At 62.9% G+C, this 42,608-nt stretch carries 36 protein-coding genes and 1 other RNA gene; 15 read left to right on the forward strand and 22 right to left on the reverse strand.

Annotation, left to right across the window (positions count from 1 at the left end; translation table 11 throughout):
* The 13 genes from DK391_RS31835 to gyrA form a co-directional block, all read right to left on the reverse strand.
* The coding region (locus DK391_RS31835) for a UDP-glucose/GDP-mannose dehydrogenase family protein (RefSeq protein WP_162600962.1) at positions 1 to 884 on the reverse strand (884 nt) is incomplete at its 3' end.
* 91 nt (positions 885 to 975) lie between these two features.
* On the reverse strand, positions 976 to 2,151 hold the full coding sequence (gene lapB, locus DK391_RS31840; RefSeq protein ID WP_109481985.1) for a lipopolysaccharide assembly protein LapB: 1,176 nt from the start codon (positions 2,149 to 2,151) through the stop codon (positions 976 to 978).
* A gap of 56 nt (positions 2,152 to 2,207) precedes the next feature.
* On the reverse strand, positions 2,208 to 2,501 hold the full coding sequence (locus DK391_RS31845) for a LapA family protein (protein ID WP_109482019.1): 294 nt from the start codon (positions 2,499 to 2,501) through the stop codon (positions 2,208 to 2,210).
* A gap of 445 nt (positions 2,502 to 2,946) precedes the next feature.
* A complete protein-coding gene (locus DK391_RS31850) occupies positions 2,947 to 3,270 on the reverse strand; it encodes an integration host factor subunit beta (protein WP_109481986.1) in 324 nt (107 codons plus the stop codon).
* Positions 3,271 to 3,292: 22 nt separating this feature from the next.
* Positions 3,293 to 5,023: a 30S ribosomal protein S1 gene (gene rpsA, locus DK391_RS31855; protein WP_109481987.1), complete on the reverse strand. Its 1,731-nt coding sequence runs from the start codon at positions 5,021 to 5,023 to the stop codon at positions 3,293 to 3,295.
* A 162-nt stretch (positions 5,024 to 5,185) separates the two neighbouring features.
* Positions 5,186 to 5,872 carry a (d)CMP kinase gene (cmk, locus tag DK391_RS31860; protein ID WP_109481988.1) on the reverse strand — a complete coding sequence of 229 codons (687 nt, stop codon included), beginning with the start codon at positions 5,870 to 5,872 and terminating at the stop codon, positions 5,186 to 5,188.
* A gap of 46 nt (positions 5,873 to 5,918) precedes the next feature.
* The gene (gene aroA / locus DK391_RS31865; protein WP_109481989.1) at positions 5,919 to 7,223 is read right to left on the reverse strand and encodes a 3-phosphoshikimate 1-carboxyvinyltransferase; all 1,305 of its coding nucleotides are present in this window, start codon (positions 7,221 to 7,223) and stop codon (positions 5,919 to 5,921) included.
* 17 nt (positions 7,224 to 7,240) lie between these two features.
* Positions 7,241 to 8,212, reverse strand: coding sequence for a prephenate dehydrogenase/arogenate dehydrogenase family protein (locus tag DK391_RS31870; RefSeq protein WP_109481990.1), 972 nt, complete (start codon positions 8,210 to 8,212; stop codon positions 7,241 to 7,243).
* A gap of 57 nt (positions 8,213 to 8,269) precedes the next feature.
* Positions 8,270 to 9,382, reverse strand: a complete 1,113-nt coding sequence (gene hisC, locus DK391_RS31875) for a histidinol-phosphate transaminase (RefSeq protein ID WP_109481991.1) — start codon at positions 9,380 to 9,382, stop codon at positions 8,270 to 8,272.
* A gap of 58 nt (positions 9,383 to 9,440) precedes the next feature.
* Positions 9,441 to 10,523, reverse strand: coding sequence for a prephenate dehydratase (pheA, locus tag DK391_RS31880; protein WP_109481992.1), 1,083 nt, complete (start codon positions 10,521 to 10,523; stop codon positions 9,441 to 9,443).
* Positions 10,524 to 10,596: 73 nt separating this feature from the next.
* Entirely contained in the window at positions 10,597 to 11,679 is a 1,083-nt protein-coding gene (gene serC, locus DK391_RS31885) for a 3-phosphoserine/phosphohydroxythreonine transaminase (protein WP_109481993.1), read from the reverse strand.
* A 214-nt stretch (positions 11,680 to 11,893) separates the two neighbouring features.
* Positions 11,894 to 12,505: a DUF2059 domain-containing protein gene (locus DK391_RS31890; RefSeq protein WP_109481994.1), complete on the reverse strand. Its 612-nt coding sequence runs from the start codon at positions 12,503 to 12,505 to the stop codon at positions 11,894 to 11,896.
* A 116-nt stretch (positions 12,506 to 12,621) separates the two neighbouring features.
* Positions 12,622 to 15,249 carry a DNA gyrase subunit A gene (gene gyrA, locus DK391_RS31895; RefSeq protein WP_109481995.1) on the reverse strand — a complete coding sequence of 876 codons (2,628 nt, stop codon included), beginning with the start codon at positions 15,247 to 15,249 and terminating at the stop codon, positions 12,622 to 12,624.
* Between the two features lie 515 nt (positions 15,250 to 15,764).
* Between gyrA and ompA the strand changes: the two genes are divergently transcribed.
* From ompA to DK391_RS31925, 6 genes are all read left to right on the forward strand, one after another.
* Positions 15,765 to 16,412, forward strand: coding sequence for an outer membrane protein OmpA (gene ompA, locus DK391_RS31900; protein WP_109481996.1), 648 nt, complete (start codon positions 15,765 to 15,767; stop codon positions 16,410 to 16,412).
* 196 nt (positions 16,413 to 16,608) lie between these two features.
* Positions 16,609 to 17,307, forward strand: coding sequence for a bifunctional 2-polyprenyl-6-hydroxyphenol methylase/3-demethylubiquinol 3-O-methyltransferase UbiG (gene ubiG, locus DK391_RS31905; protein WP_109481997.1), 699 nt, complete (start codon positions 16,609 to 16,611; stop codon positions 17,305 to 17,307).
* A 14-nt stretch (positions 17,308 to 17,321) separates the two neighbouring features.
* Positions 17,322 to 18,035, forward strand: a complete 714-nt coding sequence (locus DK391_RS31910; protein ID WP_109481998.1) for an HAD-IA family hydrolase — start codon at positions 17,322 to 17,324, stop codon at positions 18,033 to 18,035.
* A 101-nt stretch (positions 18,036 to 18,136) separates the two neighbouring features.
* Positions 18,137 to 18,506: a transfer-messenger RNA gene (gene ssrA / locus DK391_RS31915) on the forward strand.
* 271 nt (positions 18,507 to 18,777) lie between these two features.
* Complete coding sequence (locus DK391_RS31920) at positions 18,778 to 19,029, forward strand: PAAR domain-containing protein (RefSeq protein ID WP_109481999.1); 252 nt, start codon at positions 18,778 to 18,780, stop codon at positions 19,027 to 19,029.
* Between the two features lie 213 nt (positions 19,030 to 19,242).
* Complete coding sequence (locus DK391_RS31925) at positions 19,243 to 19,602, forward strand: hypothetical protein (RefSeq protein ID WP_109482000.1); 360 nt, start codon at positions 19,243 to 19,245, stop codon at positions 19,600 to 19,602.
* 74 nt (positions 19,603 to 19,676) lie between these two features.
* Here the strand turns inward: DK391_RS31925 and DK391_RS31930 are convergent, their stop codons facing one another.
* Entirely contained in the window at positions 19,677 to 19,943 is a 267-nt protein-coding gene (locus tag DK391_RS31930; protein WP_109482001.1) for a hypothetical protein, read from the reverse strand.
* A gap of 157 nt (positions 19,944 to 20,100) precedes the next feature.
* Positions 20,101 to 21,180 (reverse strand): substrate-binding domain-containing protein, encoded by a 1,080-nt coding sequence (locus DK391_RS31935; protein WP_109482002.1) that lies wholly within the window; start codon positions 21,178 to 21,180, stop codon positions 20,101 to 20,103.
* 134 nt (positions 21,181 to 21,314) lie between these two features.
* Here DK391_RS31935 and DK391_RS31940 point away from each other — a divergent pair, with 134 nt between their 5' ends.
* The 4 genes from DK391_RS31940 to DK391_RS31955 are packed head-to-tail and all read left to right on the forward strand — an operon-like array spanning position 21,315 to position 26,608.
* Entirely contained in the window at positions 21,315 to 21,827 is a 513-nt protein-coding gene (locus tag DK391_RS31940; protein WP_109482003.1) for an NAD(P)H-dependent oxidoreductase subunit E, read from the forward strand.
* Positions 21,824 to 23,383, forward strand: coding sequence for a formate dehydrogenase beta subunit (locus DK391_RS31945; RefSeq protein ID WP_109482004.1), 1,560 nt, complete (start codon positions 21,824 to 21,826; stop codon positions 23,381 to 23,383). Before DK391_RS31940 ends, DK391_RS31945 begins: the two co-directional genes overlap by 4 nt.
* 15 nt (positions 23,384 to 23,398) lie before the next feature.
* Positions 23,399 to 26,338 (forward strand): formate dehydrogenase subunit alpha, encoded by a 2,940-nt coding sequence (fdhF, locus tag DK391_RS31950; protein ID WP_109482005.1) that lies wholly within the window; start codon positions 23,399 to 23,401, stop codon positions 26,336 to 26,338.
* A gap of 12 nt (positions 26,339 to 26,350) precedes the next feature.
* Positions 26,351 to 26,608, forward strand: coding sequence for a formate dehydrogenase subunit delta (locus DK391_RS31955; RefSeq protein WP_109482006.1), 258 nt, complete (start codon positions 26,351 to 26,353; stop codon positions 26,606 to 26,608).
* 86 nt (positions 26,609 to 26,694) lie between these two features.
* On the opposite strand, the gene DK391_RS31960 is transcribed toward DK391_RS31955, so the two are convergent.
* From DK391_RS31960 to DK391_RS31970, 3 genes are all read right to left on the reverse strand, one after another.
* Positions 26,695 to 28,413, reverse strand: coding sequence for an FAD-dependent monooxygenase (locus DK391_RS31960; RefSeq protein ID WP_109482007.1), 1,719 nt, complete (start codon positions 28,411 to 28,413; stop codon positions 26,695 to 26,697).
* 103 nt (positions 28,414 to 28,516) lie between these two features.
* Positions 28,517 to 29,626 (reverse strand): cation diffusion facilitator family transporter, encoded by a 1,110-nt coding sequence (locus DK391_RS31965; protein ID WP_109482008.1) that lies wholly within the window; start codon positions 29,624 to 29,626, stop codon positions 28,517 to 28,519.
* Complete coding sequence (locus DK391_RS31970) at positions 29,623 to 29,967, reverse strand: metalloregulator ArsR/SmtB family transcription factor (RefSeq protein WP_109482009.1); 345 nt, start codon at positions 29,965 to 29,967, stop codon at positions 29,623 to 29,625. The genes DK391_RS31965 and DK391_RS31970 overlap by 4 nt, the downstream gene beginning before the upstream one ends.
* Positions 29,968 to 30,115: 148 nt before the next feature.
* Here DK391_RS31970 and DK391_RS31975 point away from each other — a divergent pair, with 148 nt between their 5' ends.
* Positions 30,116 to 31,978 (forward strand): tetratricopeptide repeat protein, encoded by a 1,863-nt coding sequence (locus tag DK391_RS31975; protein WP_109482020.1) that lies wholly within the window; start codon positions 30,116 to 30,118, stop codon positions 31,976 to 31,978.
* A gap of 111 nt (positions 31,979 to 32,089) precedes the next feature.
* On the opposite strand, the gene DK391_RS31980 is transcribed toward DK391_RS31975, so the two are convergent.
* Entirely contained in the window at positions 32,090 to 33,391 is a 1,302-nt protein-coding gene (locus tag DK391_RS31980; RefSeq protein WP_109482010.1) for an MFS transporter, read from the reverse strand.
* A 387-nt stretch (positions 33,392 to 33,778) separates the two neighbouring features.
* On the opposite strand from DK391_RS31980, the gene DK391_RS31985 reads away from it, so the two are divergent.
* Complete coding sequence (locus tag DK391_RS31985) at positions 33,779 to 34,336, forward strand: GNAT family N-acetyltransferase (RefSeq protein WP_109482011.1); 558 nt, start codon at positions 33,779 to 33,781, stop codon at positions 34,334 to 34,336.
* A 160-nt stretch (positions 34,337 to 34,496) separates the two neighbouring features.
* Entirely contained in the window at positions 34,497 to 35,657 is a 1,161-nt protein-coding gene (locus DK391_RS31995; protein WP_239483008.1) for a hypothetical protein, read from the forward strand.
* 150 nt (positions 35,658 to 35,807) lie between these two features.
* Here DK391_RS31995 and DK391_RS32000 read toward each other — a convergent pair whose 3' ends face one another.
* The 3 genes from DK391_RS32000 to DK391_RS32010 form a co-directional block, all read right to left on the reverse strand.
* Positions 35,808 to 36,527, reverse strand: a complete 720-nt coding sequence (locus DK391_RS32000; RefSeq protein WP_109482014.1) for a DUF2968 domain-containing protein — start codon at positions 36,525 to 36,527, stop codon at positions 35,808 to 35,810.
* 276 nt (positions 36,528 to 36,803) lie between these two features.
* Positions 36,804 to 38,261, reverse strand: coding sequence for a type 1 glutamine amidotransferase (locus DK391_RS32005; protein WP_109482015.1), 1,458 nt, complete (start codon positions 38,259 to 38,261; stop codon positions 36,804 to 36,806).
* Positions 38,262 to 38,417: 156 nt separating this feature from the next.
* Positions 38,418 to 40,175, reverse strand: coding sequence for a cation:proton antiporter (locus tag DK391_RS32010; protein WP_109482016.1), 1,758 nt, complete (start codon positions 40,173 to 40,175; stop codon positions 38,418 to 38,420).
* Positions 40,176 to 40,414: 239 nt separating this feature from the next.
* Between DK391_RS32010 and DK391_RS32015 the strand changes: the two genes are divergently transcribed.
* Entirely contained in the window at positions 40,415 to 41,803 is a 1,389-nt protein-coding gene (locus DK391_RS32015) for an amidase (RefSeq protein ID WP_109482017.1), read from the forward strand.
* Positions 41,804 to 41,931: 128 nt separating this feature from the next.
* Positions 41,932 to 42,438 carry a disulfide bond formation protein B gene (locus tag DK391_RS32020; protein ID WP_109482018.1) on the forward strand — a complete coding sequence of 169 codons (507 nt, stop codon included), beginning with the start codon at positions 41,932 to 41,934 and terminating at the stop codon, positions 42,436 to 42,438.
* Positions 42,439 to 42,608 lie beyond the last annotated feature (170 nt).

Here is a 42,608-nt window from a genome sequence, read left to right on the forward strand (position 1 = left end):
ATGCGCAGGTTGTGGCCCATCTCACTGCCCGTGCGGATCAGCGCCTGCACGTCTTTCGGGAAACACGAGCCGCCATAACCGACACCCGCGTACAGGAAGTGATAGCCGATGCGCGGGTCCGAACCGATGCCGCGACGCACAGCTTCGATATCCGCGCCGACCGTGTCTGCCAGATTCGCCATCTCGTTCATGAACGAAATGCGCGTGGCGAGCATGGCGTTGGCGGCGTACTTCGTGAATTCCGCCGAACGCACGTCCATGTAAAGCGTGCGCTCGTGATTGCGGTTGAACGGCGCATACAGACGGCGGATCTTTTCGCGCGCCTTATCGCCATCCACGTCATTGTCGACACCAACGACGATGCGATCCGGACGCATGAAGTCATCGACGGCGGCGCCTTCCTTCAGGAACTCCGGATTCGAAACAATCGAGAAGCGATGCTGTGCGCTATCGGCAAGACCGCGCTTCTCCAGTTCTTCGGCGATCACCGCGCGCACGCGCTGCGCGGTCCCAACCGGCACCGTCGACTTATCGACGATCACCTTGAAGCCATTCATCGTGCGGCCGATATTGCGCGCCGCTTCGAGCACGTATTGAAGATCCGCCGAGCCATCTTCATCGGGCGGCGTTCCGACCGCGATGAACTGGATTTCGCCGTGCGCGACGCTGGCCTCGACATCCGTCGAAAACGTGATGCGCCCCGCCGCGCGCGAACGCTTGATGATTTCCTGCAGACCCGGTTCGTGGATCGGCATGCCGCCGTTGTTGAGAATGTCGATCTTGCGCGGATCGACGTCCAGACAGAAAACGTCGTTGCCGACTTCGGCAAGACATGCGCCCGTGACGAGACCTACGTAACCCGTGCCGATAATGGTGATTTTCATACGCTATCCGGTAGGTGATGCCGGTTCAATGTTCGACGCTGCAATGCTGCAAGACGGCCCGGCCGTCTGCGTTGCCCTGGCATGTCCGCTGTCAGCTCGACGCCGTGATCGGCTCGACGCGGCGCGGCGCATAGGTTTCCCAACCGCTGCAGCCCGGACACTGCCAATAGAACAGGCGCGCCCGGAAGCCACAGTTCTGGCACGTGTACCGTGGCAGATTTTTGGTGCGCTGGCGGATCAGCGTGCGCATCAGTTCCAGTTCGCTGCGGCGCGGCTCTTCCGCTACCGCCTGTTGCGCCTCGAGCAAACGCGTCATGCCCGCCAGATTCGGCGACTTCTGCATCTGTGTGCGTGCGAGCGTATGTGCCGCTTCGGGACCGCGCAGTGCCGCAACGTACTGATACGCGACATCGAGCAGATCGTTGGTCGGATAACGATCGACCCACGACGTCAGCAGATCGGCGCCATCCTGCTGGCGGCCGAGCGCCTCATACGCCTTCATCAGCTTCTCCGCGACGAGGGGCAGATACGACGCGTTCTGCTCCTCGACTCGCAGCCACTGTTCAATCGCCCTCTCGTAATCGCCTGCCGCTGCATCCACGTCACCGAAGAGAATCGTCGCGCGCACGTTCTGCGCATGCGCCTTCAGTGCGAGATCCAGCTGACGGCGGGCTTCGTCCGGATTCTTTTGCTGCAGCGCTTCCTGCGCGAGTTCGCAATGGAAATGACCGACTTCCTTGTCCAGCGACTCCGCGCCCATCGTTTCGAGCCGGCGCGCGGTGTCGATTGACTTGTTCCAGTCTTTCTCGATCTGGTAGATCGTCAGCAACGCGCGCTGTGCGCCGAGCGCGTAGTCGCCCGATTGCAGCGATTTGAAGGTTTCTTCCGCGCGATCCAGCAGACCCGCCTTCAGGAAATCCTGACCCAGCTCGTACAGTGCGTGATCGCGTTCGTTGACAGGCAGATCCGCGCGGCTCAGCAGATTCTGATGCACGCGGATCGCACGGTCCGTCTCGCCGCGGCGGCGGAACAGGTTGCCGAGCGCGAAATGCAGTTCGATCGTTTCCGGGTCGAGCTTGACGACTTCAATGAAGGCGTCGATGGCCTGGTCCGGCTGCTCATTCAACAGAAAGTTTAGTCCGCGAAAATAGGAACGCGGCAAGTTGGCGCTTTCGGACAACAGCGCCTTCAGGTCGTAACGCGCGGCCACCCAGCCGAACGCGAACGCGACGGGTATGACGAGCAGCCACCAGAGATCTAGATCCATGCGAATGTGCGGAGTGCGAAAGAGGCCGCGCGCTCGTCGCGCACGGCGTGAAAAAACTAGATGAGCGGCGGCATAGGCGGCTCTTCAACGACAGCAGGCGTTTCGCGCGCCACGCGCAGTTCGCGCTTGAGCCGACCGTTCTCCATGCGCAGCCGGAACATGGCCGGCAGCGACGACACCAATCCAGCCAGCAAGCCTACGACAAAGAACGCGAGGCCGATCAGAATCAACGGCGCCTGCCAGGCATAACCGGCGAGGAAATTCAGCGTAGCGCTTTGCGTATTGGACAGTGCGAGCACCAGCAGCAGCACGAACACCAGCACGCGAATCAGCCAAACGATAAATTTCATGTATTGATCTCTTGACGGCGGTTGCGGGATGGCGCCGGCTTGATGACGCGTCGCGCCACGGTGTTTGCCCGCGCCGAAGTGACCCGTATTGTAAATGAACCCTTTGATGACTGGCACAGCCGTGCGGATCGCGATGCCTTACTGTCGTTTATGTGATGGAAAATGGTCCGCGATCGGGGTCTGGCCGCATCGCTTGTGTTGACGGATCGCAAGATATCGCACGGTGCGTAGGCTGACGGTGTCTACCATGTGCCCGTACGCCCGGCGACAGCCTCAAACGGTGCCAAACGGCCCTAAACGGTCTGAATGCAAACAACATGCCGTGAAATACGCAAACGACGGGCGAAAAAAAAGCGCCCTAAGGCGCTTTTTCTGGTCTATGCCGTTTGACTGACGTCGCCACGGCGAGCTTCAACCTGAACTGCTTGTGATACACAGAGCCGGCTCAAAGATCGTCGTCCGGGGTATCGGCTTTCAACGGCTCACCCGCCCGACGATCGACGCGTTCACGCAATTCCTTGCCAGGCTTGAAGTGTGGCACGAATTTCTCCGGTACCAACACCTTCTCACCCGATTTCGGGTTGCGCCCGACGCGGGATGGACGACGGTTCAAGCCAAAGCTGCCGAAGCCGCGAATTTCGATGCGATGGCCGTTCGCCAGAGCGTCCGACATCGCATCGAGCATCGTCTTCACCGCGAAATCCGCATCCTTGAGGACAAGTTGCGGAAATCGCGTAGCCAGCTGGGCGACCAATTCCGATTTGGTCATACTGCAGCAGACCCCTTAAGGCTTACTGGTTCTGGCCGTCGAGCTTGGCCTTCAGCAGCGCGCCGAGGTTCGTCGTGCCGCTTGCTGCCGAGCTGGTGTCAGCAGCCAGGCCGCGCATTGCTTCCTGTTGCTCAGCCGAATCCTTAGCCTTGATCGACAGGTTGATGCCACGCGACTTGCGGTCGATGTTGATGATCATCGCATTGACCTTGTCGCCTTCCTTCAGCACGTTGCGAGCGTCTTCCACGCGGTCTTGCGCGATTTCCGAAGCGCGCAGGTAGCCTTCGACTTCTGCCGACAGCTGAACCACTGCACCCTTTGCGTCAACCGTCTTGACCACGCCGTCAACGATCGAACCCTTGTCGTTCATTGCAACGAAGTTGCTGAACGGGTCGCCTTCGAGCTGCTTGATACCCAGCGAGATGCGTTCCTTCTCGACGTCGATGCCGAGAACGATCGCTTCCACTTCGTCGCCCTTCTTGTACTTGCGAACAGCTTCTTCGCCCGTTTCCGACCACGACAGGTCCGACAGGTGAACCAGACCGTCGATGCCGCCAGGCAGACCGATGAAGACGCCGAAGTCGGTGATCGACTTGATTGCGCCTTGCAGCTTGTCGCCCTTCTTGAAGTTGCGGCTGAAGTCATCCCACGGATTCGGCTTGCATTGCTTCATGCCGAGCGAGATACGGCGGCGGTCTTCGTCGATTTCGAGAACCATGACTTCGACTTCGTCGCCCAGCTGCACAACCTTCGACGGTGCAACGTTCTTGTTCGTCCAGTCCATTTCCGACACGTGGACGAGACCTTCGATGCCCGACTCGACTTCGACGAATGCGCCGTAGTCGGTGATGTTCGTGACCTTACCGAACAGGCGCGTGCCCGACGGGTAACGGCGCGAGATGCCTTCCCACGGATCGTCGCCCAGTTGCTTGATACCGAGCGAAACGCGGTTCTTTTCCTGGTCGAACTTGAGGATCTTTGCCGTGACTTCCTGGCCAACCGACAGCACTTCCGACGGGTGACGCACGCGACGCCATGCGATGTCGGTGATGTGCAGCAGGCCGTCGATGCCGCCGAGGTCCACGAACGCGCCGTAGTCGGTGATGTTCTTGACCACGCCTTCCACGATCGCGCCTTCCTTCAGCGTTTCGAGCAGCTTTGCGCGCTCTTCGCCCTGGGTCGCTTCGATCACAGCGCGGCGCGACAGCACCACGTTGTTACGCTTGCGGTCCAGCTTGATGACGCGAAATTCCAGCGTCTTGCCTTCGTACGGCGTCGTGTCCTTGACAGGGCGCGTGTCGACCAGCGAGCCCGGCAGGAATGCACGAATGCCGTTGACCATGACGGTCATGCCGCCCTTGACCTTGCCCGTGATCGTGCCGGTCACGAGTTCGTTGTTGTCGAGGGCCTTTTCCAGCGACAGCCACGAAGCCAGACGCTTCGCCTTGTCGCGCGACAGGATGGTGTCGCCATAGCCGTTTTCCAGCGCGTCGATCGCGACGGAAACGAAGTCGCCCGCCTGCACTTCTACCTCGCCCGCGTCATTCAGGAACTCTTCGAGCGGGATGTAGGCTTCGGACTTGAGACCAGCGTTGACGACCACGAAGTTGTGGTCGACGCGCACGACTTCGGCGGAGATCACTTCGCCAGCGCGCATGTCTTGCTTGGTCAGCGACTCTTCGAACAGAGCCGCAAAAGATTCGGTATTCGGGGTAGAGGTTTGCAGGTCGGACATAAAAATCTGATATTGCATGGTTCTCGCAGCGTCAGGTGAACCGGGACGGTTCATCACTACGGCAAAGGAGCGAAAGCCATACGGGGTTAAGGGTTAAACAATCGCTTCGTGAACGTTCACGAGGCACCAACACGACAACAAAAAACAACTTCGATGCGGGGTTCCGCGTTGAGCCGGATGTCAGCTTTGCGGAACCAGCGCCTTGTACCACTGCACCACCTGTTCGACCGCCTGGTCGACCGACAATGCCGATGTATCGAGGAGCTGTGCATCCGCTGCGGGCTTGAGTGGCGCGGCTGCGCGCTTGCTATCGCGCTCGTCGCGTTCACGCAAATCCCGGAGCAAGTCATCCATATTAGCAGAAAATCCTTTTTGGATCAATTGCTTATACCGGCGGGCCGCGCGAGCCTCGACGCTGGCCGTCAAAAACACCTTCAGGTTGGCGTCCGGGAAGATCACCGTGCCCATGTCGCGGCCGTCGGCGACGAGGCCGGGCAGCTTGCGGAAAGCCCGCTGGCTGGCCACCAGAGCGGCTCTGACGGGCGCGTGAACGGCAATGGCCGAGGCCCGGTTGCCGACTTCCTCGGCGCGAATTTCCGTCGACACATCGACGCCGTCCAGTTGAGCGATGCCCTCGCGGAACGTGATATGAAGCTCGCCGACCAGTTTTGCAAGCGCGTCGGCGTCATCGGCGGCGATGTTGTAGCGCACGCTTGCGAGCGCGGCCAGCCGGTACAGCGCGCCGCTGTCGAGCAGGTGGAAGCCGAGTTCGGCGGCGACCAGCGTGGCCACCGTGCCTTTGCCGGAAGCGGTCGGGCCGTCGATCGTGATGACGGGCGTCTGGTGAAAGGGGCGAGTCGGTTTCATCGAGAAAGTCGCCCGTCGGAACGGGCGGCGCAAAGTAGCGTAGCGGTCAGGGTTGAGCGAGCGCAAGGAAGCGCTCGAAATAATCGGGGAAGGTCTTGCCGACGCATTTCGGATCGTTGATCCGCACCGGCACACCGCCGAGGCTCACCAGCGAGAAGCACATCGCCATGCGATGGTCGTCGTAGGTGTCGATGGCGGCGTTCGGCGTCAGCTTTTCGGGTGGTGTAACGACGAGGAAATCCTCGCCCTCTTGCACTTTGGCGCCGACCTTGCGCAACTCCGTCGCCATCGCAGCGATACGGTCGGTTTCCTTGACGCGCCAGCTGGCGATGTTGCGTAGCGTCGTGGTGCCGTCGGCGAACAGTGCGGCGACGGCGATCGTCATCGCGGCATCCGGGATCAGATTGAAGTCCATATCGATGGGATCGAGCTTGCCGTGGTCGTTGCCGACGCCGCGCACTTCGATCCAGTCGTCGCCCATCGTGACGTTCGCGCCCATCTTCATCAGCGCCGTCGCAAAACCGACATCGCCTTGAATGCTCGCGCGCCCCACGCCTTCGACGCGCAGCGGTCCGCCGCCCAGCGCGCCCGCCGCGAGGAAATACGACGCCGACGACGCGTCGCCTTCCACCATGATCTTGCCGGGAGACTGGTAACGCTTGCCGTTCGGAATCGTGAAGCGCTCCCAGCCAAGGCGCTCGACCTTGATGCCGAAGCGCGCCATCAGCGCAATCGTGATCTCGATATACGGCTTCGAGATCAGTTCGCCTGCCACTTCGACAATCGTTTCGCCGCTCTCGGTCTTGACCAGCGGCAACGTCATCAGCAGCGCGGTCAGGAACTGGCTCGACACGTCGCCGCGCACGCGGATCGGCGCCTCGACGTTGATCTGCGCCGGACGGATGCGCAGCGGCGGAAAGCCTTCGTTCTCTTCATAGTCGATCTTCGCGCCAATCTGGCGCAGTCCGTCGACGAGATCGCCGATCGGCCGCTCGTGCATGCGCGGCACGCCGTGAATCCGGTAATCGCCGCCGTTGACGGCGAGCGCAGCCGTCAGCGGCCGCACCGCCGTGCCCGCGTTACCGAGGAACAGATCGGCGCGTGCCGCCGGCAGCGCGCCGCGCGTGCCCGTGACGACGCACGTCTCGCCGTCACGCTTGAGCTTCACGCCGAGCTTTTCGAGCGCGTCGAGCATCACGCGCGTGTCGTCGGAATCGAGCAGATTCGTGATCGTCGTCTCGCCTTCGGCCAGCGCCGCGAGCAGCAGCACGCGGTTCGAGATGCTCTTCGAGCCAGGCAGACGAACCGTGCCGGATGCACGGGAAAACGGTCCGAGATCGAGATGTTCCATGTGAATTCCAGTGTCCTTTATTTCGACGCGTCGTCGGTTGCGGAGCGCTCGGGCGACGGTTGCTGCGCCTTTTGCGACGTCACCGCGCGTTCCTGCCACTCGCTGCGCGCCGCACGCGAGCGCGCGAACACGGCTTCGAGCGCCTTGCCGTCGCCGGCTTCGATGGCGCTGCGCAGACGCGCCAGCACAGCCGTGTAGCTATCGATTTCGTCCAGCAGCGCCGCGCGATTCGCCACGCAGACGTCGCGCCACATTTCCGGACTCGACGCGGCGATGCGCGTGAAGTCGCGGAACCCGCCCGCCGCGAACGAGAATTTCAGCGCGGCATCGGATGAATTGAGAATCTGCTCGACCAGTGCGAACGACAACACGTGCGGCAAGTGGCTGACCGACGCGAACACGCGATCATGCTGTTCCGCCGACATCGCGTGCACACTCGCGCCCGTCGCGCGCCACATCGCGGCAACACGCTCGACCGCAGCCGGCGGGTTCTCCGGCAACGCGCAAAGCGCGACGTTACGATTCACGTACAGATCAGGCAGCGCGGCATCGACGCCGCTCGATTCCCGGCCCGCAATCGGATGACCGGGAACGAACTGGCCGATACGTTCGCCCAGCGCCGCGCGCGCCGCCGCGACGACATCGGATTTGGTGCTGCCGGCATCGGTGACGATGGTCGACGGATCGAGAAAGGGCGCAATGCGCTCGAGCAATGGCTGCGTTTGTGCAACAGGCGCTGCGAGCAGCACGACGTCGGCATCTTTTAGCGCGTCGCGCAACGCAGCGTCGTCGGTGAGCGATGCGTTCGCGTCGATTACACCCAGTTCCAGCGCCCGTTCCGTCGATTCCGCCGAGCGCCCTACGCCAACCACACGCCGCGCACCGCCCACATCGCCGCGTTCGCGCAGCGCGCGCGCGAGCGATCCGCCGATCAGCCCGACGCCGAAAATCACCAGTTTGTCGAAAGAAAACGCTGCCACGTCAGTCACAGAAAAAACGCGCCCCGCTTCACTTGTCCGCGAGACGCGTGGATTGCATTGAAACGCTCAGGCCGTGGCCAGCGTCTTTTCAAGCGCCGCGATGAACGCCTCGTTCTCTTCCGGCAGGCCGATCGTCACGCGCAGCCATTGCGGCAAGCCGTAGCTGCCGACCGGTCGCACGATCACGCCCTGCTTCAGCAGTTCGAGATTCACGCGATTGCCCGCGCTGTCTTCATTGCCAACGCGCACCAGCACGAAGTTGCCGTGCGACGGCACGTATTCGAGACCGAGCGTGTCGACCGCTTCGGTCAGACGTCGATAGCCTTGCGCGTTCAGTTCGGCGCTTTTTTGCAGGAACGGCTTGTCGTTCAGCGCGGCAATCGCGGCCGCTTGCGCGAGCGTGTTCACGTTGAACGGCTGACGCAGACGGTTCATCAGATCGGTCAACTCCGGCTGCGCAATCGCAAAACCGACACGCAAACCGGCCAGACCGAACGCCTTCGAGAACGTGCGCGACACCAGCAGGTTCGGATAGCGCTTCACCCACGCGATCGAGTCGTAGCGCTTGTCGGCGCTCAGGTATTCCGTGTAAGCCTCGTCGAGCACGACGACCACGCTGCGCGGCACCTTGGCGAGGAACGCTTCGATCGTCGCGCCGTCGATAAACGTGCCCGTCGGGTTGTTCGGATTCGCGACAAAAACGAGACGCGTGTCGTCGCTGATGGCAGCGAGCATCGCGTCGAGATCATGGCCGTATTCAACGGCCGGCACGACGATCGCACGCGCGCCGAGGCCTTGCGTGGCCAGCGCGTACACGGCGAACGAGTACTGCGCATAGACAACCGACTGACTCTTCTCGACGAACGCATGCGCGGCCAGTTCGAGAATGTCGTTGCTGCCGTTGCCAAGCGTGATCCACTCGGCGGGCACATCGTAATGCGCCGACAGCGCCGCCTTCAGTTCGAACGCGTTCGCGTCCGGATACCGGCCGAGTTCGCTGGCTGCCTGCGCCATCGCCGTTTTCGCGGACTCCGGCATGCCGAGCGGATTCTCGTTCGACGCGAGCTTCACGATACGCGCTTCGTCCAGCCCAAATTCGCGCGCGACTTCCGAAATCGGCTTGCCAGCGACATAAGGCGCAATCGCGCGAACATAGGAAGGACCGAAAGACGTTGTCATGTAAATCTCCGGATAATTCTTGGGCTTGCTTACTGGTTGCGAAAAGATGGCGGACGTATCAGCGAGCGCGCGGATACGAACCGAGAATCTTCAGGAAGTCGGCTTTCTGGCCGAGATCGGCGAGTGCGGCAGTGACGGGCGCGTCATCGCGATGCCCTTCGACGTCGATGTAGAAGTAGTACTCCCACGTGCCGACGCGCGCCGGACGCGACTCGAATCGCGTCATCGATACGCCGTGGCGCGCGAGCGGTTCGAGCAGCTTGAACATCGCGCCAGGCTCGTTTGCCACCGACACGATCAGCGACGTCTTGTCGTGGCCGCTCGGCCCTGTCGGCTGCTTGCCGATCATCACGAAGCGCGTGCGGTTGTGCGGATCGTCCTGAATCAGTGCATAAGCGACTTGCAGACCATATTGCGTCGCCGCGCGATCGCCGGCGATAGCCGCGATAGTCGGATCTTCCGCCGCCATGCGTGCGGCTTCGGCATTGCTCGACACAGCCTGGCGTTCGACGTGCGGCGCATGCGTCGCAAGCCAGCGCTGGCACTGCGCGAGCGCCTGAGCATGCGCGCACACGCGCGTCACGCCATTGAGGCCGCCATTGAGCGTCAGCAGATTGTGGTGAATCGGCAAAGCCAGCTCGCCGCCGATCAGCAGTTGCGTTTGCAGCAACAGATCGAGCGTGCGCGACACCGCGCCTTCCGTCGAATTTTCGATAGGAACGACGCCGAATTCCGCGCCGCCCGCTTCGACCGAGCGGAACACTTCGTCGATCGACGAGCACGGCAAACCTTCGATCGACTGACCGAAGTATTCGTGCATTGCCTGTTCGCTATAGGTGCCTGCCGGTCCGAGATACGCGGCCGTGAGGTTCTTTTCGAGCGCGCGGCTCGCGGCCATGATTTCGCGCCAGATCGCGCTGATGTGCTCGCCGGCGAGCGGGCCATCGCTCATGTCCTGCAGACGCGCGATCACCTGCTGTTCGCGTTCCGGACGAAACACGGGCGCATTGAAGTGCTTCTTCACCTCGCCGACTTCGAGTGCGACGGCCGCACGCTGATTCAGCAGCGCGATGAGCTGCGCGTCGATCGCGTCGATGCGTTCGCGCAGCGGTTTCAGTTGAGAATTGAGTTCGTCGTCCATGCTTCTAAAGGGCCAATGCTATGCCCTGTATGGGGCCAGTTCGGAGAAGATGCGCGCGCTGTGACCCGACAGATCACGCGCTGCGCTGTTCGAATTCCCTCATGTACTCGACAAGCGCTTTGACGCCTTCGAGCGGCACCGCGTTGTAAATCGACGCCCGCATGCCGCCGACGGACTTGTGGCCCTTCAGCTGCACCAGCCCGCGCGCTTTCGCGCCGGCCAGGAAATCTTCGTTGCGCGACTCGTCGGCGAGGAAGAACGGTACGTTCATCCGCGACCGCGCGTTGCGTTCCACCTTGTTCAGATAGAAGCTCGACGAATCGATGGTGTCGTACAGCCGCCCCGCCTTCTCGACGTTGCGTGTCTCGATCGCCGTCAAACCGCCCTGCTTCTTCAACCACTTGAACACCAGCCCGGCGATGTAGATCGCGTACGTGGGCGGCGTGTTGTACATCGAATTGTTCAGCGCGACCGTCTTCCACTCGAACGCCGACGGGCAGATCGCCATCGAACGATCGAGCAGATCTTCGCGCACGATCACGACGGTCACGCCCGCCATGCCGATGTTCTTCTGCGCGCCGCCGAACAGCACGCCGTACTTGGCGATGTCCATCGGGCGCGACAGGATGTGCGACGATGCGTCGGCCACCAGCGGAATATCGCCGAGATCGGGGATCTCGAAGGTTTCGACGCCGTGGATCGTTTCGTTCGTGCACAGATGTACATAGGCGGGATCGTCCGACAGGTTCCACTCGGCGCGCGTGGGCGCGTGCGTGAAGCCTTCCGCGGTTTCACCGCTGGCGGCGATGTGTGCCTTGCCGTATTTCTGCGCTTCCTTGAACGACTTCTGCGACCACGAACCCGTCACGACGAAGTCGGCGCTTTGCTTGCGGCCCATGAGGTTCATCGGAACGATTGCGTTTTCGCCGAGACCGCCGCCTTGCAGAAACAGAATCTGATGGCTCGACGGCACTTGCAGCAGATCGCGCAGATCGGTCAGCGCCTCTTCATGAATTGCCATGAATTCTTTGCCGCGATGGCTCATTTCCATCACGCTCATGCCGCTGCCGCGCCAATCGAGCATTTCATCGGCTGCCTGGCGCAGCACTTCTTCGGGCATGGCCGCCGGACCGGCGGAGAATTTGAAGACGCGCATCGTGAGAACCCTGGGAAGCAGGCACGCGGCATGGGAAAGAGCCGGAAACCGCGCCTGAAAAGAAAACGGCCGTCTGCGCGCACGCGCAAACGGCCATTATCGCATTGACGCTCAAAACCCGCCAAACGTCGACGTTCCAAGGGGTTTAACGCTTTTTCCCTTCACATCGCCGGTGACGGGCGCTCCGAGCGCCGTTCAGCCTTGTTCGACCTGCTTACTTCGCTGCCGGCTTGACGGAAGCAACTTCCTTGTCAGCCTGATCGCGCGTTGCCTTGATCGATTGCGGCATGTACTTCTGCATCAGACCGTTCACGACGTCGCGGCCAACCTGGTCTTGAACCTGGATGAACTTGCGGCCCGTCGGGCTCTTGTAGAAGTTGGTCAGGTCGTTGATTTCCTGCGTGCTGTAGTACTTCGCGTATGCGTCGTACTGAGCTTGCATTGCGTCCTGCTTGAACGCGTCCGTTGCGAAAACCTGGCCTGCCGAGTCAACCAGCTTCGGCACAGCGTTCTTTTGCAGCGCCGGGACGGAAGCCTGCTTCTGCTTGTCCGTCATCGTCTTGTTTTCCGACAGTGCGTCCGACAGGATAGCCGGGACGAGCTGCTTCGCTTGCATCTGCGCGCTGTTGCCGATTGCGCCGCCCAGCTTCTGTGCGTCGATCGCGTCGAGCAGATTCTTGATGGCAGCCTGCTTCGCCGGGTCGACCGGGGCAGCAGCGGCAGCCGGAGCAGCCGGAGCGGGCTGCTGGTTTTGCAGCGCTTGCGCCATGGCGAGGGTCGGCAGGAAAGCGGCCACAACCATCAACTGCTTGAAACGTTTTTGCATCACTACTCCCTAAGAGAAATTAACCTGACTGCTTCGCCGCGCTGGCGGCGCATCGGCCCGATGCGCCCAAATGGCCTGCGCGGCTTTCAGCATCACTTGAGAAGCTTTGCTGCGGATTACGACGCTTCGCTGTCGTCACCGCCCGCTTCGTCCACGGACGGGTCAGCGTCGCCGTCCACGTCAGCTTCCGCTTCGGCTACTTGCTGCAGACCGGAAAGCTTGGTGCCTTCATCAAGGCTGATGAGTGTAACACCTTGCGTTGCGCGGCCCATTTCTCGAATTTCCGACACGCGCGTGCGGATCAGCACGCCCGTGTTGGTGATCAGCATGATCTGCGCTTCCTGATCGACCAGCGTCGCAGCGACCACCTTGCCGTTACGCTCGGACGTCTGGATCGCGATCATGCCCTTTGTGCCGCGGCCGTGGCGCGTGTACTCCGTGATCGGGGTGCGCTTGCCGTAGCCATTTTCCGTTGCCGTCAGCACCGACTGCTGTTCGTCGCCGGCCACCAGCAGCGCGATGACATTCTGTCCGTCCTCGAGCTGCATGCCGCGCACGCCGCGCGCTTCGCGGCCCATCGGACGCACATCGTTTTCGTCGAAGCGCACCGCCTTGCCCGAATCCGAGAACAGCATGACATCATGCTCGCCGTCGGTGATGGCCGCGCCGATCAGGTAGTCGCCGTCATCCAGACCAACGGCGATGATGCCCTTCTTCAGCGGACGGCTGAACGCTTCCAGCGGTGTCTTCTTGACGGTGCCGAGCGCCGTCGCCATGAAAACGAACTTGTCGGCCGAAAATTCCTTCACGGGCAGCACGACCGTGATCTTTTCGCCGTCCTGCAGCGGGAACATATTGACGATCGGACGGCCGCGCGAATTGCGCGAGCCTTGCGGCACTTCGTAAACCTTCAGCCAGTACACACGGCCGCGGTTCGAGAAGCACAGGATGTGATCGTGCGTGTTCGCGATGAAGAGCGTGTCGATCCAGTCGTCTTCCTTCATCTGCGTCGCCTGCTTGCCGCGACCTCCGCGCTTCTGGGCGCGATATTCCGACAACGGCTGCGATTTCACATAACCGGAGTGCGACATCGTCACGACCATGTCCTGCGGCGTGATGAGGTCTTCCGTGTTCAGCTCGGTCGCGTTCATCTCGATGCGCGAACGGCGTTCGTCGCCGAATTCGCTCTTGATCGAGACAAGTTCGTCGAAGATGATGGCAGTTATGCGCTCGGGACGAGCAAGAATATCCAGCAGGTCAGCGATTTGCGCCATCACGTCGCGGTACTCGCCGATGATCTTGTCCTGCTCCAGACCCGTCAGGCGTTGCAGACGCATCTGCAGGATTTCTTGCGCCTGCGTGTCCGACAGACGGTACAGTCCGTCAGCCTGCATGCCGTACGCCGGGTTCAGCCCTTCCGGACGATACGCGGCGCGGCCGCCCGACGACGCGTTGTCCGTCTCCGCGCGCTGCAGCATCTCGCGCACGGTCGACGAATCCCACGGACGGTCCATCAACTCCTGCTTCGCGATAGGCGGCGTCGGCGCGGCCTTGATGATCGCGATGAAATCGTCGATGTTGGCGAGCGCGACGGCGAGGCCTTCGAGCACGTGGCCGCGTTCGCGGGCCTTGCGCAGTTCGTATACAGTGCGCCGCGTCAGCACTTCGCGACGATGCGACAGGAAATGCGACAGCATTTCCTTCAGGTTCAGCAGCTTCGGCTGGCCATCGACCAGCGCGACCATGTTCATGCCGAACGTGTCTTGCAGCTGCGTTGCCTTGTACAGATTGTTGAGAATGACCTCAGGCACTTCGCCGCGCTTCAGTTCGATCACGACGCGCATGCCGCTCTTGTCGGATTCGTCGCGAATGTCCGAAATGCCTTCCAGCTTCTTCTCATTCACCAGTTCGGCGATCCGCTCGAGCAGCGAACGCTTGTTCACCTGATACGGCAGTTCGTCGACGATGATCGCCATGCGCTGACCGCGATCGATCTCTTCGAAGTGCGTGGTCGCACGCATCACGACGCGGCCGCGCCCCGTGCGGTAACCGTCGCGCACACCGGCGACGCCGTAGATGATGCCCGCCGTCGGGAAGTCCGGCGCGGGCACGATCTCGATCAGTTCGTCGATCGTCGCTTCCGGGTTCTTCAGCAGGTGATGGCAGGCGTCGACGATTTCGCTCAGGTTATGCGGCGGAATGTTGGTCGCCATGCCGACGGCAATGCCCGACGAGCCGTTGATCAGCAGGTTCGGGATGCGCGCGGGCAGGATGGTCGGCTCGCTTTCGCTGCCGTCGTAGTTCGGCTGGAAGTCGACCGTTTCCTTGTCGATGTCGGCCAGCAGTTCGTGGCCGATCTTCGCCATGCGGATTTCGGTGTAACGCATGGCCGCGGCGTTGTCGCCGTCGACTGACCCGAAATTGCCTTGTCCATCGACGAGCATGTAGCGCAGCGAAAAATCCTGCGCCATGCGGACGATGGTGTCGTAGACAGCCGAGTCGCCGTGCGGATGGTACTTACCGATCACGTCGCCGACGATACGGGCCGACTTCTTGTACGCCCGGTTCCAGTCGTTGTTCAGCTCGTGCATGGCGTACAGCACGCGCCGATGCACCGGCTTCAGGCCATCGCGGACATCGGGAAGCGCGCGCCCTACGATCACGCTCATCGCGTACTCGATATACGAGCGGCGCATTTCCTCCTCTAGGGAGATTGGTAGAGTCTCTTTGGCGAATTGATCCATTGTCCGTATCGTTTACGCGCGAAGACGATGAGGGAAACGCGTTCTTCACCTCACCGCTTGGGCCTACCCCTGGGTCTACTTCTTGTGCGGCTGCGAGCGCAGCGCATCACGCGATTCTACCATGCGGCGCATCCGCTCCCGGGGACCTGCGTATACCTATTAGTGGGACGCGCGAAAACGCCACCTGGAAGCGCCTCGTGAGCGACGCGACCAGGCCCGGAAAATGCTCCCTCGCATGCCGCCCGAAACCGCCTCTGGCGGCCTTTTGACGAACTTGACACCTTTTGTTGCGCATGCACCACATTCGAACGGGTGGATAGATAGGGGGCGGATTTTTTTATCGTCGGAAGGGAACGATATGGCAAAATGCGAACGCACAAGTTTAGACACTGCTCGAAGTCTATACACAGCGTCTTTTGTTTGGCACCGATGTTATACTTCGAGCAATGTATGACTGGTCTTCGTCAACAGGCTCGCAGTAAACCTGCGGTAATCTCAATTTCGAGAGGAGAAATATGAATAAACTTTCAAAGCTCGCGTTCATTGCAGCTACCGCAGTTATGGCTGCATCCGCTATGGCACAGTCGGTGCCGGCGTCGCGACAAGCTACGAACGACAACTGGGTGAACGGCACGGGCGAATACGTGTGGATGAACGGCACGAACGAACTGTGCTGGCGCGATGCGTTCTGGACGCCGGCAACGGCTAACGCAAAGTGCGATGGCGCACTGGTCGCACAAGCACCGACGCCGCCGGCACCGGCACCTGTCGCTCCGGTTATCACGAGCCAGAAGATCACGTATCAAGCTGACACGCTGTTCGACTTCGACAAGGCTATCCTGAAGCCGGCTGGCAAGGAAAAGCTGGACGACCTGGCATCGAAGATTCAAGGCCTGAACCTGGAAGTCGTTGTGGCAACGGGCTACACCGACCGCATCGGTTCGGACAAGTACAACGACCGTCTGTCGCTGCGTCGTGCACAAGCTGTCAAGGCATACCTGGTCAGCAAGGGCATCGAAGCCAACCGTATCTACACGGAAGGCAAGGGCAAGCGTAACCCGGTCACGACGGGCTGCAACCAGAAGAACCGTAAGCAACTCATCGCCTGCCTCGCACCGGATCGCCGCGTGGAAGTCGAAGTTGTCGGTACTTCGAAGCAGTAAGCTACAAAATACCGCAGTATCCAAGCCCCGCTTCGGCGGGGCTTTTTTTATCTCCGCGCGCCGCAGGCATCTGCCCACGTTCGGGCAACAGGCGCCACCCGCATCCCGGCCCGTTTTTGCCGCTCCCTGCTCCGCCCTATATACTCAGGGTTTCTCCGATCCACCCCGCTCTTCCGCCCTCGAGGCCGCATCCGACATGACCAATGCCGATCCCCACGAACTGCAGAAATTCAGCGATCTCGCCCATCGCTGGTGGGACCCGAACGCCGAGTTCAAACCGCTGCACGAACTGAATCCGGTGCGGCTCAACTGGATCGACGCGCATGCGCATCTCGCCGGCAAGCGGGTGCTCGACATCGGTTGCGGCGGCGGGATTCTGTCGGAGTCGATGGCGACATTGGGTGCCGATGTGAAGGGAATCGACCTCTCGCACGAAGCCTTGGGCGTCGCCGATCTTCACAGCCTTGAAAGCGGTGTAACGGTAAATTACGAGGAAATCGCTGCGGAAGCGCTGGCCGCTCGCGAGCCGGCATCGTTCGACGTCGTCACCTGCATGGAAATGCTCGAGCACGTGCCCGATCCGTCCAAGGTGGTCGAAGCGTGCAGAACGCTCGTGAAGCCGGGCGGCTGGGTGTTCTTCTCGACGCTCAACCGCAACGTGAAGTCGTACCTGCTTGCCGTGATCGGCGCGGAATACATCGCGCGCATGCTGCCTAAGGGCACGCACGATTACGCTCGCTTCATCCGTCCGTCGGAGCTCGCGGGCTTTGCGCGTGCGGCGGGTCTGCATACCGTCGAACTCAAGGGCATCACCTATAACCCGCTGACGCGCCATTTCGGCCTGTCGAGCGACACCGACGTCAACTACATGCTCGCGTGCCGTCGCGACGCGTGATCCAGCCTAATTCAATGAGCGATCCCACGCCTCTGCCGCAACGCGAAGACGAAGAAGCATCGGTTGGTCTTTGCCAGGGCATTCTGTTCGACCTCGACGGCACGCTAGCTGATACCGCGCCCGACCTCGCCGCCGCCGTTAACAAGATGCGCCATGAGCGTGGCCTCGAGATGGTGCCGCTCGAGCAATTGCGCCCGCTCGCATCGGCGGGCGCACGCGGCCTGCTGGGCGGCGCGTTCGGAATTGGCCCCGACCACCACGACTACGCGTCGATGCGCGACGAATTCCTCGCAAACTACGAAGCCGATCTGTGCATCGAGACGCTGCTCTTCCCCGGCATCAGCGAGATTCTCGACGATCTCGACGCGCGTGGTGTGCGCTGGGGCATCGTCACGAACAAGGTGTCGCGGCTGACCGAACCGCTCGTCGCCCAGCTGGGTCTCGATACGCGCGCCGGCTGCGTCGTCAGCGGCGATACGACGCCACATTCGAAGCCTCATCCCGCGCCGCTGCTGCATGCGGCGAAGGAGCTCGATCTCGCGCCCGAGCGGATCGTCTACGTCGGCGACGATCTGCGCGACATCCAGGCGGGCTTTGCGGCCGGCATGGTGACCGTTGCGGCAGCCTACGGCTATTGCGGCAACGACATTCCGCCGACGCAGTGGCATGCAAAGCATGTCGTCAAGTCGACGGGCGAACTGCTCAACCTGCTGCGCGAGATCAGCTGATCGGCCAGAGCGCTGCGAGCGATGAGCGTTTCGCCGTGACGCGCGAGGGCTGCTGTTGTAAAATGATTCCCTGAGCCACATTTGTGGCTCATTCCTTCTGCGGGGGCGACCTGGTTTCGACAGGGGTTGCGAAGCGGCTAGGGCATGTCGAGGACCCGTCACCTCGTTAATCAATGGGAAAAACGTAACTGCAAACGACGATACGTTCGCACTGGCAGCCTAAGGGCCGCCGTCCTCTGCCTAGTTCACTGACGGGCTAGTGTCGCAAGACCGGTAGCAATACCGACAGAGGTCATATACGTCAGTTAAGCCTTGGTGGCGTCACGACATCCGGGTCGAAAATTTAGTGAATCGCTGTAGCGCAGCGTGTTCGTCCGCGTCGCTCCGGTTAAATCAAATGACAGAACTAAACATGTAGAACTAGTCGTGGAGGACTTCTGGACGCGGGTTCGATTCCCGCCGCCTCCACCAATTTTCATCCGTTGTATTTCTGGTGAAAGAAGCCGCAGAAACAAAAGCCCGCACAGCGCCAAGCTCTGCGGGTTTTTTGTTGCTATCGCAAACGTGACGCCTGCGCACATGCCAGATGTTCGCTTTCGCGCACCCGGCGTTCGTTCGCGCCCCAGTTTCAACCTTTTCTGATAGTCACCGGGTCGGGCATCGCGTCAAATGAGCGGCTGTCGGCAACGTCGACATCCCGCCTATCCGCCCAGTAGAACTAACCAATCGGAAATCACAAGGTATGAGCAACGCAGACGAAATCATCATGGCCCGACTCGGCGATACCACTGACCACGGCGGCAAGATCGTCGAAGCGGCGGAAGAATTGACGGATGCAGGCGTCGGCGTTGCGCTCGATGGCCACATGGTTGCCTGCCCGCGTTGCGGCGGCAAGTATCCGATCATCGCCAGCGGCCGTCGACGCCATAACGGCAAGCGCATCGCCTACATCGGCGACATTACGACATGCGGCGCGACGCTCGTGCGCGTGTGACCGCACCTCAATGCGTTGCGCATCACGTCGGGTTTCGTCTGGGGAAATTGCGCATCCCCGCTCCGCCCCTTTTGCAACCGAAAGCACACCGACGTATGGAATAAGTCAGCGCGCCAGCCGTTTAGTCGATGCGCGCACATTCAATGCAATAACGCGCGCACACGCCGATCGATTGCATACACTCCATATACAACGTCAAACAGGAGCCGCATCATGCGCAAGACTCTCCTTCTCATCGCCGCACTCGCCGCACAACAGGCCGCTTTCGCCGCGCCGCCCAAAGCCATGGACGGACATTTCGTCGATGATCAGGGACGCACGCTCTACACCTTCGACAAGGACATGACACCCGGCAAGAGCGCCTGCTCGGGCGGTTGCGCGACTGCGTGGCCAGCTGCGGCTGCAGACGCGAGCGACAAGCCGTCCGGAGACTGGTCCGTGATCGACGGCGCAGACGGTGGCAAACAGTGGGCGTACAAGGGAAAGCCGCTTTATCGCTTCGCGAAAGACGAGAAGCCCGGCGACATGAAGGGCGATGGCTTCAAGGATGTGTGGCACACGGCCAAGCCATAATCCGCTCGACCGCATGACCGGCGTGCGCAGCGCGCTTCAGGCGCTGCGTACGTCGTGTGACGTAGGGGGTGTCGTTACTGATCGTCCGGGCACTTGAGGTTGCAGCCGTCCGGGTCGCCGTTGTCGCCGCGCTTGCGCAGCTTGCCCGGCTTGTCACTCTGATACTTCTTCGACGGCGCCGATGCACCGAACGGCATCTGTGGATGCTCATTGATCTTGAAGCCGTCGCTCAGGATACCGCCCGGCACGCCCGGCGAATTCTGCGCAAACGCCACCGACATCGTGGCGACCAACACGCCGGCTGACAGCACGGCGGCACAAGCAGGAACGAGATATTTCATAGCGAATCGAGGCGGCGAACGACGCCGCACAACCAGGGCGGAATGTCTAAAGATTGAAGATTATCGCAAAGCGTCATGCAGCGCAGCGTCGACAGCCAACGAGGTTGTTACAGGCACTTACCCCGCGCTGAATGACCGCCCGCACCTGCTCCCCGCCTCACGCGCCACCCGGCTCCAGCCCTTCTTCCAGTTCGAGTAATTTGCCGCAATCGCGAGGGGCGTAGCCTTCCAGATGCGCGACGCTCTGCCGGAACGGATGGCCGCGCAGCACCGACATCACGGTCGTCAGCGGTTCGCGTTCGAGCCTCGCGCGATCGCACGCGAAGTAATAGTCCTCGTCGACGACGGGAATGAAGTCCAGCCCGAAATGATGCGCGGCCGGCTCGACACCGAAGCCGACGTCCGCCATGCCGCTCGCCACGAACGCCGCGATGGCCGAATGGGTCAATTCCGTCGACGCATAACCGTTCACGCGATCCGGCTCCACACCCACGCGCCGCAGCGCCAGATCGATCAGCATGCGTGTGCCCGAACCATGCTGCCGGTTGACGAAGCGAATGTCGTCGCGTGCCAGATCGCTCACTCCGCCGATACCCTTCGGATTGCCCTTCGCGAGAAACAGCCCCTGTTTGCGCCGCGTCAGGTGCACGAGCACATGGCGCTGCGGATCGAGCCACTGCCGGTATTTGTCGGCACACGCCGCGCGGAACTCGCCGCGCGGCAGATGGAAACCCGCCAGATCGCATTCGCCGCGCGCGAGCGCCGTGATCGCCTCCGCGCTGTCGCGATACTTGATGTCGAGCGGCACACGGTCGGCGACCAGCGCCGTCACGAGCGCGGCCACCGCGTAACCATGCGACGCGTGAATACGCACGTCTTCGGCGGGTGGCGCGAGCCAGCGATTGAGGTCGGCGGCAACTTCGCTCGCCAGCGCCTGCATGTTGCCGTCCAGACGCTCGCCGCAAAGTCGTTGCGCACGCAACACTGCGCGCCCGAGCTCCGACAGCGCAGAGCCACGGCCGCGCTCTTTCTCGATCAGCGCGCCGCCTAGCTGCGTCTCGATCGCGCGCAGCAAACCCCACGCATGACGGTAGGACAAACCCTTAAGCGCAGCGGCCTGCGCAATGCTGCCCGTCTGGTCAACAAGAGACAGAAGCGGCACGGCGTCAGTCAGGCTGGACGTTTGGCCGTTGCTGTCCCGCACAATGAGCTGTGCCTGGCATTCGATCCGGATCATATATGTTGTTGGCGTTCCTATTGCGAAAGCCGATACACCCGCCTATCGTTCGCATTGATATATCAAAGAAGCAAAGCATAAATGCACGGCTTATGAATAACAAGTGCATATATTGACTTTGGAGGAGCCCCACTGTGGATCGACCGAACGCCATCGCGCCCGACGAACTCGTACGACGTCACGCCCTGCCCGGCAAATCGCTGGTCGCGGTACTGCACGCCATCCAGGACGACGTCGGCTTCGTACCGCCCGATACCGTCGCGCCGCTCGCGCGCACGCTGAACCTGTCACGGGCGGAAGTCCATGGCGTGATCACTTATTACCACCACTTCCGCCAGTCGCCGGCGGCGCCCGTGACGGTGCAACTGTGCCGCGCGGAAGCCTGCCGCAGCATGGGCACGGAAGCGCTCGCGCAACACATCGAGTCGCGCACGGGTTGCCGCTTCGATGCGCACAAGCATGGCGGGCATGACGCACACGACCACGCCTGCGATGGCGCAGTCGGTCTGGAATCGGTGTATTGCCTTGGGCAATGCGCGCTGTCGCCCGCGCTGATGATCAACGGCGAACTGCACGCCAAAGTCACGCCGCAAAAATTCGACGCGCTGCTCGCAGCCGCGACGAAACGCGTGGAGGAAACGGTATGACGCGCATCTATGTTCCCCGCGATTCTGCCGCACTCGCGCTTGGCGCGGACGCGCTCGCCGCGGCTATCGTCGATGAAGCGAAAGCGCGCGGCATCGAGATCGAACTCGTGCGCAACGGCTCGCGTGGTCTGCTGTATCTCGAACCGTTGCTTGAAGTTCAGACGCCGCAAGGCCGCATCGGTTATGCAAACGTCGAAGCCGACGATGTGAAGTCGCTGTTCGATGCAGGCTTGATCGAAGGCAAGGCGACGCATGCGAAGCATGTCGGCGTGGTCGAAGAAATTCCGTATCTGAAGAAACAGCAGCGCCTGACGTTCGCGCGCATCGGCATCACCGACCCGCTGTCCACCGACGATTACGTCGCCAACGGCGGCATCGTCGGCTTGTACAACGCGCTCGCGATGAACGGCGACGCAGCCGTTGCCGAGTTGACGGAATCTGGCCTGCGCGGCCGCGGCGGCGCAGCGTTCCCGGCGGGGATCAAGTGGCGCACCGTGCGCGCCGCGAAGGCCGATCAGAAATACGTCGTCTGCAATGCGGACGAAGGCGATTCGGGCACGTTCTCCGATCGCCTCGTGATGGAAAGCGATCCGTTCATGCTGATCGAAGGGATGATCATCGCGGGCATCGTGACGGGCGCGACGGTCGGCCATATCTACGTGCGCAGCGAGTATCCGCATTCGATCGAGACACTCGAAGCGGCCATCGTCAAGGCCCGCGCAGCGGGCTGGCTCGGCGACAGCGTGCTCGGCTCGCAACATCGCTTCGAACTGTTCGTCGCCAAGGGTGCGGGCGCCTATGTGTGCGGCGAGGAAACGGCGCGGCTCGAATCGCTCGAAGGCAAGCGCGGCATCGTGCGCGCCAAGCCGCCGCTGCCCGCGCTCGAAGGCCTGTTCGGCAAGCCGACCGTGATCAACAACGTGATCACGCTCGCCACCGTGCCGATCATCTTCGCGAAGGGCGCGGCGTTCTACAAGGACTTCGGCATGGGCCGCTCGCGCGGCACGCTGCCCTTCCAGATTGCGGGCAACGTGAAGCAAGGCGGCCTCGTCGAACTCGCGTTCGGCTGCACGTTGCGCGAACTGATGTACGACTACGGCGGCGGCACGGCGAGCGGCCGTCCGGCGCGCGCGGTGCAGGTCGGTGGCCCGCTCGGCACGTATCTGCCCGAAAGCCAGTGGGACATTCCGCTCGACTATGAGGAATACGCGAAAGTCGGCGCCGTGGTCGGTCACGGCGGCCTCGTGATTCACGACGACACCTCGAATCTCGCCGACCTCGCCCAGTACGCGATGCACTTCTGCACGCTCGAATCGTGCGGCAAGTGCACGCCGTGCCGGATCGGCTCGACGCGCGGCGTCGAAGTGATCCAGCGCATCCGCAACGGCGACACATCGACGAAACAGGTGCAACTGCTGCGCGATCTGTGCGACACGATGGTGTCCGGTTCGCTGTGCGCGATGGGTGGCATGACGCCGTTCCCGGTGATCTCCGCACTCGATCATTTCCCCGAAGATTTCGGTATCGCGACCGCTGCGCCGAAGCAGGCCGCCTAATAAAGGGAGTCCAACATGTCCGATCCGATCACATTCAAATCCGGCGGCTGCGGCTCCGGCAACTGTGCCTGCAAGGCGGGCGCGCTGCGCAACGAGCGCGGCCCGATGGACGATACCGACTACGGCACGCCGCTGCGTCATTCCGACGTCGACGTGACGCTCGAAATCGACGGTCAGGCGATCACGGTGCCGGCGGGCACGTCGGTGATGCGCGCCGCCGCCGAGGCCGGCGTCAACATTCCGAAGCTGTGCGCAACCGATTCACTCGAACCGTTCGGCTCGTGCCGTCTGTGTCTGGTCGAGATCGAAGGACGGCGCGGTTATCCCGCGTCGTGCACGACGCCTGTCGAAGCGGGCATGAAGGTGCGCACGCAGACGGACCGTCTGCAAGGCCTGCGCCGCAACGTGATGGAGCTGTACATCTCCGATCACCCGCTCGACTGTCTCACCTGCCCTGCCAACGGCAACTGCGAACTGCAGGACATGGCGGGCGTGACGGGCCTGCGCGAAGTGCGCTATGGCTATGACGGCGAGAATCACCTGAAGGACAAGAAGGACGAGTCGAACCCGTACTTCACCTACGACCCGTCGAAGTGCATCGTCTGCAATCGCTGCGTGCGCGCGTGTGAAGAAACGCAAGGCACGTTCGCGTTGACCATCGCGGGTCGCGGTTTCGAGTCGCGTGTGGCGGCAAGCGAAAACCAGCCGTTCATGGATTCGGAATGCGTGTCGTGCGGCGCGTGCGTCGCGGCATGCCCGACGGCAACGCTGTCCGAAAAGAGCATCGTGATGCTCGGTCAGGCCGAGCACTCGCTGGTGACGACCTGCGCGTATTGCGGTGTCGGCTGCTCATTCAAGGCCGAGATGAAGGGCAACACCGTCGTGCGCATGGTGCCGCACAAGAACGGCCAGGCGAACGAAGGCCACGCGTGCGTGAAGGGCCGCTTCGCGTGGGGTTACGCGACCCACAAAGACCGCATCAAGAAGCCGATGATCCGCGCGAAGATCACCGATCCGTGGCGCGAAGTCAGCTGGGAGGAAGCGCTGAGCTATGCGGCATCGGAGTTCCGCCGCATCCAGGAAAAGTACGGCCGCGATTCGATCGGCGGCATCACGTCGTCGCGCTGCACGAACGAAGAAACGTATCTGGTGCAGAAGCTGGTGCGCGCCGCGTTCGGCAACAACAACGTCGACACCTGCGCACGCGTGTGCCACTCGCCGACGGGCTACGGCCTGAAGACGACGCTCGGCGAATCGGCGGGTACGCAGACTTTTGCTTCCGTCGATAAATCCGACGTGATCATCGTGATCGGCGCGAATCCGACCGACGGCCACCCGGTGTTCGGCTCGCGTCTGAAGCGTCGTGTTCGTGAAGGCGCGAAGCTGATCGTGGTCGATCCGCGTCGCATCGATATCGTCGATACCGCGCACGTGAAAGCCACGCATCACCTGCAACTGCGTCCGGGCACGAACGTCGCGATGGTGACGTCGCTGGCGCACGTGCTGGTGTCGGAAGGTCTGCTCAATGAGCCGTTCATCGCCGAGCGCTGCGAAACGCGCGCGTTCCAGCACTGGCGCGATTTCGTCGCGCTGCCGGAGAACTCGCCGGAAATGATGGAAAGCGTGACGGGCGTCCCCGCGCAACAGGTGCGCGAAGCCGCGCGACTCTACGCGACGGGCGGCAATGCGGCGATCTACTACGGCCTCGGCGTGACGGAACACGCACAAGGTTCGACGACGGTGATGGGCATCGCGAACCTCGCGATGGCGACGGGCAATATCGGCCGCGAAGGTGTAGGCGTGAATCCGCTGCGCGGCCAGAACAACGTGCAGGGTTCGTGCGACATGGGTTCGTTCCCGCATGAACTACCCGGCTATCGCCATATCAGCGATACGGTGACGCGCACGCTGTTCGAAACCGAATGGGGCGTGACGCTGCAGCCGGAACCGGGCCTGCGCATTCCCAACATGTTCGATGCCGCCTTGCACGGCAGCTTCATGGGCCTGTATTGCCAGGGCGAAGACATCGTCCAGTCCGATCCGAACACGCAGCATGTGGGCGCGGCGCTGTCGTCGATGGAATGTATCGTCGTGCAGGACATCTTCCTGAACGAAACGGCGAAGTACGCGCACGTGCTGCTGCCGGGTTCGCCCTTCCTCGAAACGGACGGCACGTTCACCAATGCAGAACGCCGCCTCTCGCGCGTTCGCAAGGTGATGCCGCCGATGCCTGGCTACTCGGACTGGGAAGAGACCATTCTGCTGGCCCGCGCGCTCGGCTACGAGATGAATTACACGCATCCGTCGCAGATCATGGACGAGATCGCGCGCCTCACGCCGACGTTCCACGGCGTGTCGTACGAAAAGCTCGACAAGCTGGGCAGCATCCAGTGGCCGTGCAACGAGAACGCGCCGGACGGCACGCCGACGATGCACATCGATGGCTTCGTGCGCGGCAAGGGCAAGTTCGTGATCACGAAGTACGTCGCGACGCCGGAGAAGGTCAACCAGAAGTTCCCGCTGATCCTGACGACGGGCCGCATTCTGTCGCAGTACAACGTCGGCGCGCAGACGCGGCGCACGGAGAATTCGCGCTGGCACGACGAGGATCGTCTGGAGATCCATCCGCACGATGCGGAAGATCGCGGCATCAAGGATGACGACTGGGTCGGCATCGAATCGCGTGCGGGCTATACCGTGCTGCGCGCGAAGGTGGCGGACCGGATGCAGCCGGGCGTGGTCTACACGACATTCCACTTCCCCGAATCCGGCGCGAACGTGATTACGACGGATAGCTCCGACTGGGCGACGAATTGTCCCGAGTACAAGGTGACGGCCGTGCAGGTGATGCCTGTCGAGCAGCCGTCGCAATGGCAGAAGGATTATTCGCGCTTCAACGACGAGCAGCTCGAGCATCTGGAGAAGCGCGAGATGGCGACGACGTCAGGCAAATAACGGGGTAACGCAATGGACGCACATAACCTGGTCGACATGGCGAACCGCATCGGCGATTTTTTCGAGTCGATGCCGGATCGCGATGAAGCGATCGACAACATCGCGGATCATATTCGCCGGTTCTGGGAGCCGCGCATGCGGCGCTCGATTCTCGCGACGCTGCATGCGAATCCTGAAGGTGTCGAACTGGAATTGCACGAGATGGTGCGTGAGGCGCTCGTCAGGCATCGGGAAGATTTGACGCCCAAGGAGGCGGCACCTGCGGCGTGAGGCGCTTGCACCGCGCTACGTTTTTTTGATGGCAACAGCAGTTTCGCGTTCGCGTCCGACAGGATGCGGACGCTTTTTTTTGCGTGTCACACCGGCGGCGGCTCGGTCCCCGCACCTTTCGCGAACCACGCCTCGCAATGCCGCAATAACCCGTTGAGATCCGATCCGGGACGCCCACGCGCGCACACATACCCATCTGGGCGCACGAAATAGAACGAAGGCCGCGTACGGCCAAACGACTCACGCAGCGATGGCCCGCCGCCCGCTCCGTCCGCCTCCGCTACCCGCCACACACGCCCCGCCCCTGGCAGCAAATCCTCGACAGCCGCCACGAACCGGTCGAGATCCTCGGGTCGCACGGGCTTGCGTCCTAGTGCAAGCAGCTTGCCATTACCCGACATGGCATCGTCAGGCGGATCCACCAGCAAAAACAGCGAAAAGAACGCGGGATCGTGCAGATCGAAAATGCATCCTGTGCCAGGTGCTCGCCCCAACGGCCCATCGACGACATGCACGAACGCATCCGGCGCACGCTCTCCCGCGCGCGGGCCGCCATCGAGCACACGTTCGAGCGTCAACGGCGAGCGCCGGTATTGAATCGACAGCTCGCTGACGGTCAGACGCGCCGCATCGCGCAACGGTCCCAGCGCGGCAAGCACGGGCATCACGCGCTCGCGCAGCAGCTTGAGCGGCCCGTGATCGGCTTCCGCCATATGCGTGACGAAGCTTGTCTGCCGCAGCACATCGCGCTCGATGGGATGACGTTCCAGGTGATACGTGTCGAGCAACCGGTCAGGCGCATCGCCGTTCAGCACGCGCGCGATTTTCCAGCCCAGATTGAATGCTTCCTGGATGCCCGTATTCATGCCCTGCGCGCCCGCGGGGCTATGCACATGCGCCGCGTCACCTGCGAGGAACACACGCTCCACGCGCAACTGCTCGACCATGCGGCTGTTCAGATGAAAGTAGCTGGACCACGCCAGGCTGCCCAGTTCGACAGGGTGATGAATGCGGTTCTTCGCGATCAGCCGGCATTCTTCCAGCGTGGGCGCAGCAACCGCCGTGAGCGGCTCGGCATTGCCTTCCGACGAAGGTGCGACGGCAGGCATGGTCGGATGATCGGCGATCAGGCGGTGTCGGCCATGTCCCATCGGAAACAGCGCCGCCAACCCCGCGCCCGACGCGAAGATGTGGAATTCGTCGTCGGACCAGCCCGTGTCGGCTTCGATGTCGGCGAGCAGAAACGTCTGCTCGAAGGTCTTGCCCGCGAAGCTCATGCCGAGCCGGTGACGCACGGCGCTGTGCGCGCCGTCGGCGGCAATCATGTACGACGGATGCAGCGTCTCGATGTGACCGTCGTCGCGCTGCAGGGTCGCGTTGATGCCCGCCGATCCCTGCGCGAACATCGTCAGCTCGACGCCGCGCTCGACCTGCACGCCGAAGGTCGCAAGATGCTCGGTCAACAGCCGCTCGGTGACGGACTGGTCGAGAAACAGCAGATACGGATAGCGCGTTTGCAGCGGATCGAAATCGAGCCGCGCGAGACGCTGGCCATTCGAATACAGATTCGCCGTGCGCGCACGATGACCGAGTTCGAGAAACCGGTCGACGAGTCGATGCTGCTCCAGCAGTTCGAGCGTGCGTGCCTGAATGCCGATGGCCCGCGAATACGGGCTCGGATGCAGAGCCCTGTCGATGAGCCGCACGGGCACCTGCGCACGCGCAAGACTCATGGCTGCCGCCAGTCCCGTCGGCCCCGCGCCGACGATCAGCACGGGCGGTACGTCGATGGAAGCACCCGTCATGCAGACCTCCGCAGTCGGACATGCCTGCTAGTGTACGCCGAGCCTCCTGCTCACTGCCGCATGGTCCACGACGCGGCGCATCAAAGTGGCCGTGCCGCGCGCCTCAATGCGCGTGCGGCGCGTGATCGAGCGCGCAGCGATGCTGCGTCGTGCCCATGTCGACCTGCAAGGTCGCATGATGCATGTCGAACTCCACGCGCAGCGTGCCGACGATACCGTCGAGCACCCTGTCGCCCGGATGGCCTGTCGGGATGACGAGATGCGCGGACAGCGCATTGCCCGTGGTCGACAGCGCCCACACGTGCAGGTCGTGCACATCGGTGACGCCGGGTTGCGCGGCGAGGTACGCGCGGATCTTCTGCACGTCGACGCCGGGCGGCACGCCGTTGAGCGCGAGCTTCAGCGAGTCGCGCAGCAGACCCCATGTGCCGACCACGATCACCGCGACCACGACGATACTCATCACCGGGTCGAGCCACGTCCAGCCGGTAAACAGGATCGCCAGACCGCTGATGGCGACGGCGGCCGACACGGCGGCGTCGGCGGCCATGTGCATGAAGGCGCCGCGAATGTTCAGGTCGTCTTCCGAGCCGCGCATGAAGAGCCATGCGGAGAACCCGTTCACGGCCATGCCGATCAGCGCGACGATGAACACATCGAGACCCGCGACAGGCGACGGATGAATCAACCTGCCGACCGCCTCGGCGACGATCACGCCGCATGCGAACAGCAGCAGGCCCGCGTTGAGCAGACTGGCGAGAATCGACGAGCCCCCGAGGCCGAAGGTAAAGCCCGCCGACGGACGGCGCGTCGCCAGCCAGGTCGCGCCCCATGCGAGCAGCAGGCCGAGCACGTCGGAGAGGTTGTGGCCGGCATCGGCGAGCAGTGCAGTCGAATTGGCGAGCACGCCGTAAATGCCCTGCACCACCACGATCGTCACGTTCAATGCGACAGCGATTGCAAACGCGCGTCCATGTCCTGCGGCGGGCGCGTGATGATGATGATGGCCGTGCCCATGCCCGTGGCTATGCGCGTGCGCTGCCTTGCCACGCGCTGCTTGCGTGTGGTCGTGTGCGTGACCGTGATCGTGCTCGTGGCCGTGTTCCGCGTGGTCATGCCCCGCATGCCCGCATGCATCCGTGTGCACGTGCGGGTCGGGCTTCGGCGCATGTTGCGGCGTCGAGTCGTCGGTCTGATGAGCGGTGTATTTCATGCGTGATCCTGCGCGAGGTCGCTGGCGACCTCATTGATGGGTTCGGCGACGTGCTCGAGCATGTCGGTCAGCATGCCGCTGATGTGGCAGTCGGCGGCGACGTAAAACACCTGCTTGCCCTGCCGTTCCGCGCGCACGATGCGCGCGGCGCGCAATAGCCGCAGATGATGGCTGACCAGCGAAGGCGACAGATGCAGCGATTCTGCAATCGCGCCGACTGCGCGCCGCTCGTCGACGCACGCGAGCACGATGCGCAGACGCGTCGGGTCGCCCAGCAGCCGGAACAGATCGGCGATCTCGACGACGCGGTCGTCTGTATTGAGGGACAGGAGAGAAGACATTTCCGGGGAGTGTGCCGTCACATAATCGACACATACATATGAATAGATGTTCATATGTTATTGAGCAACACTCTCCGCGTCAAGTCGGGAGCCATGCTCCGAGTATGGGAAAATGCGCGTTTTCCTGCTTTACACCCTCGCCTGCGTCATGCACCCAGCTTTCGACCGCGCCTACAGCGCGCATCGCGACGGACGGCTCGACGACGCCGAGCGCGGCTACCGCGCCACCCTCGAACTCGATCCTGCTCACGTCGATGCGCTGCATCTGCTCGGCGTGTTGCGCCACCAGCAAGGCCAGCACGAAGAGGCGGCCGACCTCGTGCGCCGCGCAGCCGACCTGCGCCCGCAAGATGCCGCGCTGCAACTGAACCTCGGCAATGCGCTGAAGGCGCTCGGCCGGCTCGATCAGGCAATCGAACGCTTTCGCAACGCGCTGACGCTCGCGCCGACCTTTCCGATGGCGCACTACAACCTCGGCAACGCCTACGCGCTTGCCGGGCGCCATGAAGACGCCGTCGACTCGTTCGAAAAATCGCTGCGCCTGCAGCCGATGGATGCGTCGTCGCACGTCAACCTTGGCAACGCGCTGCATGCGCTCGGCCGTCACAGCGAAGCCGTCGATTCGTTCCGCCGTGCGCTCGAACTGCGGCCCGGCCATGCGGGCGCGCACAACAACATCGGTATGGCGCTCAACGCGCTCGGCTCGACCACGGAAGCCAGCGCGCATTTCCGCGCGGCGCTGAAGGCCGAGCCGCGCTTTGTCGCCGCGCGCTTCAATCTCGCCAACACGCTCGATGCGACGGGCCAGCATGAAGCCGCCGTCGCCGAGTTCGAAGCTGCGCTCGCGCTGCAACCCAATTTGCCGCCCGCGCTGTTCGGCCTCGGCAATGCACTCGCCTCGCTCGGGCGTCACGACGAAGCGCGGCCGCGCTTCGAGCGTGCGGTCGGCCTCGACCCCAACTTCGTGCTCGCATGGCTGAGCCTCGGCGCCGCGCATCACGCACTAGGCGCGTACGATGCCGCCGTGCGCACATTCGATCAGGCGTTGCGTTTGTGGCCCGATTCGGCCATCGCGCACATGAACCGCGGTGTCACGCTGCTGACGCTCGGCGATTTCAAGCGTGGCCTGCCCGAATACGAATGGCGGCTGGAGAACGCGGCACAGTCCAACGCGGCCATGTCGGCGAATGCGCCCACGCTGCCGCGATGGAACGGCGAGCCGCTCGCGGGCCGCACGCTGCTCGTGCACGCCGAACAGGGTTTCGGCGACACGCTGCAATTCGTGCGCTTCGTCGAACTGGCTGCACAGCGCGCTGCCCATGTCGTGCTCGAAGTGCAACCGCAACTGATGTCGCTGCTCGCGCCAAGCGCGCAGCAGTGGCGCGTCACGCTGATCGCCCAGGGCGCGCCAAGGCCGCGCGTCGATCTGCAATGTCCGCTGCTGAGCCTGCCGTTTGCGCTCGGCACGGAACCCGACACGATTCCCGCCCGCGCGCCGTATCTGAACGCGCCTGCCGCAGCGCGCCGCACATGGCGTGGTTCGCTCGGCGGACATGCGAAGCGCAAGCTCGGTCTCGCGTGGTCGGGGCGCGCCCAGCGTCAGGAAAACCGCTCGCTGCCGCTGGCCGCACTCGAACCGTTGTTGGCACTCGATGGCATCGACTGGATCGTGCTGCAGCCCGCCCTCGGTGATGAAGAACGCGCCGCGCTCGACGCGCACCCGCGCGCGCACAACATCCATCGCTTCGACGGACGCATTCAGGACTTCGCCGATACAGCCGCCATCATCGAGCGGCTCGACGGCGTGGTATCGATCGATACGTCGATAGCGCATCTTGCCGGCGCGCTCGGCAAGCCGCTCTGGCTGATGCTGCCGTTCGCCGCCGACTGGCGCTGGTTCACACGCGACACGCGTAGCCCGTGGTATCCGTCCGCGCGGCTCGTGCGGCAGTCGCAGCCGGGCGCGTGGGCCGACGTGGTCGACGAAGTCGCTGCGGCATTGCGGGACTGAGCGGGACTGGACGCCGACGCCGCGAAAAATCGGCTGCTACAAATGAAAAACCCCCGCACGCGTGCGGGGGTTTTGCTTTCTGGCAGACGCTCCGGCTAACGCGCCGGACGCTTACGCCGTGCGGTACTGATTACGCGCTTCCTGCGTGCGATACAGCACCAGCGTCGCGATCAGGCCGCACACGGCGGCAACGCTCATCCACAGGCCAGGCGCCGCCTTGTTACCCGTCGAGTGAATCAGGTACGTGGCGATGGCTGGCGTGAAGCCGCCGATCGTCGTCGCCAGGCTGTACGCGAGCGAGAAACCGGCCGTGCGCACGTCGGACGGCATGATTTCCGTCAACGCGACGACCATGCCGCCGTTGTAGCAGCCGTACAGGAACGAGAGCCACAGTTCGCCCATCAGCAGACGCGCGAACGACGGATCGGCAACCAGCCACTGCACTGCCGGATACGACGTCAGGATGGTGAGAATCGTGAACGTCAGCAGCACGGGACGACGACCGATGCGATCCGAGATCGCCCCCGCGACAGGCAGCCAGACCAGGTTTGACACGCCGATGCAGACCGTGACGATCAGGGTATCGATGGCATCGAGCTTCAGCACTTCCTTGCCGAAGGTCGGCGTGTACGCGGTAATCATGTAGAACGACACCGTCGTCATGATGACCATGCCCATGCCACCCAGCACGACGCCCCAGTTCTGGACCATCGACGCGAAGATTTCGCCAACCGACGGGCGATGCTTCTTCGCGAGGAATTCATCCGTTTCCTTCAGCGAGCGGCGGATCAGGAACAGGAACGGCACGATCAGGCAGCCGATAAGGAACGGCACGCGCCATCCCCACGCCGTCATCTGGTCAGCCGGCAGCGCACGGTTCAGCACCACGCCGATCAGCGCCGCGAACACCACGGCCACCTGCTGGCTGCCCGATTGCCACGAGCAATAGAAGCCCTTGTTGCCCTTGGTGGCGATCTCCGACAGATACACGGACACGCCGCCCAGTTCGACACCCGCCGAGAAACCTTGCAGCAATCGCCCGAGCAGCACGAGCACGGGCGCGAGCACGCCGATCGTCGCGTAACCGGGAATGGCCGCGACCGTCAGCGTGCCGAGCGCCATCAGCGCGAGCGTCAGGATCAGCCCCTTGCGTCGGCCGTGGTGGTCGATGTACGCGCCGAGCACGATCGCGCCCAGCGGTCGCATCAGGAAGCCGGCGCCGAACACCGACAGCGACAGCATCAGCGAGGCGAACTCGTTGCCGCTCGGAAAATACGTCTTCGCGATGGCCGCGGCGTAGTAGCCGTAGACCATGAAGTCGTACATTTCCAGGAAGTTGCCGCTGACGACGCGGAATACGGTACGGACCTTGGATTCGTCCGTCGCTACGTGAGCATGGGATGCAGTTGCCATGACTTTCTCGATATGAGCCCGATGCAGCGTCGGGCAGTTCAAACGATCCGCAAAAAACCGCGGATGCCCGGTCTGGCTCGGCCAGGCTGGTCTCTTGCCCCGTGGGGGCACAGCGCGTGGGCGCGCGGTATTCTCATGCGGCGTCTGTTGCGTAGATATAAGGGTAAACGTGAGATTTCGCTTACAACCTGCCCCTGACGTGATAATAACGTTACTCTGGAAGGCGTGCATTTAATACAATTTGCTTACAATCGCCATCCAGCAAGAATATTCTTCCGATGCGGTTTTCGACCGGCAACGCGCGACAGGTGACGCCGGACGACATGCGCCGTATCGTGATTCCGTTGCCGTCTGCCGACGGCCAATCCCTTCGTCCTGACTGCCGCAATGCCTGATTCCGCTTCGCTGCCCGCTGTCTCCCCTCTTGCGTTGCGTCCCGCGACCGAGGCCGACGCCGAACTGATCGCCGCCATTCACAGCGCGAGCTGGCAGGCCACCTACCGCGGGTTGTTGCCCGACACGTTCCTCGACGGCGAGGTCGTGCACGAGCGCGCGTCGTACTGGCGCGCGCGTATGTCCGCGCCGGGCGCCGAGCGGCGCAGCGTGCTGATCGCGGAGCGGGCGGGCGAAGCGATCGGTTTCATGTGCGTCGAGCTTCAGCCCGACTCGCCGTGGGGTGTGCTGCTCGACAATCTGCACGCCCTGCCCGCGCATCAGGGCATCGGCGCCGGCAAGCTGCTGATGCGCGCCGCGCAGGACTGGGCGCGCGAGCACGGCGAGGCGCAACTGTATCTGTATGTGCTGGACGGCAATGCGCCCGCCATCGCCTTCTATGAGCGGCAAGGCTGGACCTTTTCGGGCGCCGAACCGGATCACATGGGCGGCATCGACATCACCGCATTGAGATATGTCTATCGTCTCGATCGCGCATCGACACTTTATTAAGATAACTAACTATTTCGGATTTATCTGATCGCTGGACGCGCATTCGCCTGTCACCATTCCGCGACCGAACGCCTCGACGGCATCGTGGCATTCGCCACGCGCAAGCCTGTTGTCCGCCGCCTCGAGGCTGCAAAACGCGAACAAGAACGAGGCGAAGACCGTGTCGACCATTCCACTCACACTCGTAGCCGGCGAAATCAGCATGCCGCGCCTCCGGCCTCTCGAACTGGTGTCGCGCTCGCTCGGCCGTGAATGGGCGCTGCTGCCGCCCAACGTCAGCTTCCGCATCGAACTGAAGGCGCTCTACGCCGCCATGCTGCACACGGTCTGCCTGAGTGCCGACGCAATCCGCGCAATGTGCCGCTGGGATCCACAAAGCCTGCTCGCACGGCCCGCCACTGCAGGTTTGGCTGCCGCCACGCTCACGTCCGGCGCGATACCGCCCGGCGTACGTCACCCTGTGCAACGCGCTGTTCGCAACGAGCGTCAATGGAATGCGCTGGTCGGTGGCGCATGCACAATGAGCGGTCTGGCCGTGATTGCGTGGCTGATGGCGAGTCATCCCCGGCATTCGGCAGCGCCCGCGCTGGCCGCTGCGCCCGAGGTCACGCTTGACGCCAGTGCATCTGGCGTTGGGCCGGCTGGACAGGAGAAGCCGCTGCATAGCATTGCTGGAAGTGTCGAGCGTCCGGCGGCGAGCGCGCCTGCCGCATGGAATCGCGCACGAAACGACTTGAGCCTGCGCGGTCCGGACCAGACTGTTACGACCTATCGCGCACCCGCCTCAGCCCAATCCGCCAACGTGCGTCTGGCGCCAACCGAGGCTGCTGCGAAGGGTGCTACGACATATCCGGCGTCACGCGGCGTCGATGCTATCGTTGGCACTTCCGCAAAGAGTACGGCGCCGCCCGCATCCACCCATCGCATGCGCGAGGCGCGCACCGGGAATCTGACGAAGCACGAGCGCAAGGCACTCGCCAGCACCGCCCCGCGCCGTACGTCGAACACCATCGCCGATCTATCGGACGCGGCGCCGCGTTCTAGCGGACACGCATCGGCAAAAACGTACTCCGTTGCGCCACTTGCGGTCGAGCATCGCACGCGGCATGCGCCGTCCGTCGCCGGTGAGTACTCGCCAGTTGCGCCTTCCGCGCGGCTCGACAGTGAGTACGAGTCCGTCACGATCTCGGCAAGCACGCATGTGCGCAACATCGCGCCCGCCGCTTCGCGCCAGGACCATGTGAATAGCGACAACAACGACTGGATGAATCACATGTCGCAGCGGCGCGTCACTGAAATCCCCGAAAGCTTTTCAAAGTGAGGACGCGAGCGCCCGGTTCTCATACCGGGCGCTCAAATGCCATTTCAAACGACAAGGGCCAGGTCCAGTACAACACCGGACCCGGCCCTTGCCTCATGCTTGCTGTCACGTCGCTACGTCATACATGAGCGCCACGCTCACGTCCGACCATCAACGGTTGCTCGGCAACCCTGCTTCCGCCTGACGCTGCAACTGCAACACCTGCTGCTGCAACACACGTAACTGCGCCTGCGCTTTTTCCTTCTCGTCGCGCAGTGCAAGCGTCTCGTCCTGCGTCTGCCGCTGATAGTCGGCGACCTTCGCCTCCTGAGCGCGCGCGACTTCGATATCGGCCTGCAGTCGCTGCGCCCGCGCCTCCGATTCGCCGATCACGCGTTCGATCGACGCCTTCTGCGCCTGCAACTGCGTCCTGCGTATCTCGACTTCGGCAAGCTGCGCAGTCTGTCTGGCGAAGCCCGCGTAGACGGCCTCGGCACGCGCCTGATCGGACGTGCGAATCACGCGCCAGAAGTGCTTGTCCTGAAAGAGCGCGACGTAGAACGTCATGCTCGTTGCGTGGAAGAACATGGAGGCGCCATAACCGCCGTTATACGTGGTGCGCATTTCCGTCAGGCCGCCATCGTGGATCAGTTGCATCAGATCGGCGACATCGCCCTGCGAACTCGCACCCGCCCCCGCATTCATGTCCAGGCCGGCCGCGCTGGCTGAATCGTCGGTCGCGTCGACGCCGCCTTGCGGGTCACTCACCGCGCCGCTGCGCACGGCACCCGGCGCCGACGGTGTCTTGCTCGCCGCCAGTGCGCCGCCATGCATGAGCGCACAAGCGAACGCAAGCGCTGCCGTGCGGCCTAGAACCAGGAGGTACTTCATACGTCGATACTCCATGCGTATCCAGAAACAGCCTGGGATTATCGCGCGGATTTTGCTTATTCTGATGCGCTGTGGCAGGACTTTAAATCGAGATAAACGGACAACTAACTAATCTGATGCACAAGCGCAAAAGATCGTAAAAACGCGCGCTATTTTCTCAAACGAATGTAGCTTCAAGCCGGCTTCGCAAGCTCACATCAGACACGCGGACACCAGAAATGAAAAACGCGAGCGGACCGTCATCGGTCCGCTCGCGTCAACGGAAATACAGCGAGATCAGAAGCGCGTTTCGCGCGCGACCCGCAGGAACGTGTCGAGCAGCGGCGTGCAATCGAGCATCTCGGCACCGCCTGCGCGATGGAACTCCGGGTGCCATTGCACGCCCATCACGAACGGCGCGCGCCGGTAGCGCACGGCTTCGATGATGCCGTCCGCCGCCGATACCGCCTCGATGTTCAGATCCCGTCCGAGCTGATTGACCGCCTGGTGGTGAATCGAGTGGACGATTGCCTCGCGCCGTCCGGGGAACATGTTGACCAGCGTCGAGCCTTCGGGGAAATGAATCGAGTGACGGTGCTGGTCGTAATGTTCGTTGACGTGAACACCCGCCGTCGGCACATCCGTCGCGATGTCCTGATACAGCGTGCCGCCGAACGCGACGTTGATCAACTGGCAGCCACGGCAGACGCCAAGCACCGGCTTGCCCGACTCGATGAATTCGTGCAGCAACTCGAGTTCGTACATGTCGCGCACACGGTCGCCGGGCCATTCGGGGCGCGTCGCCACCTGTGCGTACGATTGCGGCGACACGTCGGCGCCGCCTTGCAGCAGCAGACCGTCCAGATTCTTCGCATAGTCGCGCAGGCGGATGTTGCTCGGATGCAGCATGCCCTGATGCCCGACGGTCGGAATCATGAACACGAGCACGTCGCGCGACATCACCCAGTGCGCAATCGATTCCTCCAGATACTGCAGCGTCTTGCCGCGCAGTCCCTTGGCGCCTGGCTCCGGATGGAAGATCCGCGCCGACACGCCGATACGCAGCGTGCGCTGCGTGATCCTGCGGCCCGCCCGATCGAAGATCTGCCGCGCGCGTGCGGCGATGACCCTGCCGAACACGGACCAGGCCGAATCGCTGTGCTTCAGATAGGCAGGCGGTCCCGGCGGATAGGCACTCGCGGGCGGCGGATTCGATGCGCTGAAATCGGGCGCCGAGCCGAAGCCCGCCGGTGGCGAGCCATCACGCTTCGCCGATGCGCCAAGTGTGCCGTCGGGTTCGCCGCCACCTGCCGCTGCAGCCGCCGGCGTAGGTACGTCGGTCGGGCCCGCGGCCGCGCCTGAACCAGCGCTTGAAGCCGCGCTTGAAGCCGCACCCATGCCACCCGTTCCGCCCGGCCCCGTCGCGGCGGCTGCCGCCCGTTCCGCGCTCGACACGACCGATTGCACTCGCGCAGCCGCTTCCTGCTGCGCGGCCACCTGCGACGCGCTCGCGCGAACCTGCTCCTGCTCGCGGCGCTGCGCGGCGGCGGCGTTCTCGGGCGTCAGATTGGAGGCGCTTTCGGGGGAATCGGTGGAAGCCGCTTCTCTGGCTTCTCTCGCGGGAGTGGGCGTGGGTGCGGGTGCCGTAGCCGGCCCCGGACCTGGAGCCGGTGGCGACCCGGCAGCGCCGGGTTGGCTCGTTGAAGAAGATGGGGTGCCGGGTGTACCGGCGGTATCGGAATTGTTCTCGCTCATGACTGTGTGACAGACGCGTCTTCGCGCGTGAACGATTAGACATATCTCATTATCCGCCTCGCGCCTCGTCGCGGCAAACCAGCACACAATTCGTCACATCGAGACACAACATGCAATCTTGCGCGAACGGGGTTTGCGCGGCGACGATGGCGCAAATCATGGATCGGGTTGTTCGTCGAAAGTCTCGCGCAGCGCGATCTGCATGGTAGCGTGAATTCGCACGCACCAGCGCCACAACAGCGTCAGCAGCAGCGCGGCGACCACCAGCACCGCAACCAGCAGACCCGTCGGCGGCAAGATCGTGCTCGACAGCGCCGCGACCAGCAGAAACACGCCCAGCATCGACACGACGGGCACGAGGTCCGAAATCGCGTAGCGGATCGCACTCGTGAAACGCCCGGCCTTCGCGGGCTGGACGCTGATCTCGGCCAGCAGCAAGGCCAGCGACTTGGTCTTCCGGTACACGGCGACCAGAAACGGCATCGAAAGAAGCAGCGCCGCGCTCCACAGCACGACGCGCTGCATCGGTTCGGACGGTAGCCATTTCTCGATGAGCCCGGTGCCGTACGGTGCACCGTAAGACGCGCCAAGAAAAATCGCCGCGACGATCGCCAGGTTGACCGCGATTTGCAGAATGATCCGACGGGTAAGACCGAACACGGTCGGCTCACCCGACGCCGGCCTCAAACTGCCCAGCCATTGCCCATACATGCCGAACACGTTGACGAGCGTGCGCGGCATCGCGTGGCTCAGACGGCGCGTGAGGGGATCGGCGGCACGGATCAGGTACGGCGTGAACAGCGTCGTCAGCGCGGACACGGCGACGGCAATCGGATACAGAAACGCGCTCGTCACCTTCAGCGTCAGGCCGAGCGACGCGATGATGAACGAGAACTCGCCGATCTGCGACACCGTCATGCCGACGCGCATCGCCGTACGTCCGTCCTTGCCCGCGAGGAACGTGCCGAGTCCGCACGAGACGATCTTGCCGAGAATCACCGCGACGGTGATCACGGCAATCGGCCATGCGTAATCGACCAGCACGGTCGGATTCAGCATCAGCCCGATGGTCACGAAGAAGATGGCGGAAAACGCGTCGCGCAGCGGCGCAATCAGATGCTCGATGCGATGCAGATGGCGCGACTCGGCCATGATCGCGCCGATCAGGAACGCGCCGAGCGCGATGCTGTAGTCGAGCTTGACGACCAGCAGACAGAACGCAAAGCAGAAGCCCAGCACGGACACCAGCAGCATTTCGTCGCTTTGCGACTTTGCCACGTAGATGAGCGCGCGCGGCACGACCAGAATCCCCACCACCAGCGACACCGTCATGAACAGCAGCAGCTTGCCGAGCGTGACGAACGCCACGCCCGCCGACAGTTCGCCCGTCTGCGCAATGCCCGACAGCAGCACCAGCATCGCGATCGCCAGAATATCCTCGACGATCAAGATGCCGAACACCAGTTGCGCGAAGCTCTCGCGCTTCAGGCCAAGCTCCGAGAGTGCCTTGACGATGATGGTGGGCGACGAGATCGCCAGAATCGCGCCGAGAAACAGCGAATCCATCCGGCTCCAGCCGAATGCGCTGCCGATCTCGTAGCCGATCCACAGCATCAGCACGATCTCCGACAGCGCGGCCACGATGGCCGTCGCGCCGACCTTGAACAGCTTGCGCAGACTGAATTCCAGGCCGAGCGAAAACATCAGGAACACTACCCCGAGTTCGCCGAGCGTCTGGATGGTCTGTTCGTCGTGGATCAGCTGGAACGGCGGCGTGTACGGCCCGATGATCACGCCCGCCGCGATATAGCCGAGCACCACCGGCTGTTTCAGGCGATGGAACAGCACGGTGACGACGCCCGCCAGCGCCATCACGACTGCCAGATCCTGAATAAAGCCGATGCCATGGTGCATAGTGTCGTTCCTTACAAAAAGTAATCCAGAACGCGATGGTAACGCACGAACGGTTAAAAACGATTTAGCGTAGCCCGCCGAAATGCACTAAACATGCGTGGCGCTCCATGCACGGCGGTTTCCGGGCGACATTCACGACGCGAAACTTGCGCCGCATCACGGGGTCTGCATGCATGCTCGCCAATCGCGCCCGACGCGTCACAATACGGTTCTCGACTGCCGAACTACGACCTTACGCCATGACCACCGCTACGCCGCCCGATCTCACGCCCTTCCCGCCCCTCGCCCAGCTTGCCGCCGATCTCGCCGCGGGCCGCACGACCAGCCGCGCGCTAGTCGAAGCCGCGCTCGAACGGATCGCCGATCCCGCCGGCCAGGGCGCAGCCGTTTTCATGCAGGTCGATGCCGGCAACGCACGCGCCACGGCCGACGCGCACGACCGCCTGCGCGCCGCCGGCACCGTGCTGTCGCCGCTCGCGGGCATCCCCGTGTCGGTGAAGGATCTGTTCGACATCGAAGGACAGGTGACGCGCGCCGGCTCGACGGCACTGTCGAACGCCGCGCCTGCGGCGGCGGACGCACCTGCCGTCGCGCGGCTCAAGCGCGCGGGCGCCGTGATCGTCGGGCGCACGAACATGAGCGAGTTCGCGTTTTCGGGACTCGGTCTCAATCCGCATTACGGCAATCCGCTGTCGCCTTATCGACGTGATGTGAAAGGTGACGAGCGGGTATCGGGCGGATCGTCGTCGGGTGCGGCGGCGTCGGTGGCGGACGGCATGGCGGCCGTCGCGCTCGGCAGCGACACGGGCGGCTCGCTGCGCATTCCCGCCGCGCTGTGCGGGCTGACGGGCTTCAAGCCGACCGCCGATCGCGTGCCGAAGCAAGGCGGCGTGCCGCTTTCCTCAACGCTCGATTCGTTCGGCCCGATCGGCGCGACGGTCGCCTGCTGCGCGCTGGTGGACCGGATTCTCGCCGGGCTGGAGCCGGTGATTCCGGCGGCGCGGCCACTGGAAGGCGTGCGTCTGGGCGTGCTGAACCATTACGTAACGGACGGCATCGAGCCGGAGGTCGCCGACGCGTATGACGCCGCGCTCAAGCATCTGGAGGCGGCGGGCGCGATTGTCAGCGACGTGCGTTTTGCGCCGCTCGACCGGCTCGCGGACATCAACCGCTTCGGTTTTTCGCCGATCGAAGCCTACGCGTGGCACCGCCCGTTGCTCGAAACACAGCGCGACGCCTACGATCCGCGCGTGCTCACACGCATCCTGAGAGGCCAGCCGGCAACTGCTGCCGACTATCTCGACCTGCTCGCCGGCCGTGCCGCCCTGCTGGCCGAGGCGCGCCCGATGTGGCAGCGGTTCGACGCGATCGTCGCGCCGACGGTGCCGATCGTGCCGCCGCGCGTCGCCGATGTCGTCGATGACGACGACGCCTTCTTCCGCGCCAATGGCCTCGTGCTGCGCAACCCGAGCGCGTTCAATTTCCTCGATGCATGCGCGATCTCGCTGCCCTGCCACCCGCGCGGCGGCGCGCCTGTGGGCCTGATGCTGACCGCCGGGCCGCATGCGGACGACGCGCTGCTGGGAATAGCCAGGGCCGTCGAAGCGGTACTCAATACGATCCGCTGACGTGCACGGCGGGTCGTGTCCGGCGCGTTGCAAGCCGCTCGCAAGGCACCAGCGGGCGGCGGGCATGCGCCACGGGCTTCGGCTAGAATCGCCGCACCTTTTTCCGAACTTCCACCGCTTGCAGGATCATGAATATCGATAACGTTAAATTGCGCCGTGAGCGCGGTCTGCTCGTTCTGCTCGGCTTTATCTGTCTCGCGCGCGTGGGTGGCGCGCTGTATCTGCAGTTCGTCGAGCATGAAGATCCCTGTCCGTTGTGCATCATCCAGCGGTATTTCTATCTGCTGATTGCCGTTTTTGCGTTTCTTGGTGCCCGGATGCGGGGATGGACGGGCGTTCGGCTGCTCGAGTTTCTTGCCTTGCTGTCGGCGCTGTGTGGGTTGGTGACGGGTGCCCGGCATGTTTATGTGCAGTCGCATCCTAATTTCAGCTGCGGGTTTGATGCGTTGCAGCCGATTGTGGATGGGTTGCCTCCGGCTCAGTGGCTGCCGAGTGTGTTCAAGGGCGCTGGCCTGTGTGAGACGCCTTATCCGCCGATTCTTGGGTTGTCGTTGCCGATGGGGTCGTTGGTCGGGTTTGTCGTGGCGTTTGTGGCGATTTTGCTTGGGTTGGTGAGGAATCGCGGAGCGCGGTGAGGGTTTTGGTTTTGGGTTTTGTTGTTGTTGCTTTCGCTTTCGCTTTCGCTCTCTACTTTGCGGGCATCCGCGGTTTGGTAGTGGTGCCTCACGCGTCGCCCCTGTGCGGGGCAGCACCTACTTTTCTTTGCCGCGGCAAAGAAAAGTAGGCAAAAGAAAGCCGCTGAACA

The sequence above is a fragment of the Paraburkholderia sp. C35 genome, assembly GCF_003121405.1.
GTDB lineage: Bacteria > Pseudomonadota > Gammaproteobacteria > Burkholderiales > Burkholderiaceae > Paraburkholderia.

What these genes read in the sequence shown, in the direction of transcription:
- ompA (WP_109481996.1), top strand. Translation starts at nt 15,765, where the DNA reads ATGAATAAACTTTCAAAGCTCGCGTTCATTGCAGCTACCGCAGTTATG.
- rpsA (WP_109481987.1), bottom strand. Translation starts at nt 5,023, where the DNA reads ATGCAATATCAGATTTTTATGTCCGACCTGCAAACCTCTACCCCGAAT.
- DK391_RS31920 (WP_109481999.1), top strand. Translation starts at nt 18,778, where the DNA reads ATGAGCAACGCAGACGAAATCATCATGGCCCGACTCGGCGATACCACT.
- DK391_RS31845 (WP_109482019.1), bottom strand. Translation starts at nt 2,501, where the DNA reads ATGAAATTTATCGTTTGGCTGATTCGCGTGCTGGTGTTCGTGCTGCTG.
- DK391_RS32000 (WP_109482014.1), bottom strand. Translation starts at nt 36,527, where the DNA reads ATGAAGTACCTCCTGGTTCTAGGCCGCACGGCAGCGCTTGCGTTCGCT.
- aroA (WP_109481989.1), bottom strand. Translation starts at nt 7,223, where the DNA reads ATGGAACATCTCGATCTCGGACCGTTTTCCCGTGCATCCGGCACGGTT.
- DK391_RS31960 (WP_109482007.1), bottom strand. Translation starts at nt 28,413, where the DNA reads ATGACGGGTGCTTCCATCGACGTACCGCCCGTGCTGATCGTCGGCGCG.
- DK391_RS32020 (WP_109482018.1), top strand. Translation starts at nt 41,932, where the DNA reads ATGAATATCGATAACGTTAAATTGCGCCGTGAGCGCGGTCTGCTCGTT.
- ubiG (WP_109481997.1), top strand. Translation starts at nt 16,609, where the DNA reads ATGACCAATGCCGATCCCCACGAACTGCAGAAATTCAGCGATCTCGCC.
- DK391_RS31925 (WP_109482000.1), top strand. Translation starts at nt 19,243, where the DNA reads ATGCGCAAGACTCTCCTTCTCATCGCCGCACTCGCCGCACAACAGGCC.
- serC (WP_109481993.1), bottom strand. Translation starts at nt 11,679, where the DNA reads ATGCGCGTCTTCAAATTCTCCGCCGGTCCGGCGGCCATGCCCGAAGAA.
- DK391_RS32010 (WP_109482016.1), bottom strand. Translation starts at nt 40,175, where the DNA reads ATGCACCATGGCATCGGCTTTATTCAGGATCTGGCAGTCGTGATGGCG.
- lapB (WP_109481985.1), bottom strand. Translation starts at nt 2,151, where the DNA reads ATGGATCTAGATCTCTGGTGGCTGCTCGTCATACCCGTCGCGTTCGCG.
- pheA (WP_109481992.1), bottom strand. Translation starts at nt 10,523, where the DNA reads ATGGACGACGAACTCAATTCTCAACTGAAACCGCTGCGCGAACGCATC.
- DK391_RS31935 (WP_109482002.1), bottom strand. Translation starts at nt 21,180, where the DNA reads ATGATCCGGATCGAATGCCAGGCACAGCTCATTGTGCGGGACAGCAAC.
- hisC (WP_109481991.1), bottom strand. Translation starts at nt 9,382, where the DNA reads ATGACAACGTCTTTCGGTCCTTCCTATGTTCGCGCGATTGCGCCTTAT.
- DK391_RS32005 (WP_109482015.1), bottom strand. Translation starts at nt 38,261, where the DNA reads ATGAGCGAGAACAATTCCGATACCGCCGGTACACCCGGCACCCCATCT.
- cmk (WP_109481988.1), bottom strand. Translation starts at nt 5,872, where the DNA reads ATGAAACCGACTCGCCCCTTTCACCAGACGCCCGTCATCACGATCGAC.
- DK391_RS31955 (WP_109482006.1), top strand. Translation starts at nt 26,351, where the DNA reads ATGGACGCACATAACCTGGTCGACATGGCGAACCGCATCGGCGATTTT.
- DK391_RS31850 (WP_109481986.1), bottom strand. Translation starts at nt 3,270, where the DNA reads ATGACCAAATCGGAATTGGTCGCCCAGCTGGCTACGCGATTTCCGCAA.
- DK391_RS31945 (WP_109482004.1), top strand. Translation starts at nt 21,824, where the DNA reads ATGACGCGCATCTATGTTCCCCGCGATTCTGCCGCACTCGCGCTTGGC.
- DK391_RS31930 (WP_109482001.1), bottom strand. Translation starts at nt 19,943, where the DNA reads ATGAAATATCTCGTTCCTGCTTGTGCCGCCGTGCTGTCAGCCGGCGTG.
- fdhF (WP_109482005.1), top strand. Translation starts at nt 23,399, where the DNA reads ATGTCCGATCCGATCACATTCAAATCCGGCGGCTGCGGCTCCGGCAAC.
- DK391_RS32015 (WP_109482017.1), top strand. Translation starts at nt 40,415, where the DNA reads ATGACCACCGCTACGCCGCCCGATCTCACGCCCTTCCCGCCCCTCGCC.
- DK391_RS31890 (WP_109481994.1), bottom strand. Translation starts at nt 12,505, where the DNA reads ATGCAAAAACGTTTCAAGCAGTTGATGGTTGTGGCCGCTTTCCTGCCG.
- DK391_RS31970 (WP_109482009.1), bottom strand. Translation starts at nt 29,967, where the DNA reads ATGTCTTCTCTCCTGTCCCTCAATACAGACGACCGCGTCGTCGAGATC.
- DK391_RS31910 (WP_109481998.1), top strand. Translation starts at nt 17,322, where the DNA reads ATGAGCGATCCCACGCCTCTGCCGCAACGCGAAGACGAAGAAGCATCG.
- DK391_RS31965 (WP_109482008.1), bottom strand. Translation starts at nt 29,626, where the DNA reads ATGAAATACACCGCTCATCAGACCGACGACTCGACGCCGCAACATGCG.
- DK391_RS31980 (WP_109482010.1), bottom strand. Translation starts at nt 33,391, where the DNA reads ATGGCAACTGCATCCCATGCTCACGTAGCGACGGACGAATCCAAGGTC.
- gyrA (WP_109481995.1), bottom strand. Translation starts at nt 15,249, where the DNA reads ATGGATCAATTCGCCAAAGAGACTCTACCAATCTCCCTAGAGGAGGAA.
- DK391_RS31985 (WP_109482011.1), top strand. Translation starts at nt 33,779, where the DNA reads ATGCCTGATTCCGCTTCGCTGCCCGCTGTCTCCCCTCTTGCGTTGCGT.
- DK391_RS31975 (WP_109482020.1), top strand. Translation starts at nt 30,116, where the DNA reads ATGCACCCAGCTTTCGACCGCGCCTACAGCGCGCATCGCGACGGACGG.